The sequence below is a fragment of the Candidatus Polarisedimenticolaceae bacterium genome, assembly GCA_036376135.1.
In the GTDB taxonomy this organism is placed as follows: domain Bacteria; phylum Acidobacteriota; class Polarisedimenticolia; order Polarisedimenticolales; family DASRJG01; genus DASVAW01.
On record DASVAW010000050.1, the window covers coordinates 1 to 49,349 of the forward strand.

Annotated in this window: 45 protein-coding genes; 14 read left to right on the forward strand and 31 right to left on the reverse strand. The window is 71.6% G+C overall.

Going from position 1 to position 49,349, the window contains the following annotated elements; translation table 11 throughout:
- A partial coding sequence (locus tag VF139_04630) for a response regulator (protein HEX6850671.1) occupies positions 1 to 713 on the forward strand: 713 nt, incomplete at its 5' end.
- Here the strand turns inward: VF139_04630 and VF139_04635 are convergent.
- Genes VF139_04635 through crtI (VF139_04665) form a run of 7 tightly spaced genes read right to left on the reverse strand, consistent with a single transcriptional unit; the run spans position 710 to position 9,625 of the window.
- On the reverse strand, positions 710 to 2,008 hold the full coding sequence (locus VF139_04635) for an MFS transporter (protein HEX6850672.1): 1,299 nt from the start codon (positions 2,006 to 2,008) through the stop codon (positions 710 to 712). The two genes, VF139_04630 and VF139_04635, sit on opposite strands and share 4 nt — an antisense overlap.
- Positions 2,009 to 2,023: 15 nt before the next feature.
- Positions 2,024 to 3,550 (reverse strand): AbgT family transporter, encoded by a 1,527-nt coding sequence (locus VF139_04640; GenBank protein ID HEX6850673.1) that lies wholly within the window; start codon positions 3,548 to 3,550, stop codon positions 2,024 to 2,026.
- Positions 3,551 to 3,561: 11 nt separating this feature from the next.
- Positions 3,562 to 4,662 (reverse strand): glycosyltransferase family 2 protein, encoded by a 1,101-nt coding sequence (locus VF139_04645; GenBank protein HEX6850674.1) that lies wholly within the window; start codon positions 4,660 to 4,662, stop codon positions 3,562 to 3,564.
- Positions 4,659 to 5,360, reverse strand: coding sequence for a lysophospholipid acyltransferase family protein (locus VF139_04650; protein HEX6850675.1), 702 nt, complete (start codon positions 5,358 to 5,360; stop codon positions 4,659 to 4,661). The genes VF139_04645 and VF139_04650 overlap by 4 nt, the downstream gene beginning before the upstream one ends.
- Positions 5,357 to 6,871, reverse strand: coding sequence for a phytoene desaturase family protein (gene crtI, locus VF139_04655; GenBank protein ID HEX6850676.1), 1,515 nt, complete (start codon positions 6,869 to 6,871; stop codon positions 5,357 to 5,359). The genes VF139_04650 and crtI (VF139_04655) overlap by 4 nt, the downstream gene beginning before the upstream one ends.
- Before the next feature lie 10 nt (positions 6,872 to 6,881).
- On the reverse strand, positions 6,882 to 8,087 hold the full coding sequence (locus tag VF139_04660; GenBank protein ID HEX6850677.1) for an aldehyde dehydrogenase family protein: 1,206 nt from the start codon (positions 8,085 to 8,087) through the stop codon (positions 6,882 to 6,884).
- 2 nt (positions 8,088 to 8,089) lie between these two features.
- Positions 8,090 to 9,625 carry a phytoene desaturase family protein gene (gene crtI, locus VF139_04665; protein HEX6850678.1) on the reverse strand — a complete coding sequence of 512 codons (1,536 nt, stop codon included), beginning with the start codon at positions 9,623 to 9,625 and terminating at the stop codon, positions 8,090 to 8,092.
- A 95-nt stretch (positions 9,626 to 9,720) separates the two neighbouring features.
- On the opposite strand from crtI (VF139_04665), the gene VF139_04670 reads away from it, so the two are divergent.
- Both VF139_04670 and VF139_04675 read left to right on the forward strand, forming a co-directional pair.
- Complete coding sequence (locus VF139_04670) at positions 9,721 to 10,356, forward strand: hypothetical protein (GenBank protein ID HEX6850679.1); 636 nt, start codon at positions 9,721 to 9,723, stop codon at positions 10,354 to 10,356.
- Positions 10,356 to 11,246: a histone deacetylase gene (locus tag VF139_04675; GenBank protein HEX6850680.1), complete on the forward strand. Its 891-nt coding sequence runs from the start codon at positions 10,356 to 10,358 to the stop codon at positions 11,244 to 11,246. Before VF139_04670 ends, VF139_04675 begins: the two co-directional genes overlap by 1 nt.
- Here VF139_04675 and VF139_04680 read toward each other — a convergent pair.
- Genes VF139_04680 through VF139_04695 form a run of 4 tightly spaced genes read right to left on the reverse strand, consistent with a single transcriptional unit; the run spans position 11,243 to position 12,682 of the window.
- Positions 11,243 to 11,518 (reverse strand): BrnA antitoxin family protein, encoded by a 276-nt coding sequence (locus VF139_04680; protein HEX6850681.1) that lies wholly within the window; start codon positions 11,516 to 11,518, stop codon positions 11,243 to 11,245. The two genes, VF139_04675 and VF139_04680, sit on opposite strands and share 4 nt — an antisense overlap.
- Entirely contained in the window at positions 11,515 to 11,784 is a 270-nt protein-coding gene (locus VF139_04685; protein HEX6850682.1) for a BrnT family toxin, read from the reverse strand. The genes VF139_04680 and VF139_04685 overlap by 4 nt, the downstream gene beginning before the upstream one ends.
- Positions 11,785 to 11,825: 41 nt before the next feature.
- On the reverse strand, positions 11,826 to 12,029 hold the full coding sequence (locus VF139_04690; GenBank protein HEX6850683.1) for a hypothetical protein: 204 nt from the start codon (positions 12,027 to 12,029) through the stop codon (positions 11,826 to 11,828).
- Positions 12,026 to 12,682 (reverse strand): hypothetical protein, encoded by a 657-nt coding sequence (locus tag VF139_04695; GenBank protein ID HEX6850684.1) that lies wholly within the window; start codon positions 12,680 to 12,682, stop codon positions 12,026 to 12,028. Before VF139_04695 ends, VF139_04690 begins: the two co-directional genes overlap by 4 nt.
- 27 nt (positions 12,683 to 12,709) lie before the next feature.
- On the opposite strand from VF139_04695, the gene VF139_04700 reads away from it, so the two are divergent.
- Positions 12,710 to 15,154, forward strand: coding sequence for a ligase-associated DNA damage response DEXH box helicase (locus VF139_04700; protein ID HEX6850685.1), 2,445 nt, complete (start codon positions 12,710 to 12,712; stop codon positions 15,152 to 15,154).
- On the opposite strand, the gene VF139_04705 is transcribed toward VF139_04700, so the two are convergent.
- Positions 15,135 to 15,605, reverse strand: coding sequence for a hypothetical protein (locus VF139_04705; GenBank protein ID HEX6850686.1), 471 nt, complete (start codon positions 15,603 to 15,605; stop codon positions 15,135 to 15,137). The two genes, VF139_04700 and VF139_04705, sit on opposite strands and share 20 nt — an antisense overlap.
- 58 nt (positions 15,606 to 15,663) lie before the next feature.
- Between VF139_04705 and pdeM the strand changes: the two genes are divergently transcribed.
- The 5 genes from pdeM to VF139_04730 all read left to right on the forward strand — a co-directional run bounded on the left by pdeM (position 15,664) and on the right by VF139_04730 (position 20,197).
- Positions 15,664 to 16,323 carry a ligase-associated DNA damage response endonuclease PdeM gene (gene pdeM, locus VF139_04710; GenBank protein ID HEX6850687.1) on the forward strand — a complete coding sequence of 220 codons (660 nt, stop codon included), beginning with the start codon at positions 15,664 to 15,666 and terminating at the stop codon, positions 16,321 to 16,323.
- A gap of 29 nt (positions 16,324 to 16,352) precedes the next feature.
- Entirely contained in the window at positions 16,353 to 17,306 is a 954-nt protein-coding gene (locus VF139_04715; protein ID HEX6850688.1) for a hypothetical protein, read from the forward strand.
- Positions 17,303 to 18,439 (forward strand): radical SAM protein, encoded by a 1,137-nt coding sequence (locus VF139_04720; protein HEX6850689.1) that lies wholly within the window; start codon positions 17,303 to 17,305, stop codon positions 18,437 to 18,439. Before VF139_04715 ends, VF139_04720 begins: the two co-directional genes overlap by 4 nt.
- A gap of 85 nt (positions 18,440 to 18,524) precedes the next feature.
- Positions 18,525 to 19,436: a cation diffusion facilitator family transporter gene (locus VF139_04725; protein ID HEX6850690.1), complete on the forward strand. Its 912-nt coding sequence runs from the start codon at positions 18,525 to 18,527 to the stop codon at positions 19,434 to 19,436.
- A complete protein-coding gene (locus VF139_04730; protein HEX6850691.1) occupies positions 19,433 to 20,197 on the forward strand; it encodes a ZIP family metal transporter in 765 nt (254 codons plus the stop codon). Before VF139_04725 ends, VF139_04730 begins: the two co-directional genes overlap by 4 nt.
- 63 nt (positions 20,198 to 20,260) lie before the next feature.
- On the opposite strand, the gene VF139_04735 is transcribed toward VF139_04730, so the two are convergent.
- From VF139_04735 to VF139_04745, 3 genes are all read right to left on the reverse strand, one after another.
- On the reverse strand, positions 20,261 to 21,079 hold the full coding sequence (locus tag VF139_04735; protein HEX6850692.1) for a molybdopterin-binding protein: 819 nt from the start codon (positions 21,077 to 21,079) through the stop codon (positions 20,261 to 20,263).
- A 71-nt stretch (positions 21,080 to 21,150) separates the two neighbouring features.
- Positions 21,151 to 22,344, reverse strand: a complete 1,194-nt coding sequence (locus tag VF139_04740; GenBank protein ID HEX6850693.1) for a 4-hydroxy-3-methylbut-2-enyl diphosphate reductase — start codon at positions 22,342 to 22,344, stop codon at positions 21,151 to 21,153.
- Positions 22,345 to 22,395: 51 nt separating this feature from the next.
- Complete coding sequence (locus VF139_04745; GenBank protein ID HEX6850694.1) at positions 22,396 to 23,697, reverse strand: transglycosylase SLT domain-containing protein; 1,302 nt, start codon at positions 23,695 to 23,697, stop codon at positions 22,396 to 22,398.
- 150 nt (positions 23,698 to 23,847) lie between these two features.
- Here VF139_04745 and VF139_04750 point away from each other — a divergent pair, with 150 nt between their 5' ends.
- Positions 23,848 to 25,023, forward strand: coding sequence for an FIST N-terminal domain-containing protein (locus tag VF139_04750; GenBank protein HEX6850695.1), 1,176 nt, complete (start codon positions 23,848 to 23,850; stop codon positions 25,021 to 25,023).
- Here VF139_04750 and VF139_04755 read toward each other — a convergent pair.
- Positions 24,986 to 25,960: an RluA family pseudouridine synthase gene (locus VF139_04755; GenBank protein ID HEX6850696.1), complete on the reverse strand. Its 975-nt coding sequence runs from the start codon at positions 25,958 to 25,960 to the stop codon at positions 24,986 to 24,988. The two genes, VF139_04750 and VF139_04755, sit on opposite strands and share 38 nt — an antisense overlap.
- A complete protein-coding gene (locus VF139_04760) occupies positions 25,957 to 27,357 on the reverse strand; it encodes a sodium:proton antiporter (GenBank protein ID HEX6850697.1) in 1,401 nt (466 codons plus the stop codon). The genes VF139_04755 and VF139_04760 overlap by 4 nt, the downstream gene beginning before the upstream one ends.
- Positions 27,358 to 27,484: 127 nt before the next feature.
- Between VF139_04760 and VF139_04765 the strand changes: the two genes are divergently transcribed.
- Entirely contained in the window at positions 27,485 to 27,655 is a 171-nt protein-coding gene (locus VF139_04765; protein ID HEX6850698.1) for a hypothetical protein, read from the forward strand.
- Here the strand turns inward: VF139_04765 and VF139_04770 are convergent.
- The 10 genes from VF139_04770 to VF139_04815 form a co-directional block, all read right to left on the reverse strand.
- Entirely contained in the window at positions 27,638 to 29,692 is a 2,055-nt protein-coding gene (locus VF139_04770; GenBank protein HEX6850699.1) for a chloride channel protein, read from the reverse strand. The genes VF139_04765 and VF139_04770 overlap by 18 nt on opposite strands.
- Complete coding sequence (locus tag VF139_04775) at positions 29,689 to 30,516, reverse strand: LOG family protein (protein ID HEX6850700.1); 828 nt, start codon at positions 30,514 to 30,516, stop codon at positions 29,689 to 29,691. The genes VF139_04770 and VF139_04775 overlap by 4 nt, the downstream gene beginning before the upstream one ends.
- Before the next feature lie 10 nt (positions 30,517 to 30,526).
- Entirely contained in the window at positions 30,527 to 31,411 is an 885-nt protein-coding gene (locus tag VF139_04780) for a DMT family transporter (GenBank protein HEX6850701.1), read from the reverse strand.
- Positions 31,408 to 32,793: a VCBS repeat-containing protein gene (locus VF139_04785; protein HEX6850702.1), complete on the reverse strand. Its 1,386-nt coding sequence runs from the start codon at positions 32,791 to 32,793 to the stop codon at positions 31,408 to 31,410. Before VF139_04785 ends, VF139_04780 begins: the two co-directional genes overlap by 4 nt.
- Positions 32,790 to 34,313 carry an FG-GAP-like repeat-containing protein gene (locus tag VF139_04790; protein ID HEX6850703.1) on the reverse strand — a complete coding sequence of 508 codons (1,524 nt, stop codon included), beginning with the start codon at positions 34,311 to 34,313 and terminating at the stop codon, positions 32,790 to 32,792. The genes VF139_04785 and VF139_04790 overlap by 4 nt, the downstream gene beginning before the upstream one ends.
- A gap of 98 nt (positions 34,314 to 34,411) precedes the next feature.
- Entirely contained in the window at positions 34,412 to 35,722 is a 1,311-nt protein-coding gene (locus tag VF139_04795) for a polymer-forming cytoskeletal protein (GenBank protein HEX6850704.1), read from the reverse strand.
- A gap of 115 nt (positions 35,723 to 35,837) precedes the next feature.
- Positions 35,838 to 36,593, reverse strand: a complete 756-nt coding sequence (locus VF139_04800; GenBank protein HEX6850705.1) for a response regulator — start codon at positions 36,591 to 36,593, stop codon at positions 35,838 to 35,840.
- Positions 36,590 to 37,681 (reverse strand): histidine kinase, encoded by a 1,092-nt coding sequence (locus VF139_04805; GenBank protein ID HEX6850706.1) that lies wholly within the window; start codon positions 37,679 to 37,681, stop codon positions 36,590 to 36,592. The genes VF139_04800 and VF139_04805 overlap by 4 nt, the downstream gene beginning before the upstream one ends.
- Positions 37,678 to 38,868, reverse strand: coding sequence for a PP2C family protein-serine/threonine phosphatase (locus tag VF139_04810; GenBank protein ID HEX6850707.1), 1,191 nt, complete (start codon positions 38,866 to 38,868; stop codon positions 37,678 to 37,680). Before VF139_04810 ends, VF139_04805 begins: the two co-directional genes overlap by 4 nt.
- Positions 38,856 to 39,632, reverse strand: coding sequence for a hypothetical protein (locus VF139_04815; protein HEX6850708.1), 777 nt, complete (start codon positions 39,630 to 39,632; stop codon positions 38,856 to 38,858). The genes VF139_04810 and VF139_04815 overlap by 13 nt, the downstream gene beginning before the upstream one ends.
- A gap of 19 nt (positions 39,633 to 39,651) precedes the next feature.
- On the opposite strand from VF139_04815, the gene moaA reads away from it, so the two are divergent.
- Positions 39,652 to 40,644: a GTP 3',8-cyclase MoaA gene (gene moaA, locus VF139_04820; GenBank protein ID HEX6850709.1), complete on the forward strand. Its 993-nt coding sequence runs from the start codon at positions 39,652 to 39,654 to the stop codon at positions 40,642 to 40,644.
- Here moaA and VF139_04825 read toward each other — a convergent pair.
- Positions 40,641 to 41,345: an LON peptidase substrate-binding domain-containing protein gene (locus VF139_04825; protein ID HEX6850710.1), complete on the reverse strand. Its 705-nt coding sequence runs from the start codon at positions 41,343 to 41,345 to the stop codon at positions 40,641 to 40,643. The genes moaA and VF139_04825 overlap by 4 nt on opposite strands.
- 107 nt (positions 41,346 to 41,452) lie before the next feature.
- Here VF139_04825 and VF139_04830 point away from each other — a divergent pair, with 107 nt between their 5' ends.
- Positions 41,453 to 44,989, forward strand: coding sequence for a M14 family zinc carboxypeptidase (locus VF139_04830; GenBank protein ID HEX6850711.1), 3,537 nt, complete (start codon positions 41,453 to 41,455; stop codon positions 44,987 to 44,989).
- 47 nt (positions 44,990 to 45,036) lie between these two features.
- Positions 45,037 to 45,999, forward strand: coding sequence for a type II secretion system protein GspG (locus VF139_04835; GenBank protein ID HEX6850712.1), 963 nt, complete (start codon positions 45,037 to 45,039; stop codon positions 45,997 to 45,999).
- Between the two features lie 4 nt (positions 46,000 to 46,003).
- On the opposite strand, the gene VF139_04840 is transcribed toward VF139_04835, so the two are convergent.
- From VF139_04840 to polX, 3 genes are all read right to left on the reverse strand, one after another.
- Positions 46,004 to 46,885, reverse strand: coding sequence for a rhodanese-like domain-containing protein (locus VF139_04840; GenBank protein ID HEX6850713.1), 882 nt, complete (start codon positions 46,883 to 46,885; stop codon positions 46,004 to 46,006).
- Positions 46,886 to 46,925: 40 nt separating this feature from the next.
- On the reverse strand, positions 46,926 to 47,582 hold the full coding sequence (nth, locus tag VF139_04845; protein HEX6850714.1) for an endonuclease III: 657 nt from the start codon (positions 47,580 to 47,582) through the stop codon (positions 46,926 to 46,928).
- Positions 47,579 to 49,349 (reverse strand): DNA polymerase/3'-5' exonuclease PolX (gene polX / locus VF139_04850; protein ID HEX6850715.1); only part of this gene is annotated, 1,771 nt, incomplete at its 5' end. The genes polX and nth, both read right to left, overlap by 4 nt.

The following is a 49,349-nucleotide window of genomic DNA, read 5'->3' on the forward strand; positions in this document are numbered from 1 at the left end:
ATCGGCTCCGCGCGGTGATCGTGGACGACGAGGAGCCCGCCCGGGAGCGGCTGCGGATGCTCCTGTCCGAGCTCGGCGAGGTCTCCGTCGTCGCCGAGGCGGCCGACGGCGAGGAGGCCCTCGAGGCGGTGACCCGCGAGAACCCGGACGTGGTCTTCCTCGACATCCAGATGCCGGGGATCACCGGGCTCGAAGTCGCCGCGTCGCTCCCGTCGCCGGGTCCGCGCGTGGTCTTCTGCACCGCGTACGACAAGTACGCCGTCGATGCCTTCGAGCTGCACGCCGCCGACTACCTCCTCAAGCCGATCAATCGCGCGCGGCTGGCGGCGACCGTCGAGCGCCTGCGCTCCCCCGGGCGCGCGGAGCTTCCCGTGTCGGCGACCGGAGCCCCCACGCGGTTTCTCGCGCGCCGCGGGAACCGGTGGTTCGTCGTCCCGGCGGCCGACGTCGTCGTCTTCACCTCGGAGGCCTCCGCAACCAAGCTCCAGACGGGGGCGGAGTACTTCTGGGTCGAGCCTGCCCTCAACGACCTCGAGCGCCGTCTGGACGGTTCGCGCTTCTTCCGGGTGTCCCGGGCGGCGATCGTGAATCTCGACGCCGTGCGCGAGGTGGTCCCCCTCGGGAGCGGGCTCGCGGAGGTGGTGGTGTCGACGGGCGAGCGCCTCGAGGTGAGCCGCCGGCGGTTCCGGGAGCTGATGGAGCGGCTGGGTTAGGCCCCCGATCCCGGCCGCTCCAGTGCGCCGCCGTTCCGCTTGTCGGCGCGCAGCAGCAGGATCGCGAAGGCGAGGCCCGCGAGGCCGAGGGAGGCGAACATCACCTGGCTCGCGACGTATCCGTGCGTGGCATCGCGAAGCTTCCCGTTGAGCCACGGGAACGCCATGAGGCCGATGTTCTGCACGGCGGTCATCAGGCCGAAGGCGGTGCCGACGAGCTTCGGCTCGACGACCAGGGGGACCGACGGCCACATCGCGGCGGGAACCAGGACGAACGCGGCACCGAGAACGATCATCGGGATCGCCGGCGGAATGTCCGTGAGCCCGAGCGCGAGGTGCGCGGGGATCATGAGCAGCGATCCGACGATCATCAGGCTCGCGCGGCGGCCCATCTTGTCGACGAGGGTGCCGGCGAAGGGGGCGAAGACCATCGACGCGAAGATGATGATCGAGGTGGTGCCGGGCGCCGTCGAGAACATGTGCAGGTAGTTCGAGAAGGCGGAGGCCAGGAACCCGCCCTCCTGGCCCGCGGTCATCGGCAGGCCCCATTTTTCGGCGAAGAAATCGGTGGAGAGGGCCGTGAACGGGAAGATCGCCGAGTAGAAGGTCACGCACAGCAGGGTGACGAACCAGAAGGAGGAGCCGAAGCGGGTCGCGTCCTTGAGGTCGACCTTGTCGGTCCCCGCCTCGCGCAGCTTGAGGACCGGCTCGGCCTTCTTGTCGAGGAGGTTGTAGACGAGGTTGATCACGAGGCTCGCCGCGCACAGCGCCGCCGCGGTCCACAACGCGAACTCGGGGCTGAAACGCTCGGCGAGCAGCGCCTCGGTGTTGAAGGTGAACAACGTCCCCAGCCGGCTCACGGTCAGCGCGATCCCGAACGCGAGGGCGAGCTCCTTCCCCGTGAACCACCGGGCCAGGATCGCGCTCTGGGCGACGACGAGCGACTCCGACCCCATGCCGAAGATCAGCCGGCCGACGTACAGGACCTCGATCGACGGCGCGAAGGCGACGACGACCGAGCCCGCGGTGACCAGGAGCGAAAAGAGCAGGCTCGCGCGCCGCGTGCCGAGCCGGTCCACCAGCCAGCCGCCGAGGAAGACGGTCGGGATCGCCGCGAGGCTGTACATGGTGTAGGTGAAGCCGATCGCCTCGCGGCCGACGCCGAACTTCTTCATGAGGGCTTCGACGAGGGCGCCGACGCTGTCGTACGCGAAGTAGCTCCCGAAGAGGATGAACGCCGCGAAGAACAGGACCGTGAAGCGGTAGAAGCGCGTCGACGGGTGGAAGTCGCTCATGAGCCCTCCGGGCGGTCAGGGCTGCGCAGGATAGACCAGTCCGGCCCCCGGCCCGAGCGGAAGTCCGAGCGCGTACCACCCCGCGAGCAGCGCTCCCCAGACGATCAGGAAGACGACGGTGTAGGGAAGCATCGTCGCCACGATCGTCCCCATCCCCGCCTTCGGGTCGTACCGCTGGGCGAAGGCCACGATGAGGGCGAAGTAGCTCATCGTCGGCGAGATCACGTTGGAGACGCTGTCCCCCACGCGGTAGGCGGCCTGGGTGAGCTCGGGGGAGTAGCCGAGCAGCATGAACATCGGGACGAAAACCGGCGCCATGATCGCCCACTTCGCCGAGGCGCTCCCGATGAGGAGGTTCACGGACGACGTGAGGGCGACGAAGCCCACGATCAGGGGGATGCCGCCGAGGCCGCTCGACTGGAGCGCCTCCGCGCCGCGGACGGCGAGGATCAGGCCGAGGTTCGTCCAGTTGAAGAAGGCCACGAACTGCGCGGCGAAGAAGACGAGCACGAGGTAGGAGCCCAGCGTCTCCATCTGTTTCGTCATCGCCTTCACGACGTCGGCGTCCCGGCGGAGCGTTCCCGCGGCGATCCCGTACGCCCCGCCGACGGCAAGCCCGCCCAGGAAGATGAACGCGACGATCCCCGACATGAACGGCGATCGGAGCAGGCTCCCCGTCTTCGCGTCGCGCAGGAAGCCGTCCGCCGGCACCGTCCCCCACAACAGGACGGCGGCGAACGCCGCCGCGGCGACCGCCGCCCAGGCGAGCCCCCGGCGCTGGGCTCGGGTGAGGGGGGTGTTCAGCGCCTCCCCCTCCGAACGCTCTCCCGACCACGCGCCCAGCCGGGGGACGACGATCCGTTCGGTGACCCAGACGCCGGCGAGCGTGACGACGAACGTGCTCGCGGCCATGAAGTAGTAGTTCGCGGAAGGGTTGACGTGAATCGACGGATCGACGATGCGCGCCGCCTCCTCCGTGAGGCCGGCGAGCAGCGGGTCGACGGTTCCGAGCAGGAGGTTGGCGCTGTAGCCGCCGGAGACCCCGGCGAACGCCGCGGCGATCCCCGCGAGCGGATGCCGTCCCGCGCCGGCGAAGACGATCGCGGCGAGCGGGACGAGAAGGACGTAGCCGATCTCGCTCGCCATGTTCGACATCACGCCGGAGAAGACGATCACCGTCGTGAGCAGGCGGCGGGGCGACGCGAGGACGAGCAGCTTCAGCGCGGCGGCGATCAGGCCGCTCCCCTCGGCGACCGCGATCCCCAGCATCGCGACGAGGACCGTGCCGAGCGGGGCGAACGACGTGAAGTTCGTGACCATCGAGGTCACGATCCGGTGCAGCCCCTCGACGGAGAGCAGGCTCACGGCGCGCACCGTCTCCTTCGTGCCCGGATGGACCACCTGGAGGTCCAGGGACGCGCCGACGGCGGACATCCCGACCACGAGGAGCGCCAGGATCACGAAGAGGGATGCGGGATGGGGAAGCAGATTCCCCGCGCGCTCGACGGCGCCGAGGAGGCGAAGGACGCGGGTGGCGGGCATCGGAAGCTCCGTCAGCGGGCGTCCGCCTCGCCGTAGGACCGCCCCTTCCACGAGGGGCGTCGACCGGCGAGGCGTCCCAGGAAGGCGGTCCACTGGATCGAGAGGAGGACGGCGACGCCGATCGGATGGAGCACGGCGCCCGGGAGAGACTGCCGGAAACGGGCGGCCGCCGCCACTCGCGGCGCGAGGGAGAGCGCGCACGCGCACGCGGTCACGAGGGGCTCGATCCCGAGCGCGAGCAACACGAACGGCAGCACGTGCCCGCCTCCGAGGAGGACCGTCCACGGCACGATCCCGCCGGGGGAGGCCATCCCCTCGGTCGCGTTCTTCGCGAGACCGCGCCAGACCTCGCCGGCGTTCCGGTACATCCGGCAGGTCGCGAGGTCCGTGGCGTCGAAAAGGTCGGTCTTCCATCCCGCCGCACGGAAGGCGCGGGGGAGCTTCACGCCGTCGTGCAGCGACGCGCGGATCGCGGCGTGGCCGCCGGCCTTCGCGTAGGCGTCCCGCTTCGCCACGAACAGCTGGCCGCACCCGGCGCCGAAGCTCGGGTCGGGACGGCGGCGCATCGCGTCGATCGGAAGGAAGCCGAGCAGGACCCAGTGCATCATCGGGAGCAGCAGCTTCTCGAGGAAGGTGACCGTCTCCTGGCGAGGGAACCCGCTCGCGAGATCGACGCCGCGATCCTCCACGAACGCCGCCATCCGGGCGAGGGCGTCGGGAGCCAGGCGCACGTCGGCGTCCACGAAGACGAGCACCTCGTGGCGGGCGTGGGACGCGAGCACGTGGCAGGCGTGTTGTTTTCCGCACCAGCCGGGCGGAAGCGGGGGGGCCGATTCCAGGCGCACGCCGGCGTCGCGCACGATCGCCGCGGTGGCGTCGGTCGAGCCGTCGTCGAGGACGACGACCTCGAACTCGATCCCCCGGCTCTTCCGGACCGCCTCGAGCGCGGCGCCGATCGAGATCTCCTCGTTGCGCGCGGGGATGAGCACCGAGACGGCGGGCGGGCGCCGACCCGTCGTCGGGAACGGCGGCGGCAGGTAGACCGCGCGATTGCGGAAGAACAGCGCTGCGGGGAGAGCGGCGAGGGCGAGGGCCGCGAGTGCGAGGATCACGGGGCGACCCCGTGGCGCGCGCGCCGGCCGGCGAGAAGCGTCGTGAACGCCGTCGCGTCGCGCGCGAGGGAGGCCGCCGCGAGCCGGTCCATCGCGCCGGCGAGCTCCGCGGAGATCGCCGCCGTCCACCCCTCGGCGGATCGGCCGGACTCGATCGCGAGGGGACGTCCCCAGTGCACCAGCGCCTCGGGGACGCGCTCGGTCCAGAAGGGGTATTCGACGGCGAGGGGCCAGACGACGCCGCCCGACAGGCGCGAGGCGAGCCGGCCGACGCCGGGCAGCAGCGCGACCGGCCGCTCGCGGGGGTCGGAGAACCGTCCTTGCGCGGTGACCCACAACGTCGCGCGCGGAGAGGCGCAGATCGCCAGGGAGGTCGAGAGGAACGCCCGCGCCCCCGCCGCGCTCGCGTCCACCCCGAAAAACCCCAGGCTCGCGAAGACGCGGTACCGCGAAAGCTGCTTCGCCTCGATCGGGGCGTAGTGGGTTCGACCGAAGAGCGGGCCGCGCGCCAGGACGAGGGCGGTCAGCGGGTCCCACCACGAGGGGTGGTTCATCACGACGATCGCGGGGGCGATTCCGGGGTCTCCCGGGCGGACCTCCCCGAGCACGCGGACCGCGTTGAAGTGCCGCCTCATCAGTCGCCGGCCGGAGAGGGTGAACCCCCACAGCAGCGGCCGCCGGATCGGGGGCAGGCTCACGCCACCGCCTCGCCGTCGTGGTCGAGGGCGTCGGCGGCGATCCACCCGGACATGAGCACCATGGGCATCCCCGGCCCCGGGTGCGCCGCGCCCCCCGCGAGGTACAGCCCGCGCACGTCGGCACTGCGGTTGGAGGGCTTGAACGCGCCGAGGAAACGGCCGTGGCTCGCGAGGCCGTAGATCGCGCCGTTCAGTACGCGGTAGCGGCGGTGGATGTCGGCGGGGGTGAGATGCCGCTCGATCACGATGCGTCGCTCGAGACCCTCGAGCCCCATCGTTCGCTCGAGCTTGCGGAGGATCGTTCGGCGGTACTCGGGGAACATCCGCGACCAGTCGTGCCGGTCGCGCAGGTAGGGGGTGTGCACGAGGACGTAGAGTGCCTCGCCCCCCGGGGGTGCCGTTCCCGGCTCGGAGAACGTCGTCGCGGCGACGTAGGCCGTCGGGTCGGGGGCGGGCTCCCCCTTCCGGTAGATCGCGTCGAACTCCTCCTCGGGGTCGCGCGAGAAGACGAAGTTGTGGTGGGCCAGGTGGTCGTAGCGCCGGCTCAGCCCGAGGTAGAGGACGACCCCCGAGCACGCCGGTTCGTAGCGGCGGCGGCCGAGGAACGGCGCCCCTTCGCCCCGTTCGAGCAGCTCGCGGTGCGTGCGGACGGCGTCCATGTTGGAGACGACCGCGTCGACCGCGACGCGCTCGCCGGCGTCGGTCTCGATCGCGACGACGGCGCCCGACTCCACGACGATGCGCCTCACCCCGGTCCCGGTGCGGTAGTCGACGCCCAGCTCGCGGCCGAGGTGCTCGAGGGCGCGGGGGACGGCGCCGGTCCCGCCTCGCGGGTACCAGATCCCTTCCTTGGACTGCATGCTCGCGATCCCGCACAAAACCGCCGGCGCGTTGTACGGCGACGAGCCGATGTACTGCACGTAGTGGTCGAGCATCTGCGCGACCCGCGCGTCGGGTACGTGGAATCGGATGGTCCCCGCGACCGTCGCGCCTGGGCGCAGCGCCAGGACGTCGCCGAGCGACCCCGCGGTGAAGCTGTCGCGCAGGCGGAACATGTCGGCGATGGAGCCGATCGGCTTCCAGAAGAAGTAGCGTTCCGAGATGTCGTGCAGCCGGCCGGCGTAACGCTGGAAGCGGCGGTATCCCTCGACGGAGCCGGGGGCATAGTCGCGCAGGGTGGCGACCATCAGCTCGGTGTCCTCGCGCAGGTCGAGGACGGACCGGTCGTCGAAGAAGCACCGCCACTGCGGGTCGAGGCGGATCAGCTCGAGGTCGCGGTCGAGCTCGCGCGACGCCTCGGCCCAGATCTTCCGCAGGACCGAGGGCATCGTGAGGATGGTCGGCCCCATGTCGAATCGGAAGCCCCCTTCCTCGAGGACCGCCGCCTTGCCGCCGAGCCAGTCGTTCGCCTCGAAGAGCACGACGCGGTAGCCGCGGGCGGCGAGCGTCGCCGCCGACGCGAGTCCCGCGAGCCCACCGCCGATCACTCCCACCCGGCCCGCCCTTGCCATCGCTTCTCCCTCAGCGCCCGCGCGCGATCGCGAGCCGAATGAACTCGAGGAATCCCCGCATCCGTGTCGCGAGCCCGGGGCCGTGCCCCGCCGCGATCCAGGCGCGGAACAACGCCGCGTCCCCGGGGCGCCTCGCCTCGAGGTGCCGCCGCGGCCCGCGACTCGTCGTGATCGCCTTCACCGCCGTCAGCTCGAGCAGCCCCTCGATCCCTCGGGTCGTGCCGAACCCGCTCGCCCCCCGGCCGCCGAACGGCAGACGCGGGTCGGCGCTGGTCACGATGACGTCGTTGATCGCCACGTAGCCCGCGCGTACCCGCGCGGCCAGCGCCCGGGCCTCCCTCTCCTCGCCGAAGATCGAGGCGCCCAGGGCGCAGGGCGACCGCGCGGCTTCGGCCAGTGCCGTCTCGACGCCGTCGAACGGCACCACCGGCACCGGCAGGTCGCGCAACGCCGCTTCGTGCCGGCGCGCGACGAAGACCCGTCGCGGCGCGATGCACGTCTCCCCGCGGTTCAGGGCGAGGCCGAACCGGATCGCGCTCTCCGCCAGCGCGACGTCGGCGCTGTCGAGGACGAAGACGGGGTCGTCGCCGGAGAGCTCCATCACCGAGGGGACCGCGCGCGGCGCGAGGGCGGCGAGGACCGAAGTCCCGGTCGCGGAGGAACCCGTCAGCACGACCTTGTCGACGCCGCCGTCGATCGCCGCATGCGCCGAACCCGGGTCCTCGGGGAGGACGGCGACGAGGGCGGGGTCGAGTCCGGACTGCGCGAGGCACTCCGCCAGGATTCGCATCGCGGCCGACCTCCCCGGCGCCGGCTTCACGAGCACCGCGTTCCCGGCGGCGAGGGCCTGAAGCGCGTGGACCCCGGGGAGGAACAGCGGGTAGTTCGCCGGGGCGATGACGAGCACGACGCCGACGGGCTCGCGCCGGATCTCGGCGTCCACGCCGGGAAGCCACGCGGGACGGCCGTGGCTCCCGAGGCGCCGGGGCGCCAGGGCGCGCGGTGCCTCGCGCTCGAGGAAGCGGATCGCGGCGAGCAGCGGGAGGATCTCGGCGGTCAGGCTCTCGACGGGATCGGGACGGCCCAGGGCGCGCTCCAGGGCCTCGAGTCGGCCGGCGAGCAAGACGCGAGCCCGCCCGAGGGTCGCGACGCGGGCGTCGGGGGACAGCGCGTTCCACCCCGCCTGGGCCGCGCGCGCCGCGATGAGCGCCTCCACGGCTAGACGGCGGGGGCGAGGCCCGGCCGGGCGGGGACCGCGATCGCGTCCCACCGCCCCGACAACCCGAAATCCTCGAGGACCAGTCGCGAGGTGATCCGCGACGACTCGAAGATCACGGGGAGGCCGCTTCCGGGATGCGTGCCGCCGCCGACGAGGTACATCCCGTCGACGTCCTCGAAGCGGTTGCGCGGCCGGAGGTGGAGCATCTGCCCGAGGTTGTGCGCCAGGTTGAACGTCGCGCCGAGGTGGATCTCCCCGTGGCGGTCCCAGTCGTCGGGGGTCGTGACGCGCTCGACGCGGATCCGCTTCTCGACGTCGGTGAAGCCGAGCTGCGCCATCTGCCGCAGCACCCGCGCGCGGAACCCCGCCCGCTCGCGCTCCCAGTCGACGTTCGCGTGCCGGTGCGTGACCGGCGCCAGCACGTAGAGGGTGCTGTGCCCCGACGGGGCGAGGGACGGGTCGGTCACGCACGCGTTCTGCACGTAGAGCGACGGGTCCGCCGAGAGGACGTGCCGGTTCTCGATCTCGTCGAGGTTCCGCCGGTAGTCCTCGGCGATGAAGATGTTGTGATGGGGGAGGTCGTATCTCCCCTCGATCCCGAGGTAGAGCATGAACGTCGAGCACGAGAACCGCCTGGTCTCGAGCTTGGCGTCCGTCCACCGTGGACGGAGCTCCTCGGGGACCATGCGGTGCATCGCCCGCGCGAAGTCGGCGTTGACGACGACCGCGTCGCCCCGGATCTCCCCCTCCGCGGTCTTGACCCCCACGGCCCGCCGTCCCTCGAAGAGGATCTTTCCGACCGGCTCGTTCAGCCGGATCTCGACCCCGAGCTCGCGCGCGATCCGCGCCATCGTCTCCGTGATCGCGCTGCATCCGCCGATCGGGTGGAAGACGCCGTATTCGTACTCGAGGAACGAGAGGATCGAGAAGAGGCTGGGGCAGTTGAAGGGGGACATCCCCAGGTACTTCGACTGGAACGAGAACCCGATGCGGATCCGGTCGTCCTTGAAGAAGGAGCGGAGGTCCGCGTCGAGGCTCTTGTGCGGCCGCAGGTACGGAAGGACCGCGACCATCCGCGGAGTCAGAAGGTCCGCCACGCTCAGGTAGGGGTTCTCGAGGCAGGGCCGGAACTTCTCGAGCTTCACCCGGTTGTCGTCCAGGAAGCGGCGGAAGTTCGCGGCGTCGGAGGGCGAGATCGCGGCGATCTGACGCTCCATCTCGGCGACGTTCGGGGTCGCGTCGATCGATCCCCCGGCGCCGAAGACGAGGCGGTACTGCGGGTCGAGGCGGACGAGCTCCACCTCGCGCCTGAGGTCGCGCCCCGCGGAGGCGAAGATCTCCTCGAGCACCCTGGGATAGAGGAAGAAGGTCGGACCGACGTCGAAGCGGAAGCCGTCCGTCTCGATCGAGGAGGTGCGGCCGCCCACGCGCCCCGCGCGCTCGACGATCGTGACGTCCACACCGGCGCGGGCGAGGAGAAGCGCGGAAGCGAGCCCTCCGGGACCGGCGCCGACGATGATCACCCGACGACTCATTCCAGTGTTTCCCTTGTGAAAGACCCGCTTCGCGGCGACATGCTAACAGGCGCTCCGGCGTGCCGCCGGGGGGGCGCTGTGCTCCAATCTCCGCCGTGCTCGTCGTCGCCGCGGTCCTGCTGGCCACCGTCACGGAGCCTGTCCTCCCGGACGTCCCCGTCTCCGAGGACGGGGAGCGCGAGGTCCGCGCGCGCCTCGAGCGGGCGGAGGATGCCGCTTCGCGGCTCGAGCTCGCGCGCCTGCTCGTCCTCGAGGGGATCGACGGCGACGAGGCCGCGCTACGGCGCGCGCTGCCGCTCCTCGAGGCGGCGGCCCCGGCCGGGGAACCGCGCGCGCTCGCCTACCTCGGCGTCGCCCGGCTGCTCGAGGCGAAGCGCTCGCGTTGGTTCTGGGAAAAGGGCTCGAAGGCGAGGGAGGGCGTGGGCCTTCTCGACAGGGCGGTCGGCCTCGCCCCGGAGGACGTCGAGATCCGTTTTCTGCGCGGCCGTTCGACGCTCCCGCTCCCGAGGGTCTTCGGCCGGCGCGACCTCGCCGCCGCGGACCTTGCCTGGGTCGCGCCGCGCGGGGAGGCGGCCCTTCCTCGCGACGTCGCCGCGGCCGCGTGGTTCTACGACGGAGTGTGCCGGGAGGAGGACGGCGAGCCCGAAGCCGCCCGGCGGTCCTTCGAGCAGGCGCTCCGCCTCGACCCCGGGGGCGCCCACGGCCGCGCCGCGGCGCGGCGCCTTCCGTGATGAAGGCGTTCTACGCGGACACCTTCGTCCTCCCGCTCCCCCCGGGACACAAGTTCCCGATGGCGAAGTACACCCTCCTTCGCGAGCGCCTGATCCAGGAACGGGTCCTCGAGCCCAGCCAGCTGCACCTCCCTCGCGCCGCGACCGACGAGGAGCTGGGGCGCGCCCACGACCCCGAGTACGTCCGTCGCGCGAGGGAGGGGCTGCTCACCGATTCCGAGATGCGCCGGATCGGCTTCCCGTGGTCGCCGGGAATGATCGAGCGATCGCGCCGTTCGGCGGGGGGGACGATCGAGGCCGCGCGCGCCGCGCTCGAGGACGGTGTCGGCGTCAACCTCGCGGGAGGCACGCACCACGCCTTCCGCGACCGCGGCGAGGGGTTCTGCGTCTTCAACGACGCGGCCGTCGCCGCCCGGGCGATGCAGGCGGAAGGACGCGCCCGTCGCGTCGTGGTGATCGACACCGACGTCCACCAGGGGAACGGCACGGCGGCGATCTTCCGCGGCGACCCGACGGTCTTCACCTTCTCGATCCACGGGGCGAAGAACTTCCCGTACCGGAAGGAGCAGAGCGACCTCGACGTCGCCCTTCCCGACGGCACTGGCGACGACGCCTACCTCGAGGCGCTCGACCGCGGGCTCGGCGAGGCGATCGGGCGGGCGAATGCGGACCTCGCCATCTTCCTGTCCGGGGCCGATCCCCACGAGGGGGACCGGTTCGGGCGCCTCAAGCTCACGAAGGCGGGACTGCGGGAACGCGACCGCCGCGTCTTCGCCGCCGTGCGCGCGGCGGGGCTGCCGGTCGCCGTCGCGATGGGGGGCGGGTACGGCCGCGACGTGCACGACACGGTGGACGTGCACGTGGGGACGGTCAGGGAGGCGCGGGGTTAGCTCCGCCTCCTCCGCTCCACCACGTACTTGGGGAGTTCCTCTCTCAGGACCCTCCGGACCGTGTCCTCGAGATCCCGTTCTTTCGTATCCATGTGAGCCCGAAGCGCTTCATTGATCGCGGTCTGGTAGCTCCCGCCCCCGGCCCGATGAACCTCTTCGCGGAACCAGTCGAGCACGTCGTCGTCGATCCGGATCGTGATCCGGGTCTTGCCCGTCGTCGCCGCGATCACCGGGCCGCGGCGGCCCTTGGAGAAGTCGTAGTGCTTCTTCATCGCTTGGCCTCGTATTGGCGCCGTTCGCGCGCGTTCGCAGGTCGAGCCGAGATGATGCGGATGTGCTCCCCACGCCAGGTGTAGACGACCACGAGGACTCTTCCGAGTGCATCCGAACCGATCGTGACGGATCGTTGCTCATCGGAGAAGTCGTCGAGGATCGAGATCCCGAGCTCGTCGTGGAGTACCGTCGCGCCATCGGCAAAGTCGACGCCGTGCCGGCGAAGATTGGAAGCCGCCTTGGCGGGGTCCCACTCGATCTCCACGACGCAAAGGTATGCATAAGTGTGCATACCGTCAAGCGCGCCTACCTTCGCCAGACCTTCCTCGCCACGACCACCGGCACCCCCAGCACCACTCCCCATCCGAGCGACACGACCGCGACTTCGAGCGGCTGCGGGAGCAGTCCCGCGTGCGGACCCGCGAGGATCAGCACGGCGAAGGCGGTGAGCGGGGCGACGACCAGGAGCGCGGCGAGCCCGGCGAGGATCGTGAGGGTCCAGCGCTTCACGCGGCGGTCGTCCGATGCCGATCGATCCAGTACCCCCACGCGACCAGAAGCCAGATCGCCTGGCCGGTCCAGGCGATCGCCGCGGCGCTGGGCGGCGGGGGACCGAAGAGGTTCCCGGCGTAGATCGCGAGCAGGAAGGCGATCAGCGCGACGAACGACCACCTCCCCACGCGGTCCTTCGGGGCCGTCGAACGCGCGTACAACCACACCCCTCCGCCGAAGATCGCGAGCTCGACGACGAGGGTCGCGGCGAGCGAGTTCCAGAGGCCAAGGCCCACGCGAGCCTCCCCGGTCAGCGTCAGCGGGAGGTCGGGGCGATGGGAGATCCAGTCGAGGATCCAATGGCTGAACACGAGGGCGCCGAGGATCCAGGCGTTCTTTCGTCGGTCCCGTCGGACGAGCGAGTAGAGGAGTGCAAAGCCCGACGACCACAGGACGGCGGCCACGAGGCTGTGGGTGTACGGATAACGCTCGAAGTCGAGCGGGGTGACCGCCGTGATCCCCGGAGCGATCTTCACGGTCTCGACGCCGAGGAGCACGAGCGTCGGCCAGGCGAGGTCGGCGAGCTGCGCGGCGAGGAACGTCGTGCCGAGGGAGGTCTCCGGGGCGATGCGTTTGGCGGCGAGCGCGGCGCCGAGGTGTCCGAGGAACATCACCCGACAGGCTACACTCGCCGTCCGATGCGCGCCGTCGAGGTCTGGTTCCGCGCCCGTGGCTGGAAGCCGTTCCGCTTCCAGAAGGAGGCGTGGTCCGCCTACCTCGAGGGGAAGAGCGGGCTCGTCCACGCGGCGACGGGGACGGGAAAGACGCAGGCCGCGTGGATGGGGCCGCTGATCGAGTCGTTGCGTGAGGGGAAGGTCGGAGAGCCTCCTCCTCTGCGGGTGTTGTGGATCACCCCGCTGCGCGCACTGGCCAACGACACCCTGCAGGCGCTGCGCGATCCCGCGGAGGTCCTCGGAACCGGGTGGACCGTCGGCCTGCGGACCGGCGACACGTCGCAGGTGGAGCGGCGCCGGCAACGCGAGCGCCTGCCGACCGCGCTCGTCACGACCCCCGAGAGCCTTTGTCTGTTCCTCGCGACCCCCGGGCAGCAGGCGACCTTCTCCGGGCTGCGGTGCGTCGTCGTCGACGAGTGGCACGAGCTGTTCGGGACCAAGCGCGGCGTGTTGCTCGAGCTCGCGCTCGCGCGGTTGCGGGCGATCGCTCCGGGCCTTCGGATCTGGGGGCTCTCGGCGACCCTCGGGAACACCGACGAGGCGGCGCGGGCGTTGGCCGGGGAGCGGGCCGTCCTCGTGAAGGCGGATCTCCCGAAGAAGATCGTCGTCGACGCCGCGATCCCGCGCGAGATGGAGCGGTTCCCGTGGGCGGGGCACATCGGCACGCGCCTGCTCGGGGACGTGATCGAGGCGATCGAGGGGTCGCGCTCGGCGCTGATCTTCACCAACGTGCGCTCGCAGACGGAGATCTGGCACCGGGCGATCCTCGAGGCGCGTCCCGATTGGGAGGACGTCGTCGCGATCCACCACGGATCGCTCGATCGCGAGCGCCGCGACGAGGTGGAGCAGGGGCTGCGCGAGGGGCGGCTGCGTGCGGTGGTCTGCACCTCGTCGCTCGACCTCGGCGTCGATTTCTCCCCGGTCGATCGCGTGGTGCAGGTCGGCTCCCCGAAGGGTGTGGCCCGCATCCTCCAGCGCGCGGGGCGAAGCGGCCACCGCCCCGGGGAAACGAGCCGGATCACCTGCGTCCCGACGCACGCCCTCGAGCTCGTCGAGATCGCGGCGGTGCGCGATGCGGTGGAGCGGCGCGAGATCGAGGGGCGCGAGGTCGTCTGGCGCCCGCTCGACGTGCTCGTCCAGCACCTGATCACGGCCGCGGCAGGAGGGGGATTCGAGGAGCGCGCGATGCTCGCGGAGGTGCGCTCGACGCTCTCGTACCGCGACCTCGGCGACGACGAGTGGCGCTTTACCCTCGACTTCGTGGAGCGGGGGGGCGAGACGCTGCGGGCGTACCCCGAATACCGGCGGGTCGTGCAACGGGACGGGCGATGGGTCGTGGGGGACGCGCAGGTCGCCGCGCGGCACCGCATGGCGATCGGCACCATCGTCAGCGATCCGGCGATCGAAGTGCGCTACCTGTCGGGGGGGCGGCTCGGAACCGTCGAGGAGAGCTTCGTCGCGAAGATGCAGCCGGGAGACCGGTTCGTCTTCGCCGGGAAGCCGGTCGCCTTCGTCCGGCTCCAGGAGACCACATGCTACGTGCGCCGTGCGTCTGCCGGCGGAGGGGCGGTGCCGCAGTGGGCCGGGGGGCGGATGCCTCTTTCCACGCAGCTCGCCCATGCCGTGCGCCGCCGGCTCGATTCCGCGGAGGCGGGACGTTTCGAGGGAGCGGAGATGCGCGCGGTCCGCCCGGTGCTCGACACGCAGGCGGCCTGGTCGCGGATTCCCCGCGCCGACGAGCTGCTGGTCGAGCGGCTCCTCAGCCCCGACGGATGGCACCTGTTCTTCTATCCGTTCGAAGGGCGGCTCGTGCACGAGGGGCTCGCGGCGCTGTGCGCGTGGCGGATCGCGAAACGGGCGCGGGCGACCTTCTCGCTCGCCTGCAACGATCACGGTTTCGAGCTGCTCTCCGCGGCGCGCGTGGAGGTGGAGCGGGCCCTCGACGAAGGACTTCTCGCGTCGGAAGGGCTCGCGGAGGACATCGCGGAGAGCCTGAACGCGGGGGCGCTCGCCAGGCGCCACTTCCGCGAAGTGGCGCGCATCGCGGGGCTCGTGGTGACCGGCTTCCCCGGCCGGGGGGCGCCGGCGCGCCGCGTCCAGGCGTCGGCGGAGCTCTTCTACGACGTCTTCTCGCGATACGACCCCGGGAACCTGCTGCTGCGGCAGGCCGGACGCGAGGTCCTCGAGCGGCAGCTCGAGGCGAGCCGGCTGCGCCGCACGCTCGAACGGCTTCGCAGCTCCCGGGTCGTCGTCGTCGACATCGAGAAGCCGACGCCGTTCGCCTTCCCGCTGATGGTCGACCGGCTGCGGGAGACGTTGACGAACGAGCGGCTGGAGGATCGCGTGAAGCGGATGCGGCTGGAGCTCGAGGCCGAGGTCCCGGCCCCGGTCAGCGCGCGCCGGCGGTGAACGGCGCCTCGCGGCGGAGGTCCCAGCGGATGTCGCGTTTCTTGCCGTCGTCGAGACGGCGCCGCCACTGGTAGAGCGCGAACGACGCGACGACCTTCCCAGGGCCTTCCCCGATCGTCGCCCCCGCCGGGAGCGTCTCCTTCCAGCGGAAGGTCCTCCCCGGCTCGAGGGAGAATCCTCCGCGCGGCCGGCAGCGTCCGACGTCGGGATCGGCAAGCGTGACCTGCTCGGACTCCGCGGACCCTTCGACCCGGAAGATCCGGGTCGAGCTGATGCATCCGGCGACCGGAGTGTCAGTGGGGTTCGTGACGGTCCCCTCCACCTCGAAGTCGCGCCCCGGGACGACCGGTTGTGCGACCACGCGCAGCTCCACCGTGACGGTCATCGGGAGCTCCGCCGGGTTGAGGAGCAGTTCGGCGGCGAGCAGCGCGGCGGTCGAGGCGAGGAGCATCGAGGACCCCCCCGGAGCGAGGTCGAAGTGTACTCCCCCGCTATCATCCTGCGCTCGAATGCCCATCGAGCCGCGGATCACGATCGCCGGGCGTCGCGCGAGGCTGCTCCCCGAGCGCGCCCTCTTCCTCGAGCGAGGGGCGACCCTTGTCGTGGCGGACGTGCACCTGGGGAAGGCGGCGGCGCTCCGCGCGGAGGCGACGGCGGTCCCCTCGGGCTCCACGACCGCCGACCTCGATCGGCTCGCGGCGTCGATCCGGCGGACCGGCGCGCGGCGCCTGGTCATCCTCGGGGACTTCCTCCACGCCAGGCAGGGGAGGCAACCCCGGACCCTCGCCGCCGCGCGCGCGTGGCGCGCCCGGCATGCGGGCCTCGAGATCGTGCTCGTGCGCGGGAACCACGACCGGAGCGCCGGGGACCCCCCCGCCGAACTGGGATTCGCCTGCGTCGACGGGCCGTTCGTCGAGGAGGGGCTCGCCTTCGTCCACGAGCCGGAGACGGTGCGCGGGGCGTACGCCCTCGGCGGACACCTGCACCCGGCGGTTCGGTTGAGAGGGCCCGCGCGGGAGCGGGCGCGGCTCGCGGCGTTCGTGTTCGGACGGCGGGTCGGCGTCCTTCCCGCCTTCGGCTCGCTCACGGGAACGGCCGTCGTCGCCCCATGCTCCGGGGACCGCGTGTACGTCGTGGCGGGGGAGTCGGTCGTGAAGGTGGGGGCGTGATACAACGCCCCGCTTCACAGGAGCCCGTCGTGATCCGATCCGCGAGCCATTCGTTCTACCCGCGCGCCGGCGCGAACCCCTGGGAGCGGCAGATCGCCGAAGCGGCCGCGCGCCTGGCGTCGGGGGAGGGGAGCGAGGCCGAGCTTCGCGCCGCGGAGGACGAGGTCGCGACCCTCGTCGTCGCCGACCAGAGCCGGGCGTTCGTGGACGTCGTCACCGACGGGCTCGTGCGCTGGGCCGACCTCGTGTCGCACCCGGTTCGCGCCCTCGACGGCGTCGCCTTCGAGCCGCGGCTCGTGGTGACGGGGACGGTGCGGCGCGGGCGCCCGATCCTCGTCCGCGAGTTCCAGGTCGCCCGAGAGGTGGGGGCGGGCCAACTGAAGATGGTGCTCCCGGGGCCCGTCACCGTCGCCCTCGCCGCGGAGGACCGCGACGACGCGGAGATCGCGGCGCTCGCGCGCGACGTGGCGGCCGCCTGGACCGCCGAGGCGCGCGAGCTCGCGGCGGCGGGGTGCCGTTTCCTCCAGCTCGACGAGCCGGTGCTCGCGGCGCGGCCGGAGCTCGCGGACCTCGTCGAGGCGACGGCCGCGCCGGTGTTCGAGGCGATGGGGGAGGGGGCGACGACGATCCTCTCGACCTACTTCGGCGATCTCGGCTCGATCGTCGAGCGCGCGGCGGGGTTGCCGGGGACGCACCTCGGCCTCGATCTCGTGATCTCCGACGCGAATTGGGAGGTCGTGGCGAAGCTCCCGAAGTCGAAGGGGGTCGTCCTCGGTTTGTTCGACGCGTCGAACCCGGAGGTCGAGGACGCGGGGGACGTGGCCGACCGGATGGCGCCGCACCGCGCGGCGCTCGACGGGCGCGACCTGATGGTGGGGCCGCAGGCGGGGCTCGAGGGACTCCCGCGCGACGTCGCGTTCGACAAGCTCCTCCACGCGCGTTACCTGGCCGAATCGCTGCGACGGGACTGGAAGGTGCGTTGAGCGTCGAGCGCCGCGGCGCGTGGACGCTCCGCCTCGGTCCGGAGGCGACGACGCTGGGGCGCGGCGACGAGGCGGTCTACACCTTCGACCTCGAGGGGAGGCCGGTCTCCTGGTGGGACGGGGAGACGACCTTCAAGCGCTCGCTCGCTTCCGACGTCCACACGCGACGCGGGGATGCGGCCGGTCGGGAGCGTCGGGTGCTCGCGCCCGGTGAGGCCCTCGACGCCTTCGGCCGGGTCCTCGAGACGGCGCGATCGTCCCCGTGGCGGCGGCTCGAGCGCCTCGAGGTCATCGCGCGCTGGACGCCCGAGACGCTCGCCGGGGAGAAGGTCCGATTCGAGGCGGCGTACCTTCCGATCAGCATCCTGCCGCCGGACCAGTACGGCAGCGTCGTGCTCCAGGCGACGTTCGGGTGCTCGTGGAACCGGTGCACCTTCTGCGGGTTCTACCAGGACCGCCCGTTCCGGGCGCGCGCGCCCGTGGAGTTCGCGGCGCACGTCGAGGCGGTCCGCGGGCTTCTCGGGCGCGGGGCGGCGTTGCGGAAGTCGATCTTCCTCGCCGACGGGAATGCGCTGCTCCTCTCGCGGGAGCGGCTCGAGCCGATGCTCGACGCGGCGGCGGCCGCGTTCCCGGGGCGACGGGTGCACGGATTCGTGGACGTCGTGACCGGCGAGCGCAAGCCGGCCGCGGAGTGGCGCGCACTGCGGGAGCGTGGGCTGACCCGAGTGCACGTCGGGGTGGAGACCGGGCACGCGCCGTTGCTCTCCTGGATGCACAAGCCCGGTTCCCCCGGGGAGGCCGCGGCGTTCGTCGGGGAGCTGAAGGCCGCGGGACTCTCCGTCGGACTCATCGTGATGGTCGGGGCGGGAGGGGATCGATTCGCCGCCGCGCACGTGTCGGAAACCCTCGCGCTGCTGTCGCGGCTCCCGCTCGGCCGCGGGGACCTCGTCTACCTGTCGCCCTTCCTGGAGCACGCGAGCTCGGTCTACGCGACGCACGCCGCGGCGGAAGGGGTTCGCGCACTGTCGGAAAGCCGGCGTGCGGCGCAATACGCCCTCCTCCGGGACGGCGCGCGCGCGGCGCTTCCCGGCGTTCGCGTGGCCCTGTACGACCTGAGGGAGTTCCTCTACTGACGGGTCCGCGGTTTTGACCGCTCCAAGACCAAGGTCAAGCCGACGGTTCCGTTCGAGGGGGCGCGTTGCGCTATCTTCCCGCATCGTGGACGAAAAGGGATTCCCGCAGCGCGCGGCGGCCTGGAGCCTCGGCGTCGCGATCGCGGTCCTCGCGCTGAAGTTCGGTGCCTGGTACTGGACGGGATCCGTCGCGCTCTACTCCGACGCGCTCGAGTCGATCGTGAACGTCGCGGCGGCGGGGGCGGCGTTCTTCGCGTTGTGGTATTCGGCCCGCCCCGCGGACGCGAACCACCCGTTCGGGCACTCCAAGATCGAGTACTTCTCCGCGGTTCTCGAGGCCGCGCTGATCGTCGTCGCCGCGTTCGCGATCATCGGCGCCGCGGTGCCGAGGTTCGACCGTCCCGTCGCCCCGGACCTGACGCCGCTGGGGATCGGACTGTCGATCCTCGCCTCCGTCGTCAACGGGACGCTGGCCGCGTTTCTCGTCCGCGCGGGGAGGCGGCATCGGTCGCCGGCGCTGATCGCCGACGGCCACCACGTCTTCACCGACGTCGCGACGTCGGCTGGGGTCCTCGTCGGACTGGCCGCCGCGTGGTTCACCGGCGCGTGGTGGCTCGACCCGATGATCGCGATCCTGGTCGCGGTCAACATCCTCTGGGTCGGCGCCCAGCTCTTCCGGAAGTCGTTCTCGGGGCTGATGGACGAGGGGCTGCCGGAGGAGGACCTCGAGCCGCTGCGCCCCGCGCTCGAGGGGGCGATGGGCGACGCCCTCGAGATCCACGCCATGCGCTCGCGCCGCAGCGGGCCGACGACATTCCTCGAGTTCGACCTCGTCGTGCCGGGGGACATGACCGTCGAGCGGGCGCACGAGATCTGCGACCAGCTCGAGTCGACGATCGCCGAGCGGATGCCGGGAGCGATCGCCGTGATCCACGTCGAGCCCGAGCATGAGGCCGCGCACGGGAGCTTCGTCGTGCGGCGACGGGAGCGGGCGTGAACGGCCTCGAGACCGGCCTGGCCGCGCAGGTCTTCTGGGCCGCTCTCGCCACCGCGATCGCGACGGGTCTCGGTGCGATCCCTTTCGCGTTCGTGCCGAAGCCCTCCCCGCGCTGGCAGTCGCTCATGCTCTCCGCGGCGGGCGGGATGATGATCTCGGCGTCGGTGTTCTCCCTGGCGAACGAAGCGCTCGATCGCGGAGAAGTCTGGGAGGTCGCGCTCGGCATCCTCGCCGGCGCGGGGTTCTTCGCGGGGACCGCGCGCTGGCTTCACGGCGGCGGTTGGACGATCGAGGGGATGACCGCGCACGAGAGCCGGCAGTCGGTGCTGATCCTCCTCGCGATGTTCATCCACAGCATTCCGGAAGGGGTCGCGATCGGCGTCGGCTACGCCACGGGGGAGATCCGGTTCGGTTTCCTGCTGGCGCTGGCGATCGCCGTCCACAACGTGCCGGAGGGGATTGCGGTGACGATTCCGCTCCGCGCGCGCGGCGTGTCGTTGTGGCGCTGCGCGGGGTACGCGGTGCTCACGAGCGCCCCGCAGCCGATCTTCGCCGTCCCGGCGTTCCTGCTCGTCCGCTGGTTCGAGCCGCTGCTCCCCGCGGGGCTCGGGTTCGCCGGTGGGGCGATGATCTACCTCGTCGCGCAGGAGATGATGCCCGAGTCCTACGAAGGGGCATCTCGGGGAGCGGTGGCATGGGCGTTCGTCCTCGGCCTGCTCGCGATGCTGATGCTCACCACCGGACTCGGCATCGGGAAGTAGAAAAGGGGTCAGGCCCCTTTTCCGATCCGAGCCTTCGCCGGAAAAAGGGGTCTGACCCCTTTTCTACTTCCCGGCGCCGCCGCCGGCGAGGGCGAGCAGCCGGCGCAATGCGCCGTCGACGAGGAGCTCGGACTCCTTGCGCGTCGGGGCGAACGCCTCGATCGAGACGACGACCGGTCCCTTGCGTTTCCCGAATCCCGCGGCGTGTGCCTTGATCCACACCCCGGGGTGCTCGCGGGCGACGCGGTCGAGCCAGGGACGCAGCGCGCTTTCGTCCTTGGTCGGGGTCTCGACCTCGCGGCGCGCCTGGACGCCGTGGGGGAGCAGCCCCTTGAGCAGCGGGAGCGCACGATCGAAGACGGAGCGGCACTCGTCGGGAAGACCGGGAAGGCACAACACCGCGGCGCCGCCGGTCCGCTTGAGCAGCACGCCGGGCGCCACCCCCTCGGGGTTCTCGATCGGCTCGGAGCCCACGAGGATCGTGCAGAGCTTCTCGCGGGCGGCGGTGAGGCCGCTGCGCTCGACCTCGCGGGAGCCTTCGAGTCGCGAGTAGGCCTTCTCGACCATCGCGCGGGCCGGGGGGCTCGGGGCGAGGGGCAGGCGGACGGCGTCGGCGACCCCGGCGAGCGTCCGGTCGTCGAGCGTCGGCCCGAGACCGCCGGTCGTGACGACGAGCCCGGCGCGGCGGACGAGCGCCTCGGAGACGGCGGCGTTCACCGCACGCTCCGAGTCGTCGACGATCGTGACCCGGTGCACGATCGCCCCGCGCAGGGACAGCTCCGCACCGATCCATGCCGCATTGTCGTCGCGGATGCGGCCGCGGAGAATCTCGCGCCCGACGACCACGATCTCGACGTGGAGCGGCTCCGATCGGTCGCGCACGACCTTCGGGGACGGCGTGGACGGCGGGCGGCGGGGACGCACGGGGCGTCGCGGCGGGCGTCGGTTCGAGATCACGCGGCGAGCCCTCGGAAGGAGGCGACGCGTCGCACGACCGCCTCGATCTCGCTGTTGGGTGTGGAGGCCCCGGCGGTCACGCCGATCGCGAGCGGGCCCGGAGGGAGCCAGCCGTGCGCGTGCGTCTCCGCGCGCGCGTGCAGGGGCTGATGGCGCAGGCGCTGCGCGGACTCGAGACACGCCGCGGTCTGGATGTGCCAGGTCGGCACCCCCTTCTCGAGTCCGATCTCGAGCAGGTGCGTCGTGTTCGACGAGTTGTAGCCGCCGATGACCAGCACGAGGTCGAGCCGGTGCGTGGAGAGCATGGCGTACAGCGCGTCCTGGCGCTCCTGCGTGGCGCTGCAGATGGTGTCGAAGGCGCGAAACCGCCGCGCCGCCTCCTCGTCGCCCCATCGATCGACGAGGGCGCGACGGACCGCCTCCGCGATCGCGAGGGACTCGCTCGAGAGCATCGTCGTCTGGTTGGCGCAGCCGATGTGCTCGAGATCGAGGTCGGGGTCGAATCCGGGCGAGCTCGCCCGGGCGAAGCGCGCCACGAAGGCCTCGCGGTCCCCCCGCCCGCGCACGTAGTCGCAGAGCACGGCGGCTTCTTCCATGTCCCGCACCACGAGATAACGCCCGGGGTCGTACCTCAGGGCGCGCGAGGCGGTCGCGCGCGTCTCCTCGTGATCGAACTTCCCGTGGATCAGCGCGGTGAACCCGTCGCGGGCGTACTTCTCGACGTTCTTCCAGACGTTGAGCACCGACCCGCAGGTGGTGTCGACGAGGATCGCGTTGCGCCCCTTGAGCCGGGCCATCATGTCGGTGGTGACCCCGAAGGCGGGGAGGATCACGACGTCCTCCGGGCCGAGCGCGTCGATCGACACCCCGGCGTCGCTCCCGTCGAGGAAGCGGATCCCCATCTCGATGAGCCGCCGGTTGACCCCGGGGTTGTGGATGATCTCGCCGGTGATGAACACCCGCCGGTCGGGGAATTTCTCGCGCGTCTCGTAGGCGTATTCGACCGCCCGGTCGACCCCGTAGCAGAACCCGAACTCCTGGGCGAGGTGGAACGTCAGGTCGCCGACCGAAAGGCGGAACCCCTCGGCGCGCATCCGCTCGACGAGCGGGCTGTGGTAGTCGCGGACGAGCTGGCCGCTGATGACCTGCTTGAGTCCGAACCCCTTGTTGACGTACCGCGGATCGCTCATGGGCCGCAAGACTATACGAACCCCCTCGCGGCGACCGCAAATGCGAGGGAATCAGCGGCTCAGCGGGATCTCCAGGCGCTCGCCGGGGCGGATCACCGCGGAGACCGTCAACCCGTTGCGGCTGACGAGCTCATCGAGCCGCACCTCATACCGGCGCGCGATCTCGGCGAGGGTGTCCCCGGCGCGGACGACGTGGAACCTGTCGGAGCGTTGCGCCTTCGCGCGGGCGGCCTTCTCGAGCGTCCCTTCCGGAAGCCAGACGTGGACGCCGCCCGGAAGGGTCGCGTTCCCCCGAACGGCGCGTTTCGTCCAGGCGGGGTTGATGGCGGCGAGCTCGCCGAGCGGGACGCCGTAACGGCGGGCGAGGGACAGCGCCGTCGCGGGGCGGTCGAGCGTCAGCCGGTCCAGCGCGTCGGGGGCGAGGATCGACAACCCCTCCGGGGGCGCCGTCTCGTAGCGCTTCGCCAACTCGAGGGCCGCGACGAAGCTCGCGTAGAAGTTCTTCGAGGCGAACCCGAAGTACTTCCCGTCGTAGTCCGAGACGATCGCCTCGAAGTCGGTTCCGAACCGCTCCTTCGCGCGCGACATCCCCTCGACGCCGTGGTTGTAAGACGTCACGGCCAAAGGCCAACTCTCGAGGCGGGCGTAGGCGGCGGCGAGGTACTTCGCCGCGCCGCGAGCGGAGGCGACCGGGTCGAGCCGCTCGTCGATCGCCGGCGTGATCGTGAGGAACTTGCGGCCGGTCGATCGCATGAACTGCCACATCCCCAGCGCGCCGACCGACGAACGTGCGTCGGCGCGGAACGACGACTCGACGTGGGGGAGGTAGGCGAGGTCCTCGGGGAGGCCCGCCGTGCGGAAGATCCGCTTGAACTCGGGGAGCCATCGTCCGCTCGCGGCGACGCCGTTCGCGAAGCGCTCGCGAAGTCCCCGCTGGGAACGGACGCGCTCCGACGCTCCGGCGATCGCCTCCGCCCCGGCGCCCTGCGTAATGACCAGCACCAGCCGCTTTTCCTCGTCGTCGAGCTCGGCGCCCGCCGCCACCTTGACCTCGACGCCGGCCAGACGCTGGGACAAGGCCTCGCGCCGCGCCTTCGCGAACTCGCGCTGGGCGTCGGAGTAGCCGTCCTCGATCGGGCCGGGGAGCGCGACGACCTCGTAGACGATCGTCGGGTGCGCGTTGTCGTGCAGCACGACGCTTCCGAGATCCCACTCCGACCACACGCGTTTCCAGAACTCCACCGACTCGGCGAGCGCGGCGGGAACGGGGAACGCCGGCGGCTCCTCCGCGCGAACCGCCGGCGCCGCGGCGAGAAGGAGGAGGAGCGGGAGCGTGAGTCGGGCTTGGTGCATCGAAGGGTCCTCGAACGACGCTCGGAAGGTACGCCGTCGCAGGCGCGGCGCGACTCCGAATATAGGAACCGCCATCCCGGCCCGCAATGGAAAACGCGGAAGAAGCCGACCTCATGGCGAAGCCGGCGACGGCTTTCTAGACTCCCCGCGATGCTCAAGGCGGGGGTGGGGCTGTCGACGGCGACGGACGGTGCGTTCGCAGCCGCCGAGGCGGTGGAACGCGCGGCGATGTCGCTCGGGGAACGCCCCGACCTGTGCATCGCCTTCGTCAGCGGCGACCACGCCGACGAGCTCCCCGACATCCTCGCCACCCTGACCGCCGGATCCGGCACCCCCTACGTCGTCGGCTGCTCGGCCGCAGGGGTCGTCGCGGAGGGGCGCGAGATCGAAAACGAGCCCGCCGTGGGGGTCCTCGCCCTCGCGTCCGATTCGATGCGGGCCACTCCGTTCCTGTTTCGCGACGCGGGCGACCAGGGGCTGACGGCGGGGATCCACCTCGGACAGCGGCTGATCGGTTCGCGCGGGAAGGACGACCTTCTCCTCGTGTGGCCCGACCCCTACCGCATGCACCCCGGACGGCTCCTGCACGGGCTCGACGCGACGTTGGGGGGTGTGGCGGTGGCGGGGGGCGCGGCGTCGTCGTCGCGGGATTTCCCGGCCACCTTCCAGTTCAGCGGGACCGAGATGTCCTCGGCGGCGGTGTCGGGGGTCCGAATCGGCGGCCGGGTGCGCAGCCGCGTGATCGTCGCGCAGGGGTGCCGGCCGGTCGGGGGGCCGCTGCGCGTCACCCGGGCCGACGGGAATCTCCTCTACGAGCTCGACGGCCGGCCGGCGCTCGACCGCCTGCGCGAGGTCGTCCCCGAGGACCTGTTCGACGATCCGGAGTGCGCCCTGCATGCCGTGTCGGTGGCGCTCCTGCCGGAGAACGGAGGGGCGGTGCTGTCCCCCGGGGAGTACCTCGTCCGGAACATCGTCGCCGCCGACCCGGAGTCCGGGGCCCTCGGCGTCGCGGACGTCGTGGAGGAGGGTCAGTCGGTCGTCTTCGCGGTTCGCGAGCCCCACGCGGCCCGCGCCGAGCTCGAACGTTCGGTGGCGAGCCTCCGCGCGGATGGTGGAACGGGAGACTGGGCGTTCGGCCTCTACTTCGACTGCGTCGCGCGGGGACGCTCGCTCTACGGGAAGCCGGATGTCGACGCCGGCATCCTGAGCTCGGCGCTCCCGGGGCTTCCCATCCTCGGCTTCTTCTGCAACGCCGAGATCGCCCCGCTGCGCGGCATCAACCAGCTGTTCACCTATACCGGCGTGCTGGTGCTCGTCGGGGCCTGACCGGCTCGTCCGGCGGGCGGCGCAGCGCGGCGAGGAGCTCGCGGAAGTCCCGTGGCGGCTCCGACTGGAAGACGAGCGACTTCCCCGAAGGGCTCGCGAAGCCGAGCCGATACGCATGAAGCGCCACCCGCGCGATCCGCGGGGAAGGACGGCCGTAGGCGACGTCCCCGACGAGCGGGTGCCCCACCGCCGCGAACTGCACGCGGATCTGGTTGCGCCGGCCGGTCTCCAGGCGCACTTCGACGAGCGTGGCGTCCGTGAATCGTTCGAGGACGCGATACGTGCAGGCGGCGTCGCGTCCCTCGGCCCCTTCGGGAACCGTGTGCACCTTCAGGCTCTTCGGGTTCTCCGCAAGCCGGTGCTCGAGGCGCCCGCGGTCCTTGTCGAGCCGCCCCTCGACCACCGCAAGATAGACGCGCTCGGGGCGCCCGCGGGCGAACTCCGAGCGGAGCGCGGCACGGGCGGCCCCGTGACGGGCGAAGGCGACGAGCCCCGAGGTGTAGCGATCGATCCGGTGCACCGCCTCGAGCGAGATTCCCTTCAAGCCACGCTTGCGGTAGTGGTGCTCGAGCCGCTCGAGCAGGGAGATGCCCTTGTCCGTGGGGGCCGGAACCGTGAGAACGCCCGGGGCTTTCTCCACGACGGCCACGTCGTCGTCCTCGTGGACCACGCGGAACCCCGGTCCCTTGAGCGCGGCGGCGCGAGGGGCCTTGTAGCGACGCGCCGGGTCCCACGACGCTTCGACGACGTCCCCCGGAGACAGCCGGTGGTCGGCGCGGGTCGTCGTGGTCCCGTTCACGCGGGCGAGCCCCGAGGCGACGATCCCCTTGGCGTCGGCGTGGCTCAGCCCCGCCGCGTCGTGCAACGCCTTCGCGACGGTCAGCCCCTTCGCATCCGGGGGGCAGAGGAACCGCAGGCGTCGTTCGGATGCGCTCACGAGAAGAACACCCAGGTCGCGATCGCGAAGATCGGGATCAGGATCGGAAGGGTCCAGCGGAGGATGTAACCGAAGAACGAGGGCATCTCCACGCCCGACTCCTCGGCGATCGACTTCACCATGAAGTTCGGCGCGTTGCCGATGTACGTGTTCGCCCCCATGAAGACCGCCCCCGCGGAGACCGCCTCGAGCCCGTAGGGATGCTCCAGCACGAGGCGGGCGATCGCCTGGGCCTCAGGAACTCCGGGGTAGATGCGCCCGATCTCCAGCGTGAGGAACGCGAGGTAGGTCGGTGCGTTGTCGAGGAACGACGACAACGTCCCCGTCGCCCAGAAGTAGTGTGCCGGCGTCTCGACGAGCTTCAGGAGGGCTCCGAGCGGACCCGATTCCCCCGCCCGAAGGATCGCGAGGGCCGGGATGATCGTCGTGAAGATCCCCAGGAAGAGGATCGCGACCTCGCGCATGGGTTCCCATGTGAACCCGTTCGCCTCGCGCAGCTCCTTTCGCGTCGTCCGGAGCGACGCCACGGCCATCGCGAGAATGACGGCGTCGCGAACGAGTCCCGACACCGACAGGTGCACGCCGAGGACGTCCAACTCCCCGGCATCCCAGATCCCCGACAGCAGGACCGCGCCGACGATCCCCGCGAGGAAGACGAGGTTGTGCAGGCCGTCGACGCGGAAACGGGCGTGGGCCGCCGACTCCTCGATCGGGACCTGCGCGATCCCCCCTTCGCGCCGCTCCTTGCGGTACAGGAGGAGGTCGACGACGAGGAACGCGGCGAGGGTCAGCCCCCCCACGAAGGCGAACAGCGGGGTCATGAACAATGTCCAGAAGAACGGCACGCCGCGCAGGAACCCCAGGAATAACGGAGGGTCGCCGAGGGGGGTGAGACAACCGCCGATGTTCGACACGAGGAAGATGAAGAAGACGACCACGTGGACCTTGTGGCGCCGTACCTCGTTGGCCCGCAGCAACGGCCGGATCAGGAGCATCGACGCGCCGGTGGTGCCGATCCACGAGGCGAGCAGGGCGCCGAAGGCGAGGTAGGCCGTGTTGAAGGCCGGGGTCCCGGCGAATCGTCCCCGGACCACGATCCCGCCGGCCACGGTGTACAGGCCGAAGAGGATCAGGACGAACGGCAGGTAGTCCGCCAGCAGGATGTGCAGGATCTCGTACCCCGCACGGCCGCGATAGGCGACCACGAAGGGAACCGCGAGGAGCAATCCCCAACCGATGGCGATCTTCGGGTAGTGGTGGTGCCAGAACCGGGGGAACAGCAGCGGCCCGAGCGCGATCGAAAGGAGCATGCCGACGAATGGGATGGCGCTCCAAATCGGCAGAATCTGTCCGAGCTCGACACCGGAACCGCCCGCGGCAGCCAGGACGGACGACATGCGCACTCCTAGTTTTTAATTCCTAAATTCAATGACGAATTGCGATATTGCGGATCACCCCCCGGCACCGTACTCTACATCGCAGTTGCAGGACGGGGTCGAAGCCGAACCCGACGGAGGTCTCGCGATGCCGACGAAACGTGCCTACGAAAAACCCCAGATGACCGCGTATGCGGTGAAGGACATCGTCGAGCAGATCGGGCCCGCCCAGGCCGCCGGCGCCAGCGGAACCGTCGACACGAAGCCGTTCAGCGAGTCCACCCTGACCGGACGCTCCGGCTCAAACTTCCGGCGCTAGCCGGTCGAGGGCCGCAGCCGGGCCGAGAAGCACCACCGCATCCGTTTCTTCCAGCCGCAGGTCGGGGGGCGCAGGGGAGATCTCCTTCGGTCCGTCGGCCGTTTCCTTGCGGATCGCCAACACGAAGACGCCGTGGCGCCCGTACGGGTCGGCCTGCTGCAGGGTCTGACCGAGCCACCCCTCCGGCGGGCGGATCTCGCGGATCGTCAGGTCTCCCGAGCGACGACTCCCGACCTCGGGAGACGGGACGCGCGCCCCGAGGTACTGCGCGAGGACCATGCGCCGTCGCAGGACCTCGCGATCGAGGGCCTGCACGACGTCCCGGCGGGCCACCGTGCCGACGAGCTGATCGGGGTCGTCGGTCGCGACGACCGGCAGTTGCGCCAGCTCGAGCTGCGAGAAGCGCCGGAGCACCTCGTCGAGCGGGGTCCGAGGCGTGACGCGCGCCACGTCCCGGACGAGATCGGAGGCGACGAGACTCTCCCGTAACGCCGCTTCCCCGGCGACCTGGAAGGCGTCCCGCAGGTCGATCGCGCCGACGAGCCGCCCGTCGATCCCGAGGACGTAGATTGCGGTCTGGCGGCTTTGCGAGAAGCGGTCGAGGACCTCGCGCAGCCTCGCATCGACCCGCACGGTGAGCGGGTCGGTCCGGACGAGATCCTCCGCGCGCAGCGACGCGATCGCCATCTGCTCGAAGGCCACGTCGAAATCGACCCCGCGTCGACGGAGCGCTTCCGTGTAGATCGAGTCCCTGCGCAGCTGCCGCGCGACCCAGGTCGCGGTCGTGGTGACGAGCGCCAGCGGCATCACCGCCCCGTAGTTCTGGCACATCTCGAAGACGATGATCAGCGCGGTGATCGGCGCGAAGGTCGTCGCGGCGATCGCCGCGCTCATGCCCCCCAGCGCCCAGAAGACCGGGGAGACGGCAAGCCCCGGGAAGAGGGCGTCGATCCCGAGTCCGTACAACGCCCCGCTCGCCGCTCCGACCAGCAACGCCGGGGTGAAGACGCCCCCGGAGCCCCCCGATCCCAGCGACACGGCGGTCGCGATGATCTTGGCGAGCGCGAGCGGCAGGAGGACCTTGGCCGCGATGCTCCCGCTGAGGACCTCCCGCACCCCGTCGTAGCCGTTCCCCCAGACCTCGGGGATCCAGGCCGCGACGAGCCCGACGATCGCCCCGCCGAGGGCCATGCGCGCCCAGATCGGGAGTCTGAGCTTCGCAAACGTCTTCTCGGAGGCCTCGATCGCGCCCCGCAAGACGAGTCCCGCCCAGGCGACGAGCGCGCCGAGCAGGGCGAACAGCGGGAGGGAGAGGAGCGTCGGCGCGTGCTCGGCGGGGACGGGGTAGAGCGGCCCCGACCCGAAGAACCCCCACGAGACCATCGTCGAGGTGACCGCCGCGAGGACGACGGGCCCGAAGATCTCGAGGGCGAAGTTCCCGTGCACCACCTCCATGACGAACATGGCCGCGCCGATCGGCGCGTTGTAGGCGGCGGCCATCCCGGCGGCGACGCCGCACCCGATCAGCACGCGCCTCCGCTCGACGGGGACCTGCAGGGCCGACCCCAGCCGCGATGCGGCCGATGCGGCGATCTGGACGATCGGCCCCTCGCGGCCCACCGAGCCCCCGGTGGCGTTGAGCAGCACCGATCCGAACGACGCCTTCAGCGACCGCGCGAGGTCCAGGCGCGCGGTCCCCTTCAGCGAGACCGCTTCCATGATCTCGGAGGTCCCCTCGCCGCCGCCGGCCTTCCCGCGGCGCAGGTACCAGGCGAGCAGCCCCGCGGCGAGGCCCCCCGCGGCGGGGGCGAGCACGATCATCGGAAGGCCCAGCCCGCGCGCGACGGCGAGCGGCTCGTCGGCGCTCGAGAACGCCAAGGACTGGATCGCGAGTCCGCCCGAGCGCACGGCGAGCGCCGCGAGGGCACCGAGCCCCCCGGCCGCGACGACGAGCGCGACCGACCAGCCCCGCTCGTCGGTGCGGAAACGTCTCCGCGTCCACAGGAGCGGCCGCAGGAGGTCGCGAGGACGGATCACGCGTCCCGCAATCCGGAGGCCGGAGGCTCCGGGGGCTCGGACTCGAGGTAGAGCCCGGACAGCTGCGAGCTGAGGTGATCGAAGGCCTCGTCGACCGAGTCCACCACGCGGAACAGCCCGAGGTCGCCGGGGGAGATCGTCCCCCACGCGACGAGGGCGTCGAGGTGCAGCACGTCGTTCCAGAACTCCCGCCCGTAGAGGACGATCGGCATGCGTTTGGCGCTCTTTCCGGTCTGGACGAGGGTGAGCAGCTCGAACAACTCGTCCATCGTCCCGAAGCCGCCCGGAAACACCACGAGTGCCTTGGCGAGGTAGACGAACCAGAACTTCCGCATGAAGAAGTAGTGGAACTCGAAGCCGAGCTCGCGCGTGATGAAGCGGTTCATCGTCGGTTCGTTGGGCAGACTGATGCCCAGGCCGATCGAGATCCCCGCGGCTTCCGACGCGCCGCGGTTCGCCGCCTCCATGATCCCCGGGCCGCCGCCCGAGCAAACGATGAAGCGCCGGGTCGTCCGCGACAGTCCCTTCGACCACTCGGTCATCCGGCGCGCGAGCACCCGCGCGTCTTCGTAGTACCGGGACAGCTTGACGGCGCGCTCGGCGGCGGCCGTGGCCGAGGGATCGCCGGACTCGCGTGTCCTCTCGAGTTGCTCGCGTGCCTCATCCGGAGGAAGCGTCCGCGCCGAGCCGAAGAAGACGACCGTGTCCTTGACGCCGTAACGCGCGAATCGCGCCTGCGGCTCGAGGTACTCGCTGAGGATCCGCAAGGTCCGCGCCTCGCGGCTGCTCAGGAACTCCATGTTCTTGTATGCCTTGTCCACCATGGTGGGCGCATTATGCGCGACCTGCGGCGCGTTGGACGAGGGCGACTCCCGCAAGGGCCAGGGCGCCCCCCAGGATCGCGTGAAGTCGGATCGACTCGCCCAGCAAGAGCGCCGCGGAGGCGACGGTGACCAGCGGCTGCAGGTACTGGAACGAGGTCAGCGTCCCGGGCTCGAGTCGCTCGAGGGCGGTGGCCCAGCAGATCCACCCCGCGGCGGTGCAGCCGACACCGAGATAGACGAGCGCCGCCCAGGCGCCGGCGCCCGCGCGGACGAACTCGCCGGGGTCGCCGAGAAGCAGGAACGCACCCGCCAGCAGCGGCGTCCCGATCGCGAGGGTGCGAAGGGTGATCGCGATCGGCGAGCGACGCGCCAGCAGACGCCGGGCGACGAGGGTGTAGACCGCCCAGTTGAGCGCGGAAGCGAGGATCAGCAGATCCCCGCGCGTCGCCGGAAGGGCGAGGGAGGCCCCCCGCGAGGCGACGACGATCAAGGCCCCGGAGAGGCCGACGGCCGTCCCCGCGATCTTGGCGAGCGGGAAACGCTCCCCGAGGAACGCGGCGGAGAGCACCGCCGTGAACAGCGGGATCATCGTGACGAGCCACCCGGAGTTCTGCACCGTCGTCCAGAGCAGGGCCTGCGACTGCAGCCAGGTCTGCGCCACGACCCCCATCAGGGCGAGCAGCAGGAGCGTCGGCCCGTCGCCGCGCGCCGGACGGTCCGACCGCACGGGGAGCAGGGGCGCGGCGATCGCGATCGCCGCCATGGCGAGCGCCGCGCGCCCGAAGGTGATCGTGACGGGGCTGAAGGCGGCGAGGGCGATCTTGGCCGCGGCGAACGACGTTCCCCAGAGGAAGACGGGGACCAGGGCGAACAGCCACGTCGACCGACGGTTCACGGGGCACGTTTCGGAGCGATGATCCGGATCGTCGATCCGGAGGCCACGATCACCTCGGGGGCCGCGTCGCCGTCGATGTCCTCCACCCGGACGCCGGTGCCCCCGCCGACCGGTCCTCCGTCCACCCCCGACGCTCCGATCGAGATCGAGAACCCGCCGCCGCCCCCGGGATCGCCCGCCGGCACGTCCAGGTACGGCCTCGGCTCGACGACGCGCCGGCCGTCGGCGGTGGCGCGCCCGCGAAACGCCTTGAGGCGCGCACCGGCGACGAGCGCGAGGTCGGGCACGGCGTCGCCGTCCAGGTCCCGATCGAAACCGAGCCATCCGGGGGAATCCTCGTCGAGGCCGACCTCCGTGCGGCGCGCCGGCCCGAACCCCCCCGCGCCGTCCGCGAGCCGGACCTCGACCGCCGCCTTCACCGATCGAAGGCCCTTCCAGTAGGCGATCGCGAGGTCGTCCCGTCCGTCGCCGTTCAGGTCGCGGGTCACGAACGTCGCCGGCTGCCAGAGGTTCATGTCCGTCTCGGAGGCCAGGCGCGCCTCGACGCCGGCCCGCGTGCGGTCGGAGCGGAGCGGGAAGACGCGAAGGCGTTTCTCCCCGAATACCTCGAGCTTCGTCGCGTCCATCGTCGTGACGACGGCGTGCGGTTCGCCGTCGAGCGTCACGATCGCGCTGTCGAGCACGCGCTCGGGGGAAGGGAGCCGGCCCCAGCAGGTCTCGAAGGCGGGCGGCCAGGCCGTCGCGTCGGCGGCGTAGATCCTCACGCGCTCGAGGCCCACCGCGACGGGGGGGGTCACCAGGCGGCCGGCGATCGCGACAAGGGGGAGGGAGACGACGTTGAGGCCGTTGGATGCGCGGCGCACCTCCACCGGGATGGCCGCCTCGGGGAGCCGGGTCGTCCCGGACGCGTCCACCCGCCAGGCGACGAGCGATCCCGGTCCGGCGGCGAGGACGAGCGGCGCGCCGTCGAGTGCGCGGTCGAACCGGATCCCTCGGTTCGTGCGCAGCGCCGGGTCGGTGATCCACGGCACCCATCGCGGGGTCTCGGTCGGGTCGAGGCGGTCGATCGCCCCTTCGCGCGAGGCGACGAGGGTCGTGGCCGTCCCGGCGCCAAGGCGCGGCGCGAGGACCGTCGCCTCCCGGGGAAGGGGAGGCGCCGCCAGCGGAGACACTCCCGGCCGCGCAGGGTCGAGGGAGAGGCGGAGCAGCCGCTGCTCTCCGCCGGGATCCTGGCGGACGACGAGGACGATCTCGCGACGGCCGTCGGCCGCTTCGGTCGGAAGCCACGCGACGATCGTTCCCTCGACTTGCGCTTCGAGGATCGACGCGCCCGGGACCTCCGTCCACGCCGGCGCCGCCGCCAGGAGGATCGCCGCGATCATCGCGCCCCTCCGCTCAATCGAAGCTCGAGCCGCGCGGGGGTCGAAGCGACGGCGTCGCTCGCCTCGAGCAGTCGCGTGACCGCGAGGTCGTCGCGGCCGTCGCCGTCGAGGTCGGCGATGCGCACGAGCGCGAGATCCTCGATCGGGCCGTCGAGTCGGATCTCGACGTCGGGACGGGCGGGGTAGGTCGCTCCGTCCCTTCCGCGATGGACGGTGACCGTCGAGCCCCGGCCGAGGTGGACGAAGTCGATCCTCCCGTCGCCGTCGAAGTCTCCCGCGAACTGCGCGATCCGTCCGAGTCGCAGGTCGTTGAGGTCGAAGGTCAGCTTCTCGGAGAGATCGAGCCCCTTCACCTCCCGGAAGGCGAGTCCCGGACCCTGGCTCCAAACGCCGAAGTCGAGCTCGATCGAGATCCGCTTGGAGGTGAGCACGCGCACCGCCTGGAATAGCGAGAAGTCCAGGCGCACCGCGACGAGGTCCTTGCGGGAGTCGCCGTCGAGATCGCGGAAGGAGGGACCGCCGCCGAATTCCTCCCCGTCGCCCGTCCATCCCGCGGCGGTGAACTCCGCCGCCGGAGTCCCGTCGACCTTCCCGTCGCGGACACGGTGGATCCGGTAACGGAATCGGGGCTCCTTCGCCTGCTTCAGGTCGCCCCGATCGGTGTCGATCGCCTCGGCGGTCACGACCTCGGCGCGGCCGTCCCCGTCCAGGTCGCCGAAGTGGGCGAGGTTCCGCCCCTCCGGTCGCGGGCGCTCCTCCTTCCGGTCGCGGGGCCGCGTGGCCGGGGGCGCCGGCTGTCGCAACTGGGCGCCGGCGAGGTCGATCGGCGCGAGGCTTCCGAATCGGCATTCCCCGAGTCCGCGGGCGACGTGGAGGCTGGGACGGCCGTCGAGCCCCGTCCCGCGGAGCACCAGGTCGAGGCGGCGATCGCCGTCGACGTCCTCGAAATCGGGGAGGGGGTAGAAGCGGACCAGGGTGCCCTGGTCCCGGGCGCGGTCTCCGGGAAGCAACGCCCGGAATGCCGGGGCGGACCCGAATCCGCCGTTGCCGCCCCGGTGGATCTCGAGTCCCTCCGCTCCGGGGAACACGAGGTCGGGGACGTCGTCCGCGTCGAGGTCGCTGACGAATCGGAGCCCCGGAAGGAGCTCGCGGCTCCCGTCGAACACTCCCGCGGCGCGGAGCAGCGGCGTGCGTTCGAGGCGTGGCTCCGGCTCGGCGACGTACCGCAACGCGTCGACGCCGCCGTCGCCGAGGAGCACGACGCCGGTTCCGGGGGGACCCGCCGCAGCCGCGTGCACGTCGATGCCGAGATCGAAGGGGGGCGCCGCGGGGACGTACCCCCCCTCGCGTGCGAGGAACGCCCGGGCCTCCCGTCGCTCGAACACCGCCGGGACGATCTCGGTGATGGAGACGGCCGCCTCGACCCGATCCGAGGAGATCTGCCCCCAGGAGGTGAACGCCAGGACGACGACGAGGTCCCGCCGCGCGTCGCCGTCGAGATCGACGGAGAGCAACGCCACCGGCGGGGCGGGCAAATCGAGCCGGACCGTGCGCAGGTCGATCGTCCCGGCACGCGCCGGAGCGCATGCGAGCGCGAGGCCGAGCGCGATCGGTCGGATCAGACGGTGGCGGGAGCCGCGTCGGGAGGCGGCGCCGACGGTTGCGACTTGTTGCGCTTGCGCTGGACCCACCAGTTGCGCGTGGAGATCACGACCGTCCCGGGGCCCGCGAGGAACGTCGCCACCAGCACCATCACGCCCAGGACCGGGACCTGTACCGCCAGCCACCACACCGCCAGTCCCCCGGCGAACTGCGTGTAGCGCGAGGCGTTCTCGCGCCCCAGGCGGCGAAAGATCAGATCGCCCACCCAGGCCGAGACCGGCACGTAGGTGAACGGCACCATCGCGAAGAACAGGAACCAGTACGCGATGACGAGCGGGATCGTCACGATCAGGATCGCGACGAAGATGGCGGCGAAGGGGGAGAGCCACGCGAGGAATCCTACCCCGACGCACTGCAGGGGCTCGTCGCGCAGGTTCGTGACGAGGTTCGGGACCAGACGCCGGCCGAGGGCGACGAGGGCGCTGCCCAGCGCCAGGAGGACGACGTAGAAGACGAGGAAGAACGTGAGCCCCGTGCCGTCGTCGTCCTCCCTGGAGGAGGACCGGCCCGAGCGCGGGTGGATCACGATCGGGGACTGGGTCACGGCAGGAGCCTCGACGATCTCGCGACCGTCCTCGTGGAGGCTCCCCTTCACGACTCCCGTGCCGCGCAGGTCCGTCGCCTTGCGCGCGGCGAAGCCGAGGTCGCCGTCGATACGCGCGCCGGGGTCGACGATGAACTCGTCGACGTCCACGCGCGCGTCGTTCTCGATCACGCCGGAGAAACGCAGCACGCCGCCGGCGACCTTCGTCTCGCCCACGATGGTGCCGAGGATCTCGACTTCCTGGCCGGTCAGCACCGCGTCCCCTTCGACGCGCGCCTTCGGACCGATCACGATCTTCCCGCCGGCGAAGGTCAGGTCGCCGCGGACGATGCCGTCGATACGGGCGTCCGCCACGATCAGGCGGGTGTCCTCGCCGACCTCGCCGGAGATCACCGCGCGCTCGCCGGTGGCCTGGAGGTTGCCGGTCACCTTGCCGGCGACGCGGGTGTCCTTGGAGAACGCCCACAGGCTTCCGTCGAGGGTGCCGTCGATCGAAACCGCCTGAACGAACTTGACCGCGCGTCCCTCGTGGACCTTTCCCTTCGGGACCTGCCAGATCCCGTCGCCCTCGAGGTTCGGGACGTCGGGGACTTCCGGCACTTCCGGGACCGCCGCCACCGGCGGGGTGGGAGGGGGCGGAGCCGACTCCTGCGCCGGAAGCGCGGACCAGGAGCACAGGAGGAGGGCGATCGGCATCACGGTCCGGAACGGGCTGTTTCTCATCGCCGTGGCCTCCTTCCCCCGTGGCCTACGATGCATGGTGGCGTCCCGGGTTCGACCCCGGCAACCCGTTCCCGGCCAGCGGTCGAATCCGCAAAACGAGCGGTCCCGGGGCCCGTCACCACGGAATCCTCTCGCGCAGTTTCTGGGCCTGTCGCCGGCTCAGGGGAAGCTGCGTCTTGGCCTCGTCGCGGATCACGAGCCGGTAGGTCCCGGCGTCCCCGGGCACGATCTCGCCGATCTTCGCGAGGTTCACGAGATAGGCCCGGTGGGTACGGAAAAAGGACCCCTCGAGGCTGACCTCGAGCTCGGCGAGCGACTTCTCGACGAGGTACCGCGTTTCGCCCACGCGCGCGTGGACGAGGGTGTCGTCGGCCTCGAACCACGCGATCTCCGACGGGTCGAGGAGGACGATCTTCGCGCCCCGCTTGGCGGGGATCCGGAAAGGGAGCGGCTGGCCCGGGGGCTTCATCGCCTCGAGCACGCGCGCGACCGGGGCGGAGGCGTCCTCCTTGGCCGCGACCGCCGCGCGCACCCTGTCGAGCGCCGCGGCCAGGCGCGGCTTGGCGAACGGCTTGAGCAGGTAATCGACGGAGTTCACCTCGAAGGCGCGCACGGCGTACTGATCGAACGCCGTCGTGAAGACGACCCGCGGAAGGTGTTCGAGGCGGCGAAGCACCTCGAACCCGTCGCCCCCCGGCATCTGCACGTCGAGGAACAGCAGGTCGGGACGTTCCCCGTCCACGAGCGCGACGGCCGTCTCGACGTCGCCCGCCTCGCCCACGATCTCGACGTCCGCGTGCTCGGCGAGCATGCGCCGCAGTCGGTCGCGCGCGGGGGACTCGTCGTCGACGAGGACGCATCGAAGGTTCATGGTTCGCTCCTCCCGGCAGCGGCGAACGGCAGCTCGACGCGGGCGCAGGCGCCTCGGCCTCCCGGACCGGCGACGAGATCGAATCGGGCTTCCCGACCGTAGCGGGTCTCGAGGCGGCGCCGCACGTTCCCGAGCGCGTGGTCGTGGCTCACGAGGGTCGCGGGATCGGCGCGAAGTCCGGCCCCGTCGTCGGCGACCTCGACGCACAGGCGGCCGTCGGCGACGGCCGCCGCGATGCGCACCGTGCCGCCGCCGGGAACGGGGGCGATTCCGTGGCCGACCGCGTTCTCGACGAGCGGCTGAAGGATCAGCCCGGGCACGAGCGCCGCGCGCGCGCGAGGGTCGATCGTCCACGCGACGCGAAGGCGGTCTCCGAACCGGGCGCGCTCGATCGTGAGGTACTGCTCCACGAAGTCGAGCTCCTCGGACAGGGCGACCGCGTTGGCGCCGGCCGCCTTGAAGGTGTAGCGGAAGAGGCCGGCGAGGGTGAGCACGACCTCTTCCGCCTTCTCCGGATCGGCGCCGACGAGCGAGGAGATCGTGTTGAGGGTGTTGAAGAAGAAGTGCGGGTTGATCCGCGCCTGCAGCGCCGAAAGCTCCGCGCGGGCGGCCTGCTCCTGCAGGCGGGCCTCGACCAGGCGGACCTCCTCGACCTCGCGCAGCGACTCCGCCAGGCGCCAGCGCATCCCCTCGTAGCTCCACGCGACGTTGCCCACGACGAGGGCGAGGACGGAGTTCACCGACGCCAGCGCGAGGACGCGCGTCGGGTCGGCGAGGGCGAAAAGCGGGAAGAGGGTGATCGCGAGGAAGGTCCCGGCGAACGAGCCGGAGAGCAACGCGATCTCCAGGAGCGCGAAGCGCGCGACCGGAGGAAGTCGGCGCAGCCTGGGGTAGAGGACGACCGCCGACAGGAAGACGCTGAAGCCGACGACGTTCGCGAAGACGACCGACACGGCGAGCACGCGGGAGTCGAAGCCCCCCTCGCGGAAGACGCCCACCGCGAGTCCGGTCGCGGCTCCGGCCACGGTGCTCCCGGCGCCCCAGGTCAGGACCTGCGCCCAGAGCGCCGTCGCCCGCGGCGCGCTCACATCGCCCTCACGACGACGAGGGTCAGGTCGTCGTGGGGGGGCGCCCCGCCCCGCCAGCGATCGACCTCGCGCTCGATCTCGTCGAGCGCGGCCTCGAGACCTCCCCGGCGGTGGCGCGCGAGGATCTCGACCAGCCGATCCTCGCCGAACTCGTTCCCCTGCGGGTCGGGGGCCTCGACCACACCGTCGGTGAAGAACGCCACCACGTCGCCGGGAGCGAGCACGCGGACGTCCTCCGCGTAGCGGCGGTCGGGGAACAGGCCGATCGGCATCCCGCCGGCCGTGAGACGGATCGACCCTTCCGCGCAGAGGTGGATCGGCGGGACGTGCCCGGCGTTGCTGAAGGCGAGCGTGCGTGCCGCGCCGTCCCACGAGGCGAAAAAGCAGGTGGCGTAACGGGCGGCCGACGTCGTGTCGTGCAGCATCGTGTTGAGCCGCGCCTGGACTTCCGCCGGCGGAACGCCCGGGAGCGCGATCGAACGGACCGAGCCCTGGAGCCCCGCCATCAGGAGCGCCGCGGGGATGCCTTTCCCCGACACGTCCGCGATCACGATGGCGAGGCGGTCGCCCGCGAGGGGCAGGAAGTCGAAATAGTCGCCTCCCACGCCCACCGCGGGGATGCAGCGCCCGGCCAGCTCGAGGCCGCGCACCTCCGGGAGGCGCCGGGGAAGCAGCTCGTGCTGCACCTCCCGGGCGATCGCGACCTCGCGCTCGAGCCGCTCCTTCTCGCGCAGCGCCTGGTAGGAGGCCTCGATCTGGCGCCGCATGGTGTCGTAGGTGAACAGCGCGAAACCGGTGAGGACGGCGAGGATCGCGTTCACGAGCACGATCACCGAGACCATGCGCAGGTTGGCCAGGGCGTAGAGCGGTTGCGAGGCGAGGACCGCCACGGAGCCGAACACGGTCCCCGCGAACAGGGTCATTGCCTGGAGGCCGAAACGCACCGAGGTCGACAGGCGCCGGAACATCGGGAAGACCACCCGCGTGGACAGAAGCGACGTGAACCCGACGACCTCCGCGAAGAGGACGCTCGTGGTGAGCAGCGGCACGAAGTCGGCGCGCCTCTGGGTCGCGAAGACGATGCTGGCGGCCACGAGGCATCCGACGAGCCCCCAGGTCAAGGCCCACGCCGCGGCGAAGATCCAGGAGGAGCGCCGGGTGGGCGCCGCCTCGATCAGCGAGGCCACGCCCGCTCCAGGACGAAGGCGGCGGCGACGAGGGCGGCGAACGTCGCCGCCGCCGCGGGGGCGGGGACCGGCACGGGCCTGCCGGCGGCCTCCGCGAGGAGCGGGATCGTCGCGACGGCCGCGATCCAGGCGAGCGACGGGTAGTCGCCGGTCGCGGTCGCCAGGGCGAGGGCGGCAAGCGAGGCGAGTACCCCGAGGGCGAGGGCCTCGCGGGGAAGTCGGCCCGCCTGGGTCGTCGTCGCGGCGAACACCCCCACGGGAAGCGCGGCGACGAGCGCCCCGAGCGACGCCTCGGAGCTTTGCGCCGCGTACCCCCCCACGACCGCCGCCGGGCCGAGGGCGACGAACGCGCACGCGAACGCGGGGCCCGGGCCGTACTGGGCGAGGGCGAGCGGCGGGACCGCATACGCCGCCCCCGCGAGCGCGCCGAGGAGGGCCCAGCCGAGCACGGCGGCTCCCGAAACCCACGCGACGCCGAATCCGAAGGCGGCGGCCAGCGCCAGCGAAGCGCCGGCGAGGGTCGCCGCCTCCTGCACCGTGGGCTCCCGCCGGTCGGAGAGCGGGGTTTCCGGGTGGAAGATCGTGTCGGCGAGGTGCCCGGCGAACGAGGCCAGCCACGACCCGAGCAGGCACGCGACGAGGACGCCCGGGCGGAAGGGGAGGCGATCGTGCAGGGCGAAGGCCGCCCCCACGAGGACGCAGGCGGGAGCGACGAGCGTCCGCGTGCCGCCGACGACGCGGAGCCAGAGTGGGAGACGGTCCACGGCGCCTATAATAACGATCGTGCCCCTCGTCGACGGCTTCGGACGCGTCCACGACGATCTTCGCGTGTCGGTAACCGACCGCTGCAACCTCCGCTGCGCCTACTGCATGCCGGAGGAGCCGGAGTGGTTCCCGCGGGAGGAGATCCTCCGCTACGAGGAAGCGGCCCGGCTGGTCCGCGTGGCCGCGGAGCAGGGGATTCGCAAAGTCCGTGTGACCGGAGGGGAGCCCCTCGTGCGACGCGACGTCGACGTCTTCGTCGCCGCCGTCGCGGCGATCCCGGGGATCGACGACCTCTCGCTGACCACGAACGGCGTGCTCCTGGAGAAGTTCGCCCCGCGGCTCGCCGCGGCGGGACTCCGGCGCGTCAACGTGAGCCTCGACTCCCTGAGGCGCGATCGCTTCGCGAGGCTGACGGGGCGCGACCGGCTCGCCGACGTGCTGCGCGGCCTCGAGGCCGCCGCCGCGGCCGGCCTCGGCCCGGTCAAGATCAACGCGGTGCTCCTGCGAGGGATCAACGACGACGAGGCGATCGATCTCGTCGCGTTCGGAAGGGAGCGCGGCTACGAGGTGCGCTTCATCGAGTTCATGCCCCTGGACAACGACCGCACGTGGGACCTCTCCCGGGTCGTGAGCGGGGCCTCGGTCCGGCGCGCGCTCCACGCGCGCTGGCCTCTCGTTCCCGACCCCGACCGCGATCGGCGCGCTCCCGCGACGCGGTTCCTCTTCGCGGACGGCGGGGGCGCCGTCGGGTTCATCAACTCGGTGACCGAGCCGTTCTGCGCCGACTGCGGGCGCCTCCGCCTCACCTCCGACGGGAAGCTCCGCGTCTGCCTCTACGACGACCGCGAGGACGACCTCAAGGCGGCGATGCGCGCCGGCGCGACCGACGCCGACCTCGTCGCGCGGATGCAGGCGGCCGTGTCGCGGAAGGGGCGCGGCGGCGCGGTGGACATCCTCGAGCGCCGGGAGGCGCTGCCGCTGCGCCGCACGATGCACCAGATCGGCGGTTAGTTCACCGAGTTGTCGCCTTCGTCGCTGCCGCGCAGGGACTTGAGGCGCAGCACCCGCTCGAGGACCTCGTTGAGCATCGCCGCCGCCTTGGCGTGCCGGCGCAGGAGATCGCTTTCCTCCAGCAGCGCCTGCCGGACCGCCGGGTCGACCGGGAGGTTCGCGCAGGCCCCGTTCACCGCGGTGTCGAAGGGGATCCGCTCGTCGAGCACGATCCCCTGGCCCCCGCGGTCGGTCAGCTCCCGCACGAGGCAACCGTGGGAGGCGAGCAGGTCGAGCTTCGCGGCGCGCAGGGCGGGGGAGGCGTCGTCGCCGCCGGCCTCGGGGATCTCCTTCGCGCGCACCGTGCGATAGGGCCGGTCGCGAACGACCTCCCCCAGCTCGACGCGCACGAGGCCGACGAGCCGCAGGTTGAATTTCCCGTCGGGCAGCGGTTCGAGATCCTCGATCCGTCCCACGGTGGCCACGGAGTGAAACGGCGGGTTTCCCTCGTAATCCTCCTCCCACCCCGGCCGGAGCAGGGAGACGGCGATCAGCCCCGCCCCTTGCGTCGCGTCGCGGACCATCGCACGGTACCGGGGCTCGAAGACGTGCAGAGGAAGCACGGTGCGAGGGAAGAAGACCACGTTGGGGAGCGGGAAGACCGGCACCAGGTTCCCCGCGGGGAGGATCCTGGACTCGGGCGAGCCTTCGGCGCCGGACATGCCGGGATTCTAGCGCCCGCGCAGACCGCCCGCCCCGCCCCAGATTTACGTTGACGCAACCGCATTACGACGGTAGATCGGCCCTCCAATCCCTCGGGGGGGAATCGATGATCCGTCGCCTGGCCGCCGCCGCCGCGCTCCTCGTCTGCTCGCTCCCGCTCGTCCACGCCGAACCGGCGATGTCCCGCGAGCGGCTCCTGCTCCGGGTCATGGCCGTCGACCCCGAGCGGATGCTCCCGGACCTGTACCGCCTCGATCTCGACTTCGCCGGGTTCGACTCGAAGTCGAAGGCGGTCGACGTGATCGGCGACACCGCCACGATCGGCTTCCTGCGCAACCTCGGGTTCGAGGTCGAGGTCGTCCGCGACGTCTCGACGACGTCGGATTCGTTCGAGGCCCTGTCGGACTACCTGAGCCCGGCCGAGGTCGCGCAGCGGATCGACCAGTACGTGGCCGCGTACCCCGCGCTCGCGAAGAAGGAGGCCTACGCCACGACCGTCGAGGGGCGGACGGTGTGGGCGGTGAAGATCTCCGACAACGTGGCCGTGGACGAGGACGAGCCTGCGGTGCTCGTCGTCGCGCAGCACCACGCCCGCGAGGTGATGACCCCCGAGATCGCGATGGACGCCGTGGACTACCTGCTGACGCGCTACGCCACCGACCCGCAGGTCAAGGCGTGGGTCGACGCGACCGAGATCTGGATCCTTCCCAACCACAACCCCGACGGCACGAACCACGTCTTCACCGCGGACAGCAATTGGCGCAAGAACCGGCGGAACAACGGCGGGGGGGTCTTCGGCGTCGACCAGAACCGGAACTACCCCTTCCAGTGGAACGCCTGCGGCGGCTCGTCGGGGGATGCGTCGAGCGACACCTACCGTGGTCCGTCCCCCGCCTCGGAGCCCGAGACCGCGCAGGGGATCCTCGAGCTCGCACGGCGGGAGCGGCCGGTGATGGCGCTGTCGTATCACACCTACTCCGAGCTCGTGCTGATGCCGTACGGGTGCACCGGGTCGCACACCCCCGAGCGCGAGACGTTCCGGCGCATCGCGTCGGAGGTCGCCACGCGCCTGGTCGGCGACACCGGCACGAGCTGGTACCAGCCGGGATCGCCCTGGGAGATCCTCTACGCCGTCGACGGCGCCTCCGACGACTGGTTCTACGGCGAGCTCGGCACCTACAGCATGACGATCGAGGCGAACACCTCGACGCAGGGCTTCCAGCCGGACTACGCGACCTGGCGCAACGGCACCGTCGAGCGCAACCGCCCGGGGTGGCAGTACCTCCTCGATCGGATCGGCGGCTCCTCGGTTCGCGGCCACGTGACGAACGCCTGCACGGGCGCCCCGCTTTCGGCGACCGTCGCCCTGGACGAGGTCGTGTACTCCAACGGCGAGACGACGCGCACCGCGACCCCGCAACACGGCCGCTACCAGTTCCTGACGACGCCCGGGACGTTCACCTTGCGCGCCGCCCTGTCCGGGTATCGGGGGCAGGCCTGGCCGACCGAGGTCGGCTCGAAACCGTTCGACCGCGAGATCCGGCTCGTCCCGACCGGATCGCGGGGGCTCGCCGTGCGCGCCGTCCGGGTCGCCGACGCCGCGGGAGACGACGACGCCCAGGCCGATCCGGGCGAGGCGACCTCGATCGGCGTGACGCTGCTCGCGACCGGCGAGACCCTCACCGGCGTGACGGCGACCCTCTCGACCACCGACCCGTGGGTGACCGTGACCCAGGCCAACGCCGCGTACGGCACCCTCGCCCCCGCGGCCGAGGCGGAAGGGCTCTTCTCGATCCAGGTGTCGCCCGACGCCCCCGACGGCCACGTCGCGACCCTGACCGTCACCTTCGGCGCGAACGAGGCGCTGTGCACCGCCTCCGAGACGGCGGCGCTGCGCGTCACGCGCGGCTACCCGAGTTGTCCCTTCACGGTGGAGACCCTCGACGCCAACCCCGGCTGGACGATCGCCAACGCCGGGACCGGGGGCTGGCAGTTCGGCGTGCCGTCGGTCGTCGGCCCGACGGGCGGCCGCACGGGCAACAACGTCTACGGCACGAACCTCTCGGGGAACTACGGCGGCAACGGCGACTTCCGCCTGACGACGACGCCCTTCGACCTGCGCGGCCTCCGCGGCTCGGAGCTTCGTTTCTGGCGCTGGCTCAAGAACGAGCCCGGATACGACCTCGCCACCGTCGAAGCCTCGGTCGACGGCGGGGGGACGTGGACGGAGATCTGGAAGGGGTTCCACTGGGGCGAGGGGTGGCAGGAGGAGCGCGTCGACCTCTCCGCGTTCGCCGACCAGGCCGACGACGTGCGATTCCGCTTCAAGCTCACCTCGGACACCGGGACCGAGCAGCCCGGGTTCTACGTCGACGACGTCGGCGTGTGCGGGGAGGCCGTCCCCTCGGCGGCCGGGAAGCTCTCCTATCTCGCCCACGCGGCCGCGGAGATCGGACCGACCGGCTCCAACGGCAACGGCACGATCGACGGCGGCGAAACCGCCGTCGTGTCCCTGCAGATCCGCTCGAACCGCGACGTCGTCTCCACGGGGGTGGAGGCGTTCCTGAGCACGAACGAGCCCGGCGTGACGATCCGCAACGGATGGGCCGGGTTCGCCGACGTCCCCGCGGGAGGATCGGGGGACAGCCTCGCCCCGCACTTCACCGTCACCTTCGACGGCACGACCTGCCGGAAGACGGTTCCCTTCACCCTCGACCTGCGCTGGGACGGCGGCCGCTCGGTGAGCACCTTCTCGATCCCGATCGGCTCCGACCGCACCGTCGTGATCCTCGCCGACGACTTCGAGTCCGACCTGGGCTGGACGACCGGCGGGAACGCGACGCTCGGCTACTGGGTGCGGGAGGATCCGAACGGGGTGACGGCGGGCGGGCTGCCGGTCCAGCCGGAAGACGATACGACGCCCTCCCCCGGCGTGCGCGCGTGGGTGACCGGGAATCCGCGCACCAACGGGAATTTCAACCCGTCCTCCGGCGACGTCGACGGCGGGACCGCCTGGCTCCAGTCCCCGATCTTCGACGGCGCCTTCGCGACGCGGCTCCAGCTCGACCTGAAGCGCTGGTTCACGCGCAAGAACCCCGGACAGTTCGACAGCTCGACCTTCCAGCTGCGCGTCTCGAGCGACGGCGGGACGACCTGGCGCGATCTCGAGACGCTCACGGGCGACGCGGCGGCGTGGAACCCGGTCGCCCTCGACCTCGTCAACTTCGGCGCTCCCTCCGACCAGATGCGCCTCCGGGTCGAGGTGACCGAATCGACGATCGCCGGGGACACGCTCCTCGAGGGACTGATCGACGACGTCCGCGTCGAGCGGACCCGTCGCGAGTGCGATCCGTACACCCCCGCCGCGGCGCAGGCGCCCAACGGCGTCGGCGATACCGTGCTCGCGTCGATCGACGGCGACCACCTGCGCCTCGAGTGGCAGGCGCCCCCGGTCGATGGCGCGCACTCCGCGGCGACGGGGTATCGCGTCTACCGCTCGGCGAGCCCTTCGGGCGGATTCGCGGTCGCGGCCTCGCCGACGGCGCCGGTCGCGGTGCTCGCGGACGAGCGCATCACCCCGGGGAGTGCGTTCTATCTCGTCGCGGCGGAGAACAACGGGGGGGTGTCGGCGGACGCGCCGTAGCGGGGGCGTGGTAGCCTCCGGGGCAGCTCGGCCCCGGAGGGACCGCCATGAACTGCAGCTCCTGTGGGGCGACGCTCGTCGAGGGCGCCGCGTTCTGCACCCGTTGCGGGGGCGCCGCGAGCCCCGTCCCCGTCCTCCCGGCGGTCGTGAAGCGGCCGACCGGCGTGACGCTCCTCGCAATCTACGACTTCGCGGCGGCGGCGCTCACGCTCGCCGTCACGCTCGCCGCGGTCGCCTTCTTCCGCCAAGGCAACGCCGTGGGGCTCGGCGTGATCGGGGGGATCACCGGGGTCTTCGGCGTGTTGCGCCTCGCCGCGGGGTGGGGGCTGCTCGTGGGGGCGGGGTGGGCGAGGATCCTCCACTTCGTCCTCTCCGGATTCGGCTTGTTGAACCTCCCCGTCGGCACCGCCGTGGGGATCACCTCGTTCATCTATCTCACGCGTCCCGCCGTGACGCTGTGGTTCGCCAAGCGCGACCCGGCGACCTGGACCCCCGGGGAAACCGCGACATGGAACCGCGCGGCCGTCGGCTCGATGAACGCGGGAGTGGTCGTCGCGATCGTCGCCGGGGTGGCGGTCGTCGGGGTGTTCTTCGTCGGCATCCTCGCCGCGATCGCGATCCCGAACTTCCTCAACGCCGTCGATCGCGGCAAGCAGAAGCGGACGATGGCCGACCTGCGGTCGATCGGCACGGCGATCGAGTCGTTCGCCGTGGACCACGACGCGTACCCGGTCCTCGACGGCGGATTCGTCCCCGTCGGCGCGCTGAAGGCGCAGCTGGAGCCGACGTATATCACCGCGATCCCCGAGCAGGACGGTTGGGGGCACCCGGTGCTGGTCCGCTCCGACGGGCGGAGCTACGTGCTCGTGAGCGCAGGCAAGGACGGCACGCCCGACGTACCGGACTTCGCGTACGGTGAGACGGATCTCGCCCCGACGACGACGTTCCTCAGCGATATCGTCTTCTCGAACGGGACGTTCGTGCGGTACCCCGACGGGGTGCAGCGGTAGGCGGCTACTCGGGCTTGCGCGCCACGATCCCCGCGAGAGCCTTGGGCCCGTGTACGCGTGTCGCGGGCTCGATCCCTTCCTCGTGGCGGAGGATCTGCCAGTCGGAGAAGACCTCCGCGAGCTCGCCCGGGTGCACGAGGTGCGCCGGATTCGTCGGCGGGCCGAATTGCGGCTGCTCGGTCGTGTACGTCTGATAGACGACGACGCCCCCCGGCTTGATCCCGTCCTTGATGTCGCGGAAGAGCGGGCGGTGCAGGAAGTTGAAGACGACGATCACGTCGAACGTCTCGATCGGGATGATGTAGCTGCCGTCCTCGACGTTGCCGACGACGGCGCGGATCGGGGCGCCCATGCGGCGCGCTCTGCGGCGGGCGTCCTCGACCACCCTCTCGTTGACGTCCACCCCGTCCACGTCGAACCCGCGGGTCGCGAGGTACACCGCGTTGCGCCCGTTCCCCATCGCGACGTCGAGCGCGAGCCCGCGCGGGAGCAGGTCGAAGTGCTCGATGAGAAACCGCGACGGCGCGATCAGCGCGTGGGGATGGTTCGGGAGCGACTCGCCGTTGGAGAGCGGGCCGGGCCACGTCGCGAGGCCCCCGTCGAGGGTGTAGAGCGGCTTGAACCCGCGCTCCGCGAGGAAGCGGCAGGCCGACACGCTGCGGTACCCCTGCTGGCAGATGACCGCGATCGGCGTGCCGCCGTTGGGAAGCTGCTCCCACGCGTGCTCGAGCTCGTGGAGCGGGAGCAGGACCGACCCCGGGATGTGCCCGTGGCGGTATTCGACGTCGGTGCGGACGTCGAGGAGGAAAACCGGCTCGCCCATGGCGAGCTTGCGGTAGAGCTCGTCCCCTTCGATGCGCTGGTATCGGTCGTCGAGCCGAAACACCGGTGCCCCTTTGTTCCCGCGGGCACTCTAGCGCACGGGTTCAACCCTTCTCCCGCCGGGGTGCGGCGGGGAACGGACAGAGGGGCCGGAGCGTGCAGGTTTCGCAGAGGGGCTTGCGCGCGTTGCAGACCCTCCTCCCGTGCCAGATCAGCGCATGGGAGGTGAAGGTCCAGTCCGATTCCTCCAACAGTTCCATCAAGTCGCGTTCGATCTTGACCGGATCCGACTCCTTGGACAGGTCGAGCCGGGCGACGAGGCGGGTGACGTGGGTGTCCACGGGGATCGCGGGTTTCCCGAACCAGGTCCCGAGCAGGACGTTCGCGGTCTTCCGGCCGACGCCGGGAAGCCCGACGAGGTCCTCCATCCGGTCCGGGACCGTCCCCCCGTGGCGCTCCACCAGAGCCTTCCCGAGGCCGACGAGGGCCTTCGCCTTGTTCTGGAAGAACCCGGTCGACCGGATCTCCTCCATCAACGTCGGGAGGTCGGCGTTCGCGTAGTCGGCGGCCGACCTGTATTTCCCGAAGAGCGCGGGGGTGACGAGGTTGACGCGTTCGTCGGTGCACTGGGCCGAGAGGACGGTCGCGACGAGCAGCTGGAGGGCGCTCGCGTGATGCAGCGCGCAATCGGCGTCGCCGTAGAGACGGCGCAGCTCGGCGACGATCTTCGCGGCGCGCTCGCGCCGCCTCGCCTGCGTCACGCGCGGGCCCTCGCCCGTCGATCGCGCAGCCACGCCAGCAGGCGATCGAGCGGCCACGCGTTGAGGACGTCCTCCGCGGTGCACCAGCCCTTCCGCGCGACGCCGACGCCGTAGTCGACGTCGCTCAGCCCCGCGGTGTCGTGCGAGTCGGGGTCGATCGCGGTCTTCATGCCGCGTGCGATCCCGTAACGGAGCGCGGGCGGATCGAGGTCGAGCCGCTGCGGGTGCGCGTTGATCTCGACGGCGACTCCGGCGGCGGCCGCGGCGTCGAGCACGCGGTTCAGGTGGAGCGGGTACCCGTCGCGCGTGAGCAGCAGCCGCCCCGTGGGGTGGCCGACGATGTCCACGAAGCCGCCGTCGATCGCGCGGACGATCCTGGCGGTCTGCTCGTCGACGGGGAGGTTGAATCGGCTGTGGACCGACGCCACGACGAGGTCGAAGGAGGAGAGGACCTCGTCGGGGTAGTCGAGGGAACCGTCGGCGAGGATGTCGACCTCGGTTCCCTTGAGCACGCGGAAGGCGCCGGCGTAGTCGGCGTTGATCCGGTCGATCTCGGCGTGTTGCTCTCGCACCCGCTCGATCGAGAGCCCCCCGGCGTACGCCGCGGCGCGGGAATGGTCGCACAGGCCGAGATACGCCATCCCCATCGCGCGCGCGGCCTCGGCCATCTCGCGGATCGAGGCGGTGCCGTCCGACCAGGTCGAGTGGACGTGGAGGATCCCCTTCAGGTCGGAACGCTCGATCAACCGTGGGAGCGTGCCGGCCTCCGCCGCCTCGATCTCTCCCGCGTCCTCGCGCAGCTCCGGCTCGATCCAGGGAAGGCCCAGGGCGCGGTAGATCGCCGTTTCGTCGCCGGCCGCGGTCTCGCGCCCGTCCTCCGCGACGAGGCCGTATTCGTTGAGCTTGAGGCCGAGTTTCCCGGCGCGGGCCCGCAGCGCGATGTTGTGCGCCTTGCTCCCGGTGAAATAGAGGAGCGCGAACGGGTACGCCTTCGCCGCGACGACGCGCAGGTCGGCGTTGGGGCCCGACTCGAGGGCGACGCTGCACTTCGTGTCTCCCTTGCCGATCACCGCCGCGACCCCCGGCGCCGTCGCGAAGGCGTCGAGCACCTTCGCGGGGTCCTTCGCCGTGCAGACGACGTCGATGTCCTTCGAGGTCTCCCCTCGGCGGCGGGCGGAGCCCGCGACCTCGGCACGCTCGACGCCGGGAATCGCGCGCACGAGCGCGAGCAGCCGGTCGGCCTCCGCGCGGATGAGGGGTTGCAGGAAGCGCGACGCGTGGTCGCGCACGCGGGCGATGCCGTCCAGGATCTTCTTCTCGGAGGCGGCGCCGAACCCCTCGAGGTCGCGCAGCTTCCCCTCCTTCGCCGCGGTCTCGAGCTGCGCCAGGGTGGCGATGCCCAGATTCAGGTGGATCGCGCGGGCCTTCTTGGGGCCCAGGCCCGGGATCTTGAGCCAGTCGAGCATCCCCGCCGGAACCTGCCTGCGCAGGTCCTCGAGGTAGGGGAGCCGTCCGGTCGTGACGAGCACGCCGATCTTCTCGACGAGGGCGGGGCCGAACCCCTTGATCTCGCCGAGTTGTTTCGCGCGGACGAGTGTGTCGAGGTCGCGGTCGAGCCCGCGAAGCACCCGCGCGGCGTTGGCGTAGGCCCGCGTCTTGAAGGGGTTCTCGCCGAGGAGCTCGAGGAGGAGGCCGATCTCCTCGAGGGCGTCGGCGACCGCGGCCTTGTCGCTCATCGCGGGACGACCCGCCAGCGCGTGTACAGCT

Coding starts and splice junctions, on each gene's coding strand:
- VF139_04635 (HEX6850672.1), bottom strand. CDS start 2,008: ATGAGCGACTTCCACCCGTCGACGCGCTTCTACCGCTTCACGGTCCTG.
- VF139_04640 (HEX6850673.1), bottom strand. CDS start 3,550: ATGCCCGCCACCCGCGTCCTTCGCCTCCTCGGCGCCGTCGAGCGCGCG.
- crtI (HEX6850676.1), bottom strand. CDS start 6,871: ATGGCAAGGGCGGGCCGGGTGGGAGTGATCGGCGGTGGGCTCGCGGGA.
- crtI (HEX6850678.1), bottom strand. CDS start 9,625: ATGAGTCGTCGGGTGATCATCGTCGGCGCCGGTCCCGGAGGGCTCGCT.
- VF139_04675 (HEX6850680.1), top strand. CDS start 10,356: ATGAAGGCGTTCTACGCGGACACCTTCGTCCTCCCGCTCCCCCCGGGA.
- VF139_04680 (HEX6850681.1), bottom strand. CDS start 11,518: ATGAAGAAGCACTACGACTTCTCCAAGGGCCGCCGCGGCCCGGTGATC.
- VF139_04695 (HEX6850684.1), bottom strand. CDS start 12,682: ATGTTCCTCGGACACCTCGGCGCCGCGCTCGCCGCCAAACGCATCGCC.
- VF139_04700 (HEX6850685.1), top strand. CDS start 12,710: ATGCGCGCCGTCGAGGTCTGGTTCCGCGCCCGTGGCTGGAAGCCGTTC.
- VF139_04705 (HEX6850686.1), bottom strand. CDS start 15,605: ATGCTCCTCGCCTCGACCGCCGCGCTGCTCGCCGCCGAACTGCTCCTC.
- pdeM (HEX6850687.1), top strand. CDS start 15,664: ATGCCCATCGAGCCGCGGATCACGATCGCCGGGCGTCGCGCGAGGCTG.
- VF139_04740 (HEX6850693.1), bottom strand. CDS start 22,344: ATGAGCGATCCGCGGTACGTCAACAAGGGGTTCGGACTCAAGCAGGTC.
- VF139_04745 (HEX6850694.1), bottom strand. CDS start 23,697: ATGCACCAAGCCCGACTCACGCTCCCGCTCCTCCTCCTTCTCGCCGCG.
- VF139_04750 (HEX6850695.1), top strand. CDS start 23,848: ATGCTCAAGGCGGGGGTGGGGCTGTCGACGGCGACGGACGGTGCGTTC.
- VF139_04760 (HEX6850697.1), bottom strand. CDS start 27,357: ATGTCGTCCGTCCTGGCTGCCGCGGGCGGTTCCGGTGTCGAGCTCGGA.
- VF139_04765 (HEX6850698.1), top strand. CDS start 27,485: ATGCCGACGAAACGTGCCTACGAAAAACCCCAGATGACCGCGTATGCG.
- VF139_04775 (HEX6850700.1), bottom strand. CDS start 30,516: ATGGTGGACAAGGCATACAAGAACATGGAGTTCCTGAGCAGCCGCGAG.
- VF139_04785 (HEX6850702.1), bottom strand. CDS start 32,793: ATGATCGCGGCGATCCTCCTGGCGGCGGCGCCGGCGTGGACGGAGGTC.
- VF139_04795 (HEX6850704.1), bottom strand. CDS start 35,722: ATGAGAAACAGCCCGTTCCGGACCGTGATGCCGATCGCCCTCCTCCTG.
- VF139_04800 (HEX6850705.1), bottom strand. CDS start 36,593: ATGAACCTTCGATGCGTCCTCGTCGACGACGAGTCCCCCGCGCGCGAC.
- VF139_04825 (HEX6850710.1), bottom strand. CDS start 41,345: ATGTCCGGCGCCGAAGGCTCGCCCGAGTCCAGGATCCTCCCCGCGGGG.
- VF139_04830 (HEX6850711.1), top strand. CDS start 41,453: ATGATCCGTCGCCTGGCCGCCGCCGCCGCGCTCCTCGTCTGCTCGCTC.
- VF139_04835 (HEX6850712.1), top strand. CDS start 45,037: ATGAACTGCAGCTCCTGTGGGGCGACGCTCGTCGAGGGCGCCGCGTTC.